General features: G+C 67.4%; 46 protein-coding genes, 1 pseudogene and 1 riboswitch. Of the genes and pseudogenes, 23 read left to right on the plus strand and 24 right to left on the minus strand.

The genetic code is table 11. From position 1 onward, the window contains the following. Together DM816_RS12870 and DM816_RS12875 are read right to left on the minus strand one after the other, a co-directional pair. Window positions 1–186, minus strand: a 186-nt coding sequence (locus DM816_RS12870; RefSeq protein WP_117210451.1) for an SDR family NAD(P)-dependent oxidoreductase, incomplete at its 3' end; no start/stop codon positions are given. Beyond that, window positions 183–629 carry an SRPBCC family protein gene (locus DM816_RS12875; RefSeq protein ID WP_117210452.1) on the minus strand — a complete coding sequence of 149 codons (447 nt, stop codon included), beginning with the start codon at window positions 627–629 and terminating at the stop codon, window positions 183–185. The genes DM816_RS12870 and DM816_RS12875, both read right to left, overlap by 4 nt. Before the next feature lie 112 nt (window positions 630–741). On the opposite strand from DM816_RS12875, the gene DM816_RS12880 reads away from it, so the two are divergent. The 3 genes from DM816_RS12880 to DM816_RS12890 all read left to right on the plus strand — a co-directional run bounded on the left by DM816_RS12880 (window position 742) and on the right by DM816_RS12890 (window position 3,246). After that, window positions 742–1,956, plus strand: a complete 1,215-nt coding sequence (locus DM816_RS12880; RefSeq protein ID WP_117210453.1) for a hypothetical protein — start codon at window positions 742–744, stop codon at window positions 1,954–1,956. Continuing rightward, complete coding sequence (locus DM816_RS12885; RefSeq protein WP_117210454.1) at window positions 1,953–2,423, plus strand: hemerythrin domain-containing protein; 471 nt, start codon at window positions 1,953–1,955, stop codon at window positions 2,421–2,423. Before DM816_RS12880 ends, DM816_RS12885 begins: the two co-directional genes overlap by 4 nt. A gap of 136 nt (window positions 2,424–2,559) precedes the next feature. Continuing rightward, a riboswitch (SAM riboswitch) is annotated at window positions 2,560–2,675 on the plus strand. Between the two features lie 10 nt (window positions 2,676–2,685). Next, on the plus strand, window positions 2,686–3,246 hold the full coding sequence (locus tag DM816_RS12890; RefSeq protein ID WP_117210455.1) for a GNAT family N-acetyltransferase: 561 nt from the start codon (window positions 2,686–2,688) through the stop codon (window positions 3,244–3,246). Here DM816_RS12890 and DM816_RS12895 read toward each other — a convergent pair. From DM816_RS12895 to DM816_RS43720, 7 genes are read right to left on the minus strand one after another with little or no spacing between them, the layout of a single operon-like run. Further along, complete coding sequence (locus tag DM816_RS12895; RefSeq protein WP_117210456.1) at window positions 3,243–3,530, minus strand: hypothetical protein; 288 nt, start codon at window positions 3,528–3,530, stop codon at window positions 3,243–3,245. The two genes, DM816_RS12890 and DM816_RS12895, sit on opposite strands and share 4 nt — an antisense overlap. Window positions 3,531–3,540: 10 nt before the next feature. Then, the gene (locus tag DM816_RS12900) at window positions 3,541–3,987 is read right to left on the minus strand and encodes a DUF1579 family protein (protein ID WP_117210457.1); all 447 of its coding nucleotides are present in this window, start codon (window positions 3,985–3,987) and stop codon (window positions 3,541–3,543) included. A gap of 9 nt (window positions 3,988–3,996) precedes the next feature. After that, entirely contained in the window at window positions 3,997–5,001 is a 1,005-nt protein-coding gene (locus DM816_RS12905) for a polyprenyl synthetase family protein (RefSeq protein ID WP_117210458.1), read from the minus strand. Continuing rightward, entirely contained in the window at window positions 4,998–6,419 is a 1,422-nt protein-coding gene (locus DM816_RS12910; protein WP_117210490.1) for a family 2B encapsulin nanocompartment shell protein, read from the minus strand. The genes DM816_RS12905 and DM816_RS12910 overlap by 4 nt, the downstream gene beginning before the upstream one ends. A gap of 14 nt (window positions 6,420–6,433) precedes the next feature. Further along, window positions 6,434–7,603, minus strand: a complete 1,170-nt coding sequence (locus DM816_RS12915; RefSeq protein WP_117210459.1) for a helix-turn-helix domain-containing protein — start codon at window positions 7,601–7,603, stop codon at window positions 6,434–6,436. A 43-nt stretch (window positions 7,604–7,646) separates the two neighbouring features. Continuing rightward, complete coding sequence (locus DM816_RS12920; RefSeq protein WP_162907389.1) at window positions 7,647–8,390, minus strand: bestrophin-like domain; 744 nt, start codon at window positions 8,388–8,390, stop codon at window positions 7,647–7,649. Between the two features lie 5 nt (window positions 8,391–8,395). Next, complete coding sequence (locus tag DM816_RS43720; protein WP_211588672.1) at window positions 8,396–9,382, minus strand: DUF6923 family protein; 987 nt, start codon at window positions 9,380–9,382, stop codon at window positions 8,396–8,398. 324 nt (window positions 9,383–9,706) lie between these two features. On the opposite strand from DM816_RS43720, the gene DM816_RS12930 reads away from it, so the two are divergent. The 4 genes from DM816_RS12930 (at window position 9,707) to DM816_RS12945 (ending at window position 13,423) form a co-directional block, all read left to right on the plus strand. After that, entirely contained in the window at window positions 9,707–10,591 is an 885-nt protein-coding gene (locus tag DM816_RS12930) for an N-acetylglucosamine kinase (protein WP_281274320.1), read from the plus strand. 101 nt (window positions 10,592–10,692) lie between these two features. Further along, on the plus strand, window positions 10,693–11,976 hold the full coding sequence (locus DM816_RS12935; protein ID WP_117210462.1) for a citrate synthase: 1,284 nt from the start codon (window positions 10,693–10,695) through the stop codon (window positions 11,974–11,976). 7 nt (window positions 11,977–11,983) lie between these two features. Beyond that, the gene (locus tag DM816_RS12940; protein WP_162907390.1) at window positions 11,984–12,634 is read left to right on the plus strand and encodes a TetR/AcrR family transcriptional regulator; all 651 of its coding nucleotides are present in this window, start codon (window positions 11,984–11,986) and stop codon (window positions 12,632–12,634) included. A 60-nt stretch (window positions 12,635–12,694) separates the two neighbouring features. Next, entirely contained in the window at window positions 12,695–13,423 is a 729-nt protein-coding gene (locus DM816_RS12945) for a GH12 family glycosyl hydrolase domain-containing protein (protein ID WP_117210464.1), read from the plus strand. On the opposite strand, the gene DM816_RS12950 is transcribed toward DM816_RS12945, so the two are convergent. Then, window positions 13,413–14,210: a TIGR03084 family metal-binding protein gene (locus tag DM816_RS12950; RefSeq protein ID WP_117210465.1), complete on the minus strand. Its 798-nt coding sequence runs from the start codon at window positions 14,208–14,210 to the stop codon at window positions 13,413–13,415. The two genes, DM816_RS12945 and DM816_RS12950, sit on opposite strands and share 11 nt — an antisense overlap. Before the next feature lie 267 nt (window positions 14,211–14,477). Between DM816_RS12950 and DM816_RS42465 the strand changes: the two genes are divergently transcribed. Further along, window positions 14,478–14,648 carry a hypothetical protein gene (locus DM816_RS42465; RefSeq protein ID WP_162907391.1) on the plus strand — a complete coding sequence of 57 codons (171 nt, stop codon included), beginning with the start codon at window positions 14,478–14,480 and terminating at the stop codon, window positions 14,646–14,648. A 1-nt stretch (window position 14,649) separates the two neighbouring features. Here the strand turns inward: DM816_RS42465 and DM816_RS12955 are convergent, their stop codons facing one another. Both DM816_RS12955 and DM816_RS42470 read right to left on the minus strand, forming a co-directional pair. Next, entirely contained in the window at window positions 14,650–16,209 is a 1,560-nt protein-coding gene (locus DM816_RS12955; RefSeq protein WP_117210466.1) for a ricin-type beta-trefoil lectin domain protein, read from the minus strand. Between the two features lie 303 nt (window positions 16,210–16,512). Continuing rightward, window positions 16,513–16,845 carry a hypothetical protein gene (locus DM816_RS42470; protein WP_162907392.1) on the minus strand — a complete coding sequence of 111 codons (333 nt, stop codon included), beginning with the start codon at window positions 16,843–16,845 and terminating at the stop codon, window positions 16,513–16,515. Window positions 16,846–17,529: 684 nt separating this feature from the next. On the opposite strand from DM816_RS42470, the gene DM816_RS12965 reads away from it, so the two are divergent. After that, window positions 17,530–18,861 carry an NsdA family TPR-like regulatory protein gene (locus tag DM816_RS12965; protein ID WP_117210468.1) on the plus strand — a complete coding sequence of 444 codons (1,332 nt, stop codon included), beginning with the start codon at window positions 17,530–17,532 and terminating at the stop codon, window positions 18,859–18,861. Window positions 18,862–18,870: 9 nt separating this feature from the next. On the opposite strand, the gene DM816_RS12970 is transcribed toward DM816_RS12965, so the two are convergent. After that, on the minus strand, window positions 18,871–19,332 hold the full coding sequence (locus DM816_RS12970; protein ID WP_246001922.1) for an NUDIX domain-containing protein: 462 nt from the start codon (window positions 19,330–19,332) through the stop codon (window positions 18,871–18,873). A gap of 325 nt (window positions 19,333–19,657) precedes the next feature. On the opposite strand from DM816_RS12970, the gene hrpA reads away from it, so the two are divergent. Then, on the plus strand, window positions 19,658–23,320 hold the full coding sequence (hrpA, locus tag DM816_RS12975; RefSeq protein ID WP_246001920.1) for an ATP-dependent RNA helicase HrpA: 3,663 nt from the start codon (window positions 19,658–19,660) through the stop codon (window positions 23,318–23,320). Here the strand turns inward: hrpA and DM816_RS12980 are convergent. Continuing rightward, window positions 23,302–24,756 (minus strand): MFS transporter, encoded by a 1,455-nt coding sequence (locus tag DM816_RS12980; RefSeq protein ID WP_117210491.1) that lies wholly within the window; start codon window positions 24,754–24,756, stop codon window positions 23,302–23,304. The genes hrpA and DM816_RS12980 overlap by 19 nt on opposite strands. A 103-nt stretch (window positions 24,757–24,859) precedes the next feature. Here DM816_RS12980 and DM816_RS12985 point away from each other — a divergent pair, with 103 nt between their 5' ends. Next, window positions 24,860–25,696: a helix-turn-helix domain-containing protein gene (locus DM816_RS12985; RefSeq protein WP_117210471.1), complete on the plus strand. Its 837-nt coding sequence runs from the start codon at window positions 24,860–24,862 to the stop codon at window positions 25,694–25,696. Here DM816_RS12985 and DM816_RS12990 read toward each other — a convergent pair. Next, window positions 25,693–26,418 carry a hypothetical protein gene (locus DM816_RS12990; RefSeq protein WP_117210472.1) on the minus strand — a complete coding sequence of 242 codons (726 nt, stop codon included), beginning with the start codon at window positions 26,416–26,418 and terminating at the stop codon, window positions 25,693–25,695. The genes DM816_RS12985 and DM816_RS12990 overlap by 4 nt on opposite strands. Before the next feature lie 4 nt (window positions 26,419–26,422). Next, complete coding sequence (locus DM816_RS12995) at window positions 26,423–26,968, minus strand: hypothetical protein (protein ID WP_117210473.1); 546 nt, start codon at window positions 26,966–26,968, stop codon at window positions 26,423–26,425. A gap of 58 nt (window positions 26,969–27,026) precedes the next feature. Here DM816_RS12995 and DM816_RS13000 point away from each other — a divergent pair, with 58 nt between their 5' ends. Next, window positions 27,027–27,539, plus strand: coding sequence for an acyl-CoA thioesterase (locus DM816_RS13000; RefSeq protein WP_117210474.1), 513 nt, complete (start codon window positions 27,027–27,029; stop codon window positions 27,537–27,539). A 2-nt stretch (window positions 27,540–27,541) separates the two neighbouring features. On the opposite strand, the gene DM816_RS13005 is transcribed toward DM816_RS13000, so the two are convergent. Both DM816_RS13005 and DM816_RS13010 read right to left on the minus strand, forming a co-directional pair. Then, window positions 27,542–27,934 (minus strand): type II toxin-antitoxin system death-on-curing family toxin, encoded by a 393-nt coding sequence (locus tag DM816_RS13005; RefSeq protein ID WP_117210475.1) that lies wholly within the window; start codon window positions 27,932–27,934, stop codon window positions 27,542–27,544. Continuing rightward, complete coding sequence (locus DM816_RS13010) at window positions 27,931–28,149, minus strand: Arc family DNA-binding protein (protein WP_162907394.1); 219 nt, start codon at window positions 28,147–28,149, stop codon at window positions 27,931–27,933. Before DM816_RS13010 ends, DM816_RS13005 begins: the two co-directional genes overlap by 4 nt. Window positions 28,150–28,483: 334 nt before the next feature. Between DM816_RS13010 and DM816_RS13015 the strand changes: the two genes are divergently transcribed. From DM816_RS13015 to DM816_RS13030, 4 genes are read left to right on the plus strand one after another with little or no spacing between them, the layout of a single operon-like run. After that, window positions 28,484–30,490, plus strand: a complete 2,007-nt coding sequence (locus DM816_RS13015; RefSeq protein ID WP_117210477.1) for an acetoacetate--CoA ligase — start codon at window positions 28,484–28,486, stop codon at window positions 30,488–30,490. Between the two features lie 30 nt (window positions 30,491–30,520). Beyond that, window positions 30,521–31,705 (plus strand): S8 family peptidase, encoded by a 1,185-nt coding sequence (locus DM816_RS13020; protein ID WP_117210492.1) that lies wholly within the window; start codon window positions 30,521–30,523, stop codon window positions 31,703–31,705. A gap of 57 nt (window positions 31,706–31,762) precedes the next feature. Further along, the gene (locus DM816_RS13025; RefSeq protein WP_117210478.1) at window positions 31,763–32,548 is read left to right on the plus strand and encodes an AfsR/SARP family transcriptional regulator; all 786 of its coding nucleotides are present in this window, start codon (window positions 31,763–31,765) and stop codon (window positions 32,546–32,548) included. 46 nt (window positions 32,549–32,594) lie between these two features. Continuing rightward, window positions 32,595–33,803 carry a hypothetical protein gene (locus DM816_RS13030; RefSeq protein WP_162907396.1) on the plus strand — a complete coding sequence of 403 codons (1,209 nt, stop codon included), beginning with the start codon at window positions 32,595–32,597 and terminating at the stop codon, window positions 33,801–33,803. On the opposite strand, the gene DM816_RS13035 is transcribed toward DM816_RS13030, so the two are convergent. After that, window positions 33,769–34,491 (minus strand): TIGR03089 family protein, encoded by a 723-nt coding sequence (locus DM816_RS13035; protein ID WP_117210480.1) that lies wholly within the window; start codon window positions 34,489–34,491, stop codon window positions 33,769–33,771. The genes DM816_RS13030 and DM816_RS13035 overlap by 35 nt on opposite strands. 129 nt (window positions 34,492–34,620) lie before the next feature. Between DM816_RS13035 and DM816_RS13040 the strand changes: the two genes are divergently transcribed. Both DM816_RS13040 and DM816_RS13045 read left to right on the plus strand, forming a co-directional pair. Then, window positions 34,621–35,778 (plus strand): glycosyltransferase family 4 protein, encoded by a 1,158-nt coding sequence (locus DM816_RS13040; RefSeq protein WP_117210493.1) that lies wholly within the window; start codon window positions 34,621–34,623, stop codon window positions 35,776–35,778. Between the two features lie 42 nt (window positions 35,779–35,820). Beyond that, window positions 35,821–36,903 carry a mannose-1-phosphate guanylyltransferase gene (locus DM816_RS13045; RefSeq protein WP_117210481.1) on the plus strand — a complete coding sequence of 361 codons (1,083 nt, stop codon included), beginning with the start codon at window positions 35,821–35,823 and terminating at the stop codon, window positions 36,901–36,903. Here the strand turns inward: DM816_RS13045 and DM816_RS13050 are convergent. Together DM816_RS13050 and DM816_RS13055 are read right to left on the minus strand one after the other, a co-directional pair. Then, complete coding sequence (locus DM816_RS13050) at window positions 36,854–37,165, minus strand: SemiSWEET family sugar transporter (RefSeq protein WP_117210482.1); 312 nt, start codon at window positions 37,163–37,165, stop codon at window positions 36,854–36,856. The genes DM816_RS13045 and DM816_RS13050 overlap by 50 nt on opposite strands. 110 nt (window positions 37,166–37,275) lie before the next feature. Continuing rightward, entirely contained in the window at window positions 37,276–37,617 is a 342-nt protein-coding gene (locus DM816_RS13055) for a Uma2 family endonuclease (RefSeq protein WP_117210483.1), read from the minus strand. Window positions 37,618–37,671: 54 nt separating this feature from the next. Here DM816_RS13055 and DM816_RS13060 point away from each other — a divergent pair, with 54 nt between their 5' ends. Continuing rightward, on the plus strand, window positions 37,672–38,646 hold the full coding sequence (locus DM816_RS13060) for a hypothetical protein (RefSeq protein ID WP_117210484.1): 975 nt from the start codon (window positions 37,672–37,674) through the stop codon (window positions 38,644–38,646). On the opposite strand, the pseudogene DM816_RS13065 reads toward DM816_RS13060, so the two are convergent. After that, window positions 38,633–39,370 (minus strand): annotated as a pseudogene (locus DM816_RS13065) (coenzyme F420-0:L-glutamate ligase); the annotation flags it as partial. The gene DM816_RS13060 and the pseudogene DM816_RS13065 overlap by 14 nt on opposite strands. Further along, entirely contained in the window at window positions 39,370–40,287 is a 918-nt protein-coding gene (gene cofD, locus DM816_RS13070) for a 2-phospho-L-lactate transferase (RefSeq protein WP_211588673.1), read from the minus strand. The gene cofD and the pseudogene DM816_RS13065, both read right to left, overlap by 1 nt. 23 nt (window positions 40,288–40,310) lie before the next feature. On the opposite strand from cofD, the gene DM816_RS13075 reads away from it, so the two are divergent. Together DM816_RS13075 and DM816_RS13080 are read left to right on the plus strand one after the other, a co-directional pair. Further along, a complete protein-coding gene (locus DM816_RS13075) occupies window positions 40,311–42,761 on the plus strand; it encodes a bifunctional FO biosynthesis protein CofGH (RefSeq protein WP_117210487.1) in 2,451 nt (816 codons plus the stop codon). Between the two features lie 449 nt (window positions 42,762–43,210). After that, complete coding sequence (locus DM816_RS13080) at window positions 43,211–43,468, plus strand: WhiB family transcriptional regulator (protein ID WP_020520129.1); 258 nt, start codon at window positions 43,211–43,213, stop codon at window positions 43,466–43,468. A gap of 5 nt (window positions 43,469–43,473) precedes the next feature. Here the strand turns inward: DM816_RS13080 and DM816_RS13085 are convergent, their stop codons facing one another. Further along, complete coding sequence (locus DM816_RS13085; protein ID WP_246001924.1) at window positions 43,474–43,857, minus strand: metallopeptidase family protein; 384 nt, start codon at window positions 43,855–43,857, stop codon at window positions 43,474–43,476. Window positions 43,858–44,011: 154 nt separating this feature from the next. Between DM816_RS13085 and DM816_RS13090 the strand changes: the two genes are divergently transcribed. Beyond that, on the plus strand, window positions 44,012–44,365 hold the full coding sequence (locus tag DM816_RS13090) for a DUF3499 domain-containing protein (protein WP_117210489.1): 354 nt from the start codon (window positions 44,012–44,014) through the stop codon (window positions 44,363–44,365). Window positions 44,366–44,668: 303 nt separating this feature from the next. Continuing rightward, a partial coding sequence (locus DM816_RS13095) for an aldehyde dehydrogenase family protein (protein ID WP_117210494.1) occupies window positions 44,669–45,053 on the plus strand: 385 nt, incomplete at its 3' end.

Here is a 45,053-nt window from a genome sequence, read left to right on the forward strand (position 1 = left end):
CACGTCGCACTGCGCGGTCGCGACCCGCTCGGCACCGTTCGTCTCGCACTCGCGCCGCGCGGCCTCCAGCCCGGCCGCCCCGCGGGCGATCAGGCCGACCCGCGCGCCGCGCCGGGCATAAACGTTCGCCACCGCGCGGCCGATGCCCGCGCTGGCCCCGGTAATCACGACTGTTTGCGCGTTCACTGTTTGCGCTCCCGTCTCGTCGCCAGGTCCGACAGCCGGCGCAGCGCCTCGCGGTTGCGGTGGTGCAGCATCAGATCGTCGGCTTTGGTGCGCAGCCAGCGCAGCGGGCCCGCACCCATCTCCTCTTCGAGCGTCACCTCGGTCTCGCGCTCGTTGACCGGAGTCAGCGTGAACCGCACGACCAGCTCGCCCAGCGGCCACAGATGCGGGCGCATCACCAGCTCGCGCGGCGGATCGCTCGACACGACAACGGTTTTGTCCCGTAGCTTGATCGGCCAGACCCCGGCCTGGTGGTAAATCTGTGACCCGGGCGCGGGCCAGTCGGCGTCCACGTCGCGGATGTGCGCCGTGCCGACCACCCAGTCGCTGTAACTCCATCCATCGGACAGCACCTCGAAGATCCTCTCCGGCGGCGCCGGGATGAGCTGTTGAACCACGGCCATTTTCCGCTATTACCCGGCGTGCCGCGTTTGTAACGGCGAGGCTGGGGGTAGCTGGCGCGGGTGCCGCAGCACCGAGCACCCGCGGCATGTGAAACCGCCGACCCTTGGGGGGATGAAGTTGTTCAATCCGCTGACTGAAAAGGGGATCCCGCTCGATCAACACTTGCGCACCTGGCGCGAGCTCGATTCCGAGCCCATCGATCCGGACACCGCCGACCCATACACCATCTGCCGGGCCATCGTGATGAACGGCATCGAGGTGGAGGCCGTCTTCTTCGGCCATCACCTGGCCCGCGTGTGCACGGACATGGAGCTCAAGCGGGAGCTCGCCTACACCCGCTACATCGAGGCGCAGCAGCAGAAGGCGGTCAACTGGCTGCTCCCGCCCATCGCCAGCCCGCTGCAGACGACCATCGCCTACGAGCAGGTAGCCGTCGATCTGACATCGTGGGTGGCCCGGATGGAGCCCGACCCCTATCTGCGCCAGGCGTACGAGTTCGGGGTACTGGAAGATTTCGATCATCTCTATCGATACGCCAACCTGTTCGAGATGATCGAGCGACGCAAGGCGGAAAAGGTCGTCGACTCGCTGACCGAGGTCATGCCCGGCCGACCGACCCGGCTGCACCACCGGCACCCGGCCGACAACGTGCGCGACCACTACGACAAGGACACGGCGAACCCGCTGTCGCGGCTGCACGCGCTGACCGTCATGTCCGCCGAGCAGCAGACCATGAACTTCTACATGAACGTCGGCCCGCAATACATGGAGCCGATCGCGCGCCAGCTCTACATCGAGATCGGCATGATCGAGCAGGAGCATGTCACTCATTACGAGTCGCTGGTCGACCCCGGCGAGACCTGGTGGGAGCGGCTGGTCACGCACGAATACAACGAGGTTTATCTGTACTACTCGTTCATGCGGCAGGAGACCGACCCGCGGGTGAAGGCCATCTGGGAGCTGCACCTCAACATGGAGCTGGCCCACCTGCACGCCGCGTGCGACCTCATGCGCCGCATGGACGGCCGGGAGCCGGAGGAGATTCTGCCACGGGAGCTGCCCGAGCCGGTCAAGTTTGAGCCCAACAAGGAGTTCCTGCGCGAGCTGCTGGCCACCCAGATCGACCTGACCACACTGGGCACTGGCTATGTACGTGAGGCACACGAGCGGTTCGAGCGCATGCAGCAGGAGATCAACCGCGACGGCTCGCCCAGCGAGGAGGTCATCGACATGCACGGGGCCGAATTCGGGTCCGACTATCGGGTCGAGACCGAGGGGCAGCACCCGGTCGAGGGCCTGCGCCAGATGGCGGAGGCTCAGCGATGAGGGCCGCGACGACGGTCGTCCGGCAGAAGGATCTGATCGACGTGCTGCTGGAGCAGCACGCGCTGATCGAGGAGCTGTTCCAGCTCGTGGAAACCTCCAGGGGCAAGGCCAAGAAGGAGGCCTTCACTGAGCTGGCAGCATTGCTGCAAGCGCACGAGGAGGCCGAGGCCGAAATCGTCCACCCGCTCGCCGCCGCGACCATCGACGCCGGCATCGAGGTCACGCAGGAGCGTCTGGAGGAGGAGGCGGAGGCCAAGGAACTGCTCGCACAGCTCATCAAGTCCGGCCCCGGCAGCGCGGCCTTCGACGACGACTTCCAACAGCTACGCGCGTCCGTGCTGGAGCACGCCGTGCACGAGGAGCGCTACGAGTTCAAGCATTTGCGGGCCAGTCAGCCGCCCGAAACGCTGGTCGAGCTCGCCGACAAGTTCCTCAAGCGCCAAAAGCGCCTCGCCGCGACCGCTTAAGCGCGCGGCGCCGAGACAATCCAGCTAGCCCAGACCCTGCGCCACGCTGGCCCGCCTTACTGCCGGGCCAGCGTGGCGACGCCTGCGGCAGTCATCCTGCGCGGGCGGGAAGCGGGCGTGTTACGGTACCGGCACAGGTCATGAGCGCCAGCGCCAAGCCCCGGCTCGCTGGCTGGCAACCCTCCGTTCGCGGGCGGGGTGCTCCGGGTGAGGACCAGGCTCGGCACACCACGTGCCGGGCAAGCCGCGAAAGGAGATTCGCATGACGGTGCTGCGCTTCCGTTGCGCCGGCCCCGATGACGCCGACCAGGTCGCGCTACTACACGCCGACAGCTGGCGCCGACACTATCGGGGCGCCTACGCCGATTCGTTCCTCGACGGCGATGTCGTGGCCGACCGCCGTGCCGTGTGGCAGGCGCGGCTGGCGACACCCGCGGCCAAAGCCGAGACGATCCTTGCCGAGCACCAGCACGACGGGCGCCTGCTGGGCTTCATCCATGTCGCGTTCGACGAGGATCCGCGTTGGGGCAGCCTGGTCGACAACTTGCATGTTTCCCACGAACTGCGCCGCGCCGGCATCGGCACCCGCCTGCTGGCTCACGGGGCTGGAGCCGTCACTCGACGAGCGACGACCGGCACCGGGATGTACCTATGGGTGCTGCAGCAGAACACCGAAGCACAGCAGTTTTACCGCGCCCGCGGAGCAGCGCCCGCCGAGTCGGCCGCGGTGACGCCACCCGGTGGTGACCCGGCCCGCCTCAACGGCACGCCCCGCAGCCTGCGCATGGTGTGGCCGGACGCCTCGCTCCTGGCGAGGTCCTAATCCGCCCCCAGCTCGATTGCCACCAACAACAGCACGGCGAGCCCCGTCGCGAGCCCGACCCCAACCCCCAGCAGCAGGCTTCCGCCGACAAACGTGGTGATGAAGCTGGCCAGCCCGCCCGAGATGGCAAACGTCGCCAACGCCGGATAGGGCCGATGCCGCACGTAGCCCACGGCCGCCTTGGCCACGAACTTCAGGAAGATGCCCAGGAACACGAGGACGCCGATGACGGCGAGCCCACCGAGCACCCACAGAACGACCTCACCACCCGAGACCCCGGACATGCGGCGCAGCCTACCGGCTGAAGCTCGCCCGCACGACCTCGTATGCGGCATTGTCCGAAGGCAGATTGATCATCGTGAGGATGAGGTCGCCAAGGCCGCTGACGCGGATGCGCCAACCCCAGTCTGGCCCGGGCGGCGCCGCGTAGACGCCCTCCAGCGCAACCTCGAACGACGAGGCGACACCCTGCAGGGCCATCCAGTGCGGCGTCTGGTGGAACGAGTCGACCCAGATCCCCCGCGCCTCGTGCGGCGCCGACCCGTCGCCGATCAGCAGCAGCCCGTCCTGCGGACCGTCCGCATTGGACCACGCATAACGCACGGTCACCAGGCTGCCCGCCGTCACGTCAACCGAAGCCCCGGCTGAGCAGGTCACGAACTCGTCGTCGGGCATGAACCGCGTCGCGAGCTCGCCGGTCCAGTCGCCCAGCAGATGTTCCAAACTCTGAAGTACTCCCACCCCACGATCTTAGAAGTCCCGATGCGTCGCCAACCTCGCCAACGCGTCCAATTCGGCGACCGCCCGTTCCCCCAACCCCGCCACGCGCAGGTGTTCCAGCGCCCGCGAGAGCTGTTCGTCGATCTGCGCCAGGCTCCACCGCCTCCCTCCCGCCTCCTCGACCAGCCGGGCCGCGTTGGCCAGGTCGCCCCGCGACAGTTTGTCGTCCCTGCGATACAGCGCGGCCAGCGCCCGCCCCGCCGGATTGTCGGCGCTCAGCGCCGCGATCACCGGCAGGGTCTTCTTGCGGCTGCGCAGATCCGAGAACACCGGCTTGCCGGTGACGGCCGGATCGCCCCAGATGCCGAGCATGTCGTCGACCACCTGGAAGGCCAGGCCCAGCCGCTCGCCGAACGACGCGAGGTGCTCGATCTGGGCCATGGTGCCGCCGCCGAGCAGCCCGCCCAGCGCGCACGAGCAGCTCAGCAGCGCGCCCGTCTTGCGCTGCGCCATCAGCAGGCACTCACCCAGCCCGACATCGTTGCGCTTTTCGAACGCCAGGTCGGCGCTCTGGCCGTCGATCAAGTGTTGCACGGCCCGTTCGAGCAGGCTGGTCCCGATACCTTGAAAGCAAAGGGTTTTGAAGGCCAGGGCCAAAAGGGCGTCGCCGGCCAGGATCGCCTGATTCACGCCGAAGATGCGCCAGGCGGTCGGGCGGTGCCGCCGAGTCTGGTCGGCGTCCATGACGTCGTCGTGCAGCAGTGAGAAATTGTGCACCAGCTCCACCGCCACCGCGCCGGGCAGGGCGGCTCCGGCCGACCCGCCGACCGCTTCGGCCGAAACGAGAACCAGCGCGGGCCGCAGCGCCTTGCCCGGCCCGCCGGCCGTGTCCCAGCCGAAATGGTATTCGGCGATCTGCCGGACCGCCTGCGGCAGATCGGAAACGGCCTGGCGCAGAGCCGGATCCAGCAGGCTCCGGCTCCACGTCAGCACCTCGGGCGCGCTGCGGGCGGCCCGCTCCTCAAGTGTGGTCATGGCAGGTCGTAGTAGTGTCCGATCTCGACATTTTCCAGCACACCCAGGGCATCGGGCACCAGGGCCGCGACCGAATAGTACGCGCTGACAAGGTACGACATGATGGCCCGTTCGCTGATGCCCATGAAGCGCACGGACAGGCTGGGCTGGTATTCGTCCGGGATGCCGGTCTGGTGCAGGCCGACCACGCCCTGGTCCTCCACTCCCAACCGCATGGCGATGATCGAGCTGGTGCGGGCGCCGTCGACGGGTATCTTGTTGCACGGCAGGATCGGCACGCCTCGCCACCCCGGCACGTGATGTCCTTGGAAATCAAGGGGTTCGGTGTAGAGGCCGCGCCGGTTGCACTCGCGCCCGAACGCGGCGATGGCGCGCGGATGGGCCAGGATCACCTGCGTCTTGCGCCGCCGGCTCAGCAGTTCGTCCATGTCGTCCGGGGTGGGCGGGCCGGACCGGGTCTGGATGCGCTGTTTGAGGTCGGCGTTGTGCAGCAGGCCGAACTCCCGGTTGTTGACCATCTCGTGCTCCTGCCGCTCGCGCAGCGCCTCGATTGTGAGCCGTAGCTGCTGCTCGACCTGATTCATCGGGTGGTTGTAGAGGTCGGCGACCCTGGTGTGCACGCGCAGCACCGTTTGCGCCACCGACAACTCGTATTCCCGCGGGGACGTTTCATAATCCACAAACGTGCCAGGCAATTGCGGTTCGCCGCTGTGGCCGGCCGCCAGGGCGATCTCGGCCTCCCCTAACCGATTTTGTTTTGGTACCGGGCGAGCCCGCAGCGTTTCGAAGTGCGCGCGCAGGGTCTCCGACCGCTCGGCCACCGAATCGAAGTCGCGCCGGGACATGACCAGCACGATGCACGGTGTGGCCGCCCGCACCGTGTACGGCCACGTGTCGTCGTCGTGCAGCACGGTTTCGTCGCCGAAGTGGTCGCCGTCGGCGAGCACGTCGAGCACGGTCTGGTGGCCGTACTTGCCGGGTCCCACCTTTTCGGCCTTGCCGTGCGCGATGAGGAAGATCTGGTCCGACGGGTTGCCGTACTGCACCAGGCGTTCGCCGGGCGCGAACTCCGCCTGCGTGAACCGTTCGGCGAGGGTCGTCAGCACTTCGTCGTCGGGGCTCAGCTCGCGCAGCAGCGGAAGCTCGCGCAGCTCCTGCGGGATGACCTGCACCGCGGCGCCGGTGTTGACGAACGTCAGCCGGCCGTCGCCCACCGCGTAGGTCGTGCGGCGGTTGACCCGGTAGACGCCACCGCTGACCTGGACCCATGGCAGCACACGCAGCAGCCACCGGGACGTGATCTCCTGCATCTGCGGCACGGTTTTGGTTGTGGTGGAAAGGTTTCTGGCGGCCTCGGTGGCGAGGCTGAGCTGCTGCTCGGTCTGCTGCTCGGTCCGGGTCGGATCGGTGATGGTCATCGAGAACACCTCTTTCAGGTAAGGCCGGTTCGTTGGGCGAGCGCCAGCACATCGGTTCGGATGAGGGCGTCATCGCGCTGCAGGAGGTCGCGGAGCACGGCCCGCGCCTCGCGGTTGTATCGAATTTCCTCGGGGCACATGTCTTCGGCTTTGAGCAGGGCCAGGACCATCGCGGCGGTGTTGTCCTGTCGGGCGTGCGCGCGGGCGACCGTGATGTAGTGCCGCGACCGCCGTTCACGGGCCGGTACCCGTTGCACGTCAACGGTTTCGGCGAGGCGCAGCGCCTGCCGCACCCGCCCCTGGCGCAGCGAGATCCGGACCGCGTGGATCTGCACGCCGGTGGGCCCGAAGGCGCACGAGTAGTCGTTGCGGTCCTCGCCGAGCCGGACCGCCGTGGCCCGGGCCCGGTCGAGGAGGCGCTCCCCGACGAGGTGGTCGTCGTCGGCGACGGCCGCCTCGGCCGCGGTCAGGTGGAGAGCGCCTTGCACACAGAGGTGCGCGACATCGTCGGCGTCCAATGTGGACGCGGCGATGAGACACACCTGGCGCGCCTGCGCCGGGGAACCCAGGCGCGCCAGGGTGTTGCCGAAGCCGTCGATGCACGCGGCCTCGGCCAGTGGGTCGCCGCTTCGGCGGGCGGCGGCCACGGCCCGTTCGCTCGCGAGCAGTGCCGCGGGCAGGTCGCCCAGTCGGCGCAGCACCGCTGACGCCAGCCTGTGGGCATTGGCGATCAGGTCATCGGAGCCCTCCACTGTGGACAGCGCGCTGATCAGCGCGGGAAGTCGTTGCAGAGTGGTCGAATAGGGGTGTGGGGATTCGTGCCAGTCGGTCCAGATGTCGTCGAGCCGGGTGCGTAGTTCGAGTTGGTCCACCGAGCGGCGCGGCGCGGCGGGTGGGCGATAAAGCGTGTCGCGCAACGATTCCACGAGTCCCGGCGGTGGGGCGGCCGGGTCGGCTTTGGGCATCGCGCAGCCCAAAAACGACGGTGGGTCGGAAACCTTGAGCACCTTGGCGAGCAAAAGCAGCAGCGAGAGCCGGTCCACCGGGCGGTCGCCGCGCTCCACCTGCCGGACCCACTCCGAGCTGCGCCCGATCAGATCACCGAGGATCTCGCGGGAGAGCCCGCGCCTGCGGCGGGCCAGCTCGATGCGGCGGCCAAGGGGGAGCTCGATATCGCTGGCCATCAGCGCCTCCGGGAGGAAATCGGGGCAATATGGACATAGCGTATTAAATCTGCACAGGATTAGCTAGACGGAAAAGTGCGTCTTGCAAGGCATCCGAGGTCACTGCCAGCCCACGGCTGTATGGAAACTCCAGGTGGTACAGGACCGTCAGCACCAGCCCGATCATCCCGCCGACCACGAACAGCATCAGCCCATTGGGGAACGTGCGGGCCAGGCCGAACAGGTACAGGAACGCTATGATGATCACACCGCCGCCGATCAGGATCGGCCACATGGGAAGCGGCATGCCGTCGTCGGCCACGGTGATCCGCGCGCGGCGGGCATCCGCCAGCTCGTTGAGCCGCTTCGTCAGGTTGCTGTCGGGATCGGCGGCCGACTCCGCCTTGGCACGCATCCGGTTGAACGCCTCTTCGACCTTCCGGCTGGGTACCCGTCTGTGGCGCAGGCCGTCGAACTCGCTGGTGGCAGCCTCGCGGGCGTACTCGATGATCAGGCCCTGCACCTCGGCGCGGTCCGGCGGTTCGAGCGTCCGCGCCGCCCAGTGCACCTCGATCAGGGCACTGGCCTCGCGCTCCGTGTTCTGAAAGGCCGCGCTGCGCGGCTCCCACACGGCGACCGCCGCCAACGCCACGATGATCGCGTAGATGGTGGCAATCGTGGAATACAGTGTGCTGGCCGCATCGGTGTCGGCCACCCGCCATCGAGCCGGGACACACCGCCCGACAACCAGGAAGCCGATCACCGAGGCGCCCGACGCCATCAGCACCGGAAGCACCTGCCTGAACACGGCCGTCACCTCCTTCGCGCCGCGATGCGAGCCGCGACGGCAAGTGCGGGAATGAGAAGCCCCAACAAAAGAATTCTTGCGGTGGGTACGGGCTGCGCCGCGCGAAGCGTTGGAGCGACTTCACGTTTGAGTGTCGGGCTCGGACTGTCCACTGAGGACGGCTCCGGCAGGGGTATCGATGGCGGCGGTGGCCTTGGCTGGGCCGGCCGCACACTCGGCGATGGCGATGGCGATGGCGATGGCGATGGCGATGGCGATGGCGATGGCGATGGCGATGGAGATGGCGACGGCGACGGCGATGGCGATGGCAGCGCACGCGGGCACGGCGCAGCATCGGACGTTGTCGTGGGCGACCCAAAATCGGTGAACGTCGCGCTGTCCGGCGCGCTGAGCGGGATGTGATACAGGCGGCCGCTGGCGTTGTGCAAGGCGTGCAAGGTACCGGCCGGATCCATCACCACGCCTCCGTACGAGCCGTCACCGGGCATGCCGTCCAGCTGTTCGGAAAGCGCCACGCGGCCGGAGTCCGGATCGATACGGGCCAAGCGCGGCCCGCCGGGCCCGCGAGTGTCCACTCCGTACAGTGCGCCGTCGTCCGGCCACACGTCCCAGTCACCGATGCGCGGCCTGTCACGCAGCGGCACACTGCGCACCACCGCCAGCGTCCCGAGGTCCAGCACGACGATCGCGGTCCCGTTTGACAGCAGCCAGCGTCCGTCGGCGATCGTGCCAAGATAGGCACCCTGCAGCCCGCGCGGCACAGGCGCGCGCACCGCAAGCTCGCCATCGCGCGTAATCGTGACCAGGTCACGCCCATCGGCGACCGCGTGGTACAGGTCCTGCCCCGGGTCGTAGCCCAGCGCGTTCACCTCCACCGGCAACGGGCCTGTCGGGAACTGCGCGCCGCGCACCACAAATACGCAAGGCCCAGCGGCCGGGACCGGGACCGTCCCGGCCGCGATCACCGTGGAAGCGAGCCCGCTGAGCAGCATGAACACAGATGGTATGGACCTTGACCCACCTTGGCCCGCAACCTTTGTTGGACTATGAAAACCCTTGCCTCCGGCGGGCCTCGGGGTTCCGGGAGGAAACAGGGAAGTGGTGCGGTTGTACCCCTTAACCCCGTCTGCCCCTTCGGCACGGCACGGTTTTCCGGGTTTTCCCTCCTGGTCAAGGTGGAGCGCCCCACTGGACGTACGACCTTGACCCAGGATGGAAAACCCGGTTTGCTTTTCGGGCCGAAGGGGCAGACGGGGGTTCCCTCCCCGGAGCCCTAGAGGTTCCCGCCGGAGGCGAAGGGGTTTGAGTTGGAACTCGTGTTGGGGGCGGATATCGGAGGCACGTCGACGCGTGCTGTGGTGAGCACACTGGACGGTGTGGTCGTGGGGTCTGGGCGTGCCGGTGCGGGTAATCCTGTCACGGTGGCTCCGGAAACGGCCCGTGCCAATGTTGCCAAGGCTTTGCGCGAGGCGCTATCCAATGTGGATGGTGTTGGCTACGCCGTCATCGGGGCGGCCGGGTCGGTGCGTGCCGAAGTTTTGCGTCCCGTGTTCGAGCGCCTGCTGGTCTGCCCAACCCGTGTCGTGGGTGACGTGGTGGTCGCGTTCGCGGCGGGCACCACTGCTCCCGTCGGGAGTGTGCTTATCGCGGGCACTGGAGCCGTGGCCGCCAATATCAACGGACTCAACATCACCCGTGTGGGCGACGGGCTGGGCCCGCTCCTGGGCGATCTCGGGTCGGGCTTTTGGATCGGGCGCGCCGCCGCGACGCACGCCGCCCGGCAGCTTCAGCGGGGGGCGCGGGATCTGCTCACCGATCTGGTGACCAGCGAAACGGACCATGAGGTGTTCGTGACGGGGGTTCATGACCGCCCGCCCGGCGACCTGGCCAAGTTTGCCCCACTCGTGACCGAGGCGGCCGAGCGGGGCGACCCGGCCGCGCGGTCCATAGTGGACGACGCGGCCCGCCAGCTCGCTGCGACGGTCATGGATATCCGCGAGCCGGGCGATTCGACGCCCATTGTGCTGTCGGGGAGTGTGCTACTGCGCTCCGCGCCCGTGCTGGCGGCGGTCCGCGCTCGTCTCACAATGACCGAGATCAATCTTGCGAAGCCGGGGGAGATCGGCGCCGCGCGTCTAGCCGTGGCCGCTATGACACAGGTCACGCCCGCTGGAGGCCCAGCTCGGGACGGCCGAATGTGACGTAGTGCGTCGATTGGTGGGATGCCGTAACGATTCTTTCGCCGGGGTCGTACGCTGGGCGCGATGACCTTGTGCAAAGCGACCGAGACCCGGAGTGAAGCATGTCCGAATTCCTACTGAAGCACCCCAAAGGCGAGCTACCGCTGCCGCTCCGTGAGGGGACAGAGAGTCCGTCGGGCATGGACATCGGTGCATTACTCAAGGAGACGGGGCACGTCGCCGTCGACATCGGGTTCGTCAACACCGCGTCGTGCGAGTCCTCGATCACGTTCATCGATGGCGATGCCGGGGTCCTGCGCTACCGCGGTTATCCGATCGAGGAGCTGGCCGAGAAGTCCTCATTCCTTGAGGTCTCATATCTGCTGATCTACGGCGAGCTGCCCAGCGCCGAGCAGCTGGCCGAGTTCACCGGGCGGCTGCGGGTGCACACGCTGCTGCACGAGGAGATGCGCCGGTTCTTCGACGGATTCCCCCGCGACGCGCACCCGATGGCCGTGCTGTCGTCGGCAGTCAGCGCCCTGTCCACGTTCTATCAGGACAGCCTGGACCCGTTCGACCGGGAGCACGTGGAGATGTCCACGATCCGGTTGATGGCCAAGGTACCGACAATCGCTTCTTACGCTTACAAAAAGTCGATCGGTCAGCCGCTGCTCTACCCGGACAACAAGCTCGGCTACATCGAAAACTTCCTACGCATGACGTTCGGTGTGCCCGCAGCGGAATACGAGATCGACCCCGACGTGGTGCGTGTGCTCGATCAGCTGTTCATCCTGCATGCCGACCACGAGCAGAACTGCTCCACGTCGACCGTGCGGCTGGTCGGATCGAGTCAGGCCAACCTGTTCGCGTCCATCTCGGCGGGCGTCAACGCGCTGTTCGGGCCGCTGCACGGCGGGGCCAACCAGAGCGTGCTGGAGATGCTCGACGACATCCGCGCGGCGGGCGGCGACGTCGAGGCGTTCGTGCGCAAGGTCAAGAACAAGGAGGACGGGGTCCGGCTCATGGGCTTCGGCCACCGGGTCTACAAAAACTTCGACCCCCGCGCGGTGATCGTCAAGAAGGCCGCGCTGGACATCCTGGCCAAGCTGCACAAGCCCGACCCGCTGCTCGACATCGCCATGCGGCTGGAGGAGATCGCGCTGCAGGACGACTACTTCGTGTCCCGCAAGCTGTACCCGAACGTCGACTTCTACACCGGCGTGATTTACAAGGCGATGGGCTTCCCGACCAAGATGTTCACCGTGCTGTTCGCGCTCGGCCGGCTACCAGGCTGGATCGCGCAGTGGCGGGAGATGATGAGCGACCCGCAGACCAAGCTCGGCCGCCCGCGCCAGGTTTACACGGGTGCCCCGCGCCGCGGCTACGTGCCGGTCGAAGAGCGTTGACCGTTTGGTGTCCTTGCGCCGGGGCGGCCCGATGAAGGTCGGGCCGCCCCGGCGCATGGCGCCGGAAGACCGCCGGCAGCATCTGATCGATGCGGCCCTGCGGCTGTTTGCCGGCCGACCGCCGCAAGAGGTGTCGATCGACGACATCGCCGAGCAGGCCGAGGTGTCGCGAGCTTTGGTGTATCGCTATTTTCCGAGTACCGAGGCCATCCACGTGGCCGCGCTGCGTGCCGCGGCCGACGACCTGATCGGCCGGCTCACCCTGAGCCGCGACGGCACCCTGCTGGAGCAGCTGACCGCCTCGGTGACCGACTTCGTCGACTTCGCGACCAGTTACGCGCCAACATATCTGGCCCTGCTGCGCACCGGTTCGGTGGTCAGCACGCCCGACACCGACGCGCTCATCGACGACGTGCGGCAGCACGCGTTGGCCGAGATCTTCGCACGGGCGGGCGTCACCAATTCGACCCCGCTGATGACGCTGACCGTGCAGTGCTGGATCGCGGTGGTCGAGGGTTCGACCCTGGCCTGGTTGCAGGACAAGTTCTGCTCGCGCGACGAGCTGGTGGCATGGCACACACGCCAGTTCGTGGCGATGCTGAGCACGACGACGAATGCCGATCCAGCGATGTCGGCGATGCTCGACGCCCTGCTGTAACACATTGACGCGCTTCGCCGCTTGTTTGTTCACCAGCCAAACTAATCAGCGGAGGTAGGCATGAGAAGCGCGATCCGCCTCATCACCCTCTCCCTCGTCGCGTCGCTGCTCGGACTGGGCACGGCGACGCCCGCGACGGCGGCGGTGTGGGAATCCTGCGGCACGTGGGCCAACTGGAGCGAGGGCGGCTACAACCTCTACAACAACATCTGGGGCAGCGGGGCCGGGACCCAATGCATCTGGGCCAACTCCCACAGCAACTGGGGTGTGACCGCCGACCACCCCGCCACGCCCGGCGTGAAGTCGTACCCGAACAGCGAGCGGCCCAACATCCGTACACGGATAAGCGGTCTTAAAACTCTCACGAGCACGTTCGATGTCACGGTCCCGAGCGGCGGCGCTTATGCCACGGCATACGACATCTGGGCCGGCCGCAGCTACGAGATCATGCTGTGGGTCAACAAGCAGGGATCCGTGGCGCCGTGGGCGGACCGATACGACGACTTTGGCAACCCCATCCCGCGCGTGAGCGCCGTGAGCCTGGGCGGGCACACGTGGGACGCGTTCTACAACGGTGGCCCGCGCGGGCGGCACGTCGTCTCACTCGTGCGGACCGCGAACGCCAACGCCGGTACCGTGGACATTCTGGCCTGTCTGCAATGGATCCGGAACCAGGGCTGGATCGGCGACATCAGCATCGAGAAGGTGCAGCTCGGTTTCGAGATCTCCGGATCGCCCGGCGGCATGAGCTTCACGATGAACGACTACGGCGTGACGTTCAGTCGTTAGGCGAGGCAAACGGTTGCCGGCCCGTCCCGGGCGGGCCGGCGAAGGCCTGCGCGATGCCGAGCCAGATCTCGGCGTCGTCGCCGTGCGTGATGAGTGCCAGGTCGCCGCGGTGCCGGCGCTGCGTGGCGAGCAGGCAGAAGTCCAGGGCCGGGCCGGTGACCCGCTGGGCCGCGTCCTGCGGGCCCCACGTCCACAGCTCGCCGTCGGGCGCCTGCAACTCGACACGGAACTCCTCGGCAGGCGGGGTCAGGCCGTGCAGGCCGAAGGCGAAGTCACGCGTGCGCACGGCGAGCCGCGCGATGTGCTTGAGCCGCTTGGTGGGCGGGCGGCTAAGCGATAGAGCATCGTAGATGTCTTGCCCGTGTGCCCAGGTCTCCATGAGACGCGCGGTGGCCATGGAGGCCGCGCTCATCTGCGTGCCGAACCAGGGCAGCCGCACGCCGTCAGGCACCTCGGCCAGCGCGACCGCGAGCGCCGCCCGGCCGGAACGCCAGCGCAGCAACAACTCTCCGGGAGCAAGCTGTGCGGCGTCCTGCGCGCCGGAGTCGACAAAGCCGCCAGGGTCGTCCACGGCCCGCTTGAGCTGTTGCGCGAACCCCGTCGGGTCGGTCGCGGACAGCCGGGCCACGTGGTCGGTCCAGTGCAGGTGCGAGATCTGGTGGGCGATGGTCCAGCCGGGCGCCGGCGTCATCTGCGCCCACTGCGCCGTGGGCAGGCCGCCGACCAACCGGTCCAGCTCTTCACTCTCATCGTGCAGGTCGGCCAGCACGGCATTCAACGCGGACATGTGGGAATGCTAGTCGGTCTGCCGGCACGCCTGCTTGGTCCAGTACAGGTGCAGCTCCGTATCCGATTCGGGCGGGAGTGGCAGGCGAACTGTTTGCGTGCCCCAGAAGCGTTCCACGCGGATGGGCAGGGGTGCGGGACCGTTGGTGACGGCGTTGCGGTTCGTGATGCGGTAGTGGACCTCGATGGTCTGCTTCTGGCCGGGCCGGGTGTATCGTTAGAGGCCGGGTTGGCTTGCGCCCCAACCGGTCACGCTCACCGGGAGCCAGTGCGAAGCCGGGTGCGGCACGGCATGACCATCGCGGGCACGCCCGCGAATGCGCGCGAGATCAGGCGCAGGCTGGACGAGGCGGCAAAGCTTTACGCGGCAACGGCACGGCAGCTCGGGGTGCCGGCGGACGACGCGGTCGACGCCCTCCGCCGGCAGTGGGATCAGTAGGTCAGTAGACTCTGCTGCCAATGAAGTCGTTGTAGCCGTAGCCAATTGGGTTGGCGAAATTGCGCGACTCGAACGACCACTGCTGGCGAGCCGCGCCGCTGCCGCACGCTTGCAGGCGCAGGCGGGGCGCGCCTGACGATGGTGAGTCGAAGGCGAGGCAGAGACCCGAGTTGGCCGTGGGCTTGATCTGCGTCCCGGTCAGGAGCCAGTCTTGGTTGGTACCGCCATGACAGTCATAAATGACCACCTCGGTGCCGGCGGCCACGGTGCCACCCTTGATGTCCAGGCAGCGATCGTGAGACAGCTCTGAATGGATCGATTGCTGCGTGGCGTCATACCAGAAGCCCTGGTTACGGCCGCCGTGACAGGTGTAGCTCTGCTGGACGGTGCCGTTGCGGGAGTCGTAGCCCTTGCCGTCAACGCATTCGCCGGTGCCGGCATTGCGCAACTGCTTGAACTCGAACAGCCCGGGATAGAGCACGCTCCGGCCGGTGCTCGCCGGATCGACGCACGTCGCCGTCCGAAGGCTGGTGTTGAAGAATGCGGTCATGCACTGGGCGAACATCCCGTGCCCGCGATAGTTGGGATGGAACGATTGCCGGGCCGCGTTCTCGTCCCAGATGCCGATCTCGATGTAAAGTCCGCGGACGGAAGGGTTGTCCGTGCAAACCTCGTGGCCGTGGAACAACCGGCCCGCGTCGATGTAGCGCACGCCCTGGTTGAGCGCCGCCCGGCGCAGGGCAGTTTCGAACATGGGCACGGCCTTGTTGCGGGCGAACGCGGCGTCGTGCAGATAGATCAGGCATCCGCCGCCGTACCAGCCCGGGAAGTTCGGGTTGTCTTCGACGTCTGGGCTGCCGGGGCTGGGGTAGGACATGAAGACCAGCTCGTAGTCGGTCGGCAGATAACCGGCCCGGGTCATGGTCTGCTTGATGCTCGACAGCGCCTGCTCGACCTGCTGCCGGCTCCCCTCGACACGCGTCGCCCACACGTTGGTGTAGTCGGGGTAGCACGGGCCGAGGAAGAACACCCGGCTGATGGCGCAGTCGGTGGCGACCGGTCCGAATTGGATCGTGCCCTCGCCGTTGGCGCCCACGATCACCCAGATCAGCTTGACCCTGGTGTTGCGGGCCTTGATGGCGAGGTGGTCGCCCTGATTCAGCTCGTTCCACTGGGTGCGGCCGTTGCCCTCCATGAGGTGGGCGGGTTCGGCTCCCGAGCACGCGATGTTGTACTGGGTGTCGGAGGGGATGCCGGTGCGGAACACGGCCTGGTCGAAGGAGCGGTCGCACCAGTTGCCGTCCTGGTGCGTGCCGGGGACGTAGTTGCCGACGCCCTCGCCCGAGATCTGGCTGTCGCCCATCGTGATCAGTGAGCTCTTGCGCTGATCGATGGGCTTGATCTGCGGGCTGCCGTAGAGGGCCGTGGCCTCGGCGGCACGGATCGCCTCAAGGTGGGCGGGCAGCGGTTGAATGGGGGGACGGTCCTGCGCCTGCGCTGATGGCGCGGGAAGGGCGAACCCGACGATGAGGGTCGCCGCGATGGCAAGTGAGCGCCTCATGTGGACTCCTTGCGGGATGGGTTACCGCAGAGTAACCCTCGCAGCGGCAAATGTGAATACCTCTCGCGCTTCATTTGCCGGACTGTCGGGGGTGGACGGATTGGCTACGTCGATGAATTCAAACGCCAAACGGGGCGCAGCCTATCGATCGCCTGCCCGGATTCGCCGCATCACCGCCGTCAGCTCGTCATCAGTCAGCGGCTCCTCGCCAGGTAGACCATCAGGTCCATGATGTCGGCCAACAGCGTCTCCAGCGGTTCGTCGTCCGGCACGCCGGACTTGCGCGACTCTAGATCATCTGCCTCACTCAAAGGAAACCCTGTCCAGAATTGGAGTCTCTACTGACCACTGCCAGAGCCCCAGTGCGATGGGATGTGAGAGCAGGTCCGCCGAAACAATCACGGTCGTATCGGGTATGCCGACGCCGAACTGGAGCGCTGGCACGAGGCGGCTGCCACATTGGATGAACGCATCCCGGAGTGGATGGCGCACAAACGGCTCCATCCGATCGGCAACCGCAGTGGGTGTCAGACTATCTTGATCAGCCAAGGCCTCTGCAAGTCGTAGAGCCATAGCCCGGCCGAGTGAAAATGGACCGCCGACCAAGGTCAGTCGCGGGTCGTAGCTGGTGATCATGGCTCCTGGCCCGCCAGCGAACCGTTGTCCACGGTGGACGGTTACCGAGACGACCCGCCGAGCTTGGTCAAGTTGGGGCTCATCGTGCGGCTCTTCCTCCTCCTGTCCGGGAAAATCCCAGACAGGGAACGGGACGGGGCTCGGCTCCATAGTGTTGCTCCTTTCGAACATTTCTTGTGAAACGAGCTAAAAGGCCGGAAGGTAAAACAGCTGACCATCCTGAACCTTGGCTAATAGCTGCGGCTCCGCAACATCAACCGCGTCACCGGGCAAGACATTGAGTCCATGCACCAAGACGCAATTGATCAGCCCGCAAGGTTTCTTGCCGACGATTCGGCCAACGGCAGCCGGATATCTCGGCAGGCTTAGCACGACCAAATCCCCGAGGTAGACGGCTTCGTCAGTGCGGGTCGTCCAGCGCCATGGCCCTTTATCGAAGTCTGTGGACCGTGACGGGCACTCCGTGGCGCCGACTCCATGTGAACGCCGGAAGAAGCCACGCCAAGCGAGACCGTTCGGCATTACGCCGCTCCTTCACTGCCAATAGTTATGCGAGACGCGCGGCACCCGGGTCATTTGGAGTGACCGATGCGCACATAAATAGCCAATCAGGATTAGGCTCAGCGATAGAGATGACAACCGGTGAGACAGCGGTGACACCGTGTCCCCAGGAAGGGGCGAGCCATGTCGATGCGTCCTGCTTGGGCGGACCGGCTGCGCGAAGCACGGCTGAAGCGTTCCCCGTCGTGGTCACAGCTTCGTGCCGTAAGCGCCTTAGAGGAGAAGGCCCGCGAGTTCGGGCTGACGCTACCGGCGCGCGAAAGCCTGCTCCGGATGCTTAAGGGGTGGGAACGCGGTGACCATGAGCCCAGCGACTTCTACCGTTCGCTGTGGGCGTTTGTTTACGATGCGCCGGAACGCACGCTGTTTGCAGAGCTTCCGCCGTCGGCGCTCTCCGTGCTTGGCCTGGGGCTTGTAGCGGTGGAGGGCATTGTCGACGCGCCAGGTGGTGATGAGATGAAACGCCGTAACGTACTGCTCGGTGGCTCGTTGCTCGGCAGCTTCGCTTTCGTAAGTCCGCCTGACCCATATCGGGTAGGCATGAGCGAGGTGCGTGAGGTCAGTTCGGCCGCGCGCACCCTGCAACGGTGGGATCGCCAGTACGGTGGCTGGGTGCCATACCAGGCGGCAGCCGGCTACGTAGACAGCGCCGTTCGACTCGTGCGCGGTTCCTACACCGACAAGGTGCGGCGCCGACTCTTGCCTGCGGTGGCAGATCTGTGCGCCATGACGGGCTGGATCGCTTATGATATCGGCAGATTCGACGAATCGCAGCGCTACTTTGCGCTTGGTGTACAGATGGCTCAGCAAGGCGAGGACGCTGCGCTGGCCGCACGGCTGCTGTGCGACATGGCACGCGTCAACGCCGATCTAGGCAACCCGATGCAATCCGTGGAACTCCTTGGACTGGCAAACCATTTGACGGACAAGGGCGCCGCGACTCCCACTGTGCTTGCCAAGGTGAGAAGCATGGAAGCGAAGACCTATGCCATTCTGGGCCGGCCTGAGCCATGCCACAGGGCGCTTGCCGCTGCGGAAGCAAATCTGTCCCGAGGCAAGTCGAGCGCGGATCCGGTATGGATCGTCTACTTCAACGATGCGCAGTTGGCGGGCGTGGTGGGTTCCTGTTTTAGAGATCTGGCGGCGATGGACCCGGCGTATGCGGTGAAAGCCGAAGAGCCGATTCAACGCGCTGTTGCGAGTCGCAGTAAAAGTCAGATGCGCAACCAGGCGCTGGACAGAGCCAATCTGGCGACTGCCCGACTGCGCCGACGCGAATTGGACGGAGCCGCAGAACAGGCCGATCAAGCGATCACGCTGGCAGCGAACCTCAAGTCTAACCGGATCAACATGCGTCTCAAGATTCTGGCCAAGCAGGCGGAGCCATTCAAGGTACAACATGCTGGCATGGCAGCCGTCTGCGAGCGGATCGCACTCTTGCCGGAACTCGTCTGACGTGTGGGGTTAGAGCGGTTGACCGTCTTCCAGGTAGGCTGTCACGCCGCTGTCAAGTGCGGCAAAGGTCTGTGCGAGACGCGAAGCCGCACCACCAGCCTGGACCAGGGTGACCGCTTCATCTCGCGGGGCTGTTCGCCAAGCAGATATCTCGTTGGGCTGTAGCACAATTGCCTTAAGCTGCCGCTCCGATAGATACCCGCCGTCGAAGACGAACTGCACACATGCGGGGCGGTCTTCGGTGTCTGACTTAAAATCCACGACCAACAGCCGACGAACCGCAACATCCAGGCCCGTCTCCTCCAAGGTCTCGCGCCATGCCGCTTGACGTGGCGTCTCGCCGTGTTCCATGAGTCCACCGGGTAGATGCCAAACCTGTTTGTAGTGAGGCTTTACCAGCAGGACATGGTCTTTGTCGTCGCGCAGCAGTAGGCCTGCGGCTCCCATGAGGACCTTGTGTTGGTCGAACATGCTCACACAGGTAGTCTGCCTGCCTCCAGCAGAGACAGCTGGCTGGATCAGAGAGGTGTCGGATATAGGTCGCTGTGCGGAAGATCGCACCGAGCCGAGCTCCTGCATTGCATCAGGCGGTCTCGGCTCCACGGCTCCAACCCACCAGAGGCGGGTGGCAACCGAAACAGTTTAGCAGAGATGCGCCGAGCCGAGATCGCTGTATGCCCAGGGCGGTCCCGGCTCCACGACTCCCAAACCATCCGCGATGGGAGGCGACGAGGGTGCGGCGGGGAAAAATTAAACCGCTGGCAGTCGGACGGGGGTGGGCGCATATCTTGGTGGGGTGGCGCAGCATGGGCGAAGGACACAGGAGTGGGCGCGGCTTCGGGCCGAGTCGGTGCCCCCTATCCGGTACCCGGAGGAACTCCCGATCGTCCAGAAGCGCGACGCGATCGCCGAGGCCATTCGCGACCACCAGGTTGTGATCATTGCCGGTGAGACGGGCTCGGGCAAGACGACGCAGATCCCGAAGATCTGCCTGGAGCTGGGGCGCGGCATCCATGGGCTGATCGGGCACACGCAGCCGCGCCGGATCGCCGCGCGGACGGTGGCCGAGCGGATCGCCGAAGAGCTGGGCACGCCGCTAGGCACCACGGTCGGGTGGAAGGTCCGGTTCACCGATCAGGTGGGCGACCAGACGCTGATCAAGCTGATGACCGACGGGATCCTGCTGGCCGAGCTTGCGGGCGACCGGAGCCTGGGGCGATATGACACGCTGATCATCGATGAGGCGCACGAGCGGAGCCTCAACATCGACTTTATCCTGGGCTATCTGAAGCAGCTACTGCCCAGGCGGCCCGACCTCAAGGTGATCATTACCAGTGCCACGATCGAGACGGATCGGTTTTCGCGGCACTTCGACGGCGCGCCGGTGGTCGAGGTGTCGGGGCGGACCTATCCGGTGGAGGTCCGATATCGCCCGTGGGAAAGCGACGACCAGATCCAGGCGATCAGCGACGCGGTCGACGAGCTGAGTTTGGAGAGGCCGGGCGACATCCTGGTGTTCCTGTCCGGGGAGCGCGAGATCCGCGACACGGCCGACGCGTTGCGCCGCAAGAACTTGCGCAACACCGAGATCCTGCCCCTGTTCGCCAGACTGTCCACATCGGAGCAGCATCGGGTGTTCCAGCCGCATAAGGGCCGGCGCATCGTGCTCGCGACCAACGTGGCCGAGACCTCGCTCACCGTCCCCGGGATCAAGTATGTTATCGACCCGGGGACGGCCCGCATTTCGCGCTACAGCAACAGGTTGAAGGTGCAGCGGCTGCCGATCGAGCCGATTTCGCAGGCGTCGGCCAATCAGCGCAAGGGCCGATGCGGACGGACATCCGACGGCATCGCCATCAGGTTGTACGACGAGACCGAGTTCGAGTCGCGCCCCGAGTTCACCGAGCCGGAGATCCTGCGGACCAACCTGGCGAGCGTCATCCTGCAGATGACCGCGCTCGGGCTGGGCGACATCGCCGCGTTTCCTTTCCTCGACCCGCCCGACCGCAGGCACATCTCCGACGGCATAGCGCTGCTCAACGAGCTCGGCGCGCTCGACAACGGGCGCCTGACCTCGCTCGGGCGCAAGCTGGCCCAGCTTCCGGTCGACCCACGCCTGGCCCGCATGGTGCTCGAAGCCGACCGCAACGGGTGCGTGGCCGAGGTGCTCGTCATCACCTCCGCGCTGTCCATTCAGGACCCGCGCGAGCGGCCCGTCGACCGCGAGGCGGCGGCGCAGCAGTCACACGCGCGCTTCCGCGACAAGGATTCCGACTTCGTCACGTATCTGAACCTGTGGAACTACATCCGCGAGCAGCAGAAGGAGCTGTCGTCGAGCCAGTTCCGCAAGATGTGCAAGGCCGAATTCCTGCACTATCTGCGGGTGCGCGAGTGGCAGGATCTGCACGCGCAGCTGCGCCAGGTCGTGCGCGATCTCGGCTTCAGGCCCAACTCCGTGCCGGCCGACCCGCAACACGTGCACCAGTCGCTGCTCGCCGGACTGCTGAGCCACATTGGACTGTACGATCCGGACAAACGCGAATACCTTGGCGCCCGTGGCGCGCGCTTCGCCGTCTTCCCGGGCTCGGCGCTCTTCCGCAAAAACCCGCGCTGGGTGATGTGCGCCGAACTCGTTGAGACATCACGGCTTTGGGGCAGGGTCGCGGCGAAGGTCGAGCCCGAGTGGGCCGAATCGCTGGCGCAGCATCTCATCAAGCGCCAATACAGTGAGCCGCACTGGGAGAAGCGGCAGGCGGCCGTCATCGCCTACGAGAAGGTGCTGCTCTACGGGCTGCCGATCGTGGCCAAGCGCAAGGTGAACTTCGGCCGCATCGATCCCGTGCTCAGCCGGGAGCTGTTCATCCGGCACGCGCTCGTGGAGGGCGACTGGGACACCCATCACCGGTTCTTCCATGAGAATCGCGAGCTGCTGGAGGAGGTCGAGGAGCTCGAACACCGGGCCCGCCGCCGCGACATCCTGGTCGACGACGAGACCCTGTTCGACTTCTACGACCAGCGCATCCCGCCGGAGGTCGTGTCGGGGCGGCACTTCGACTCGTGGTGGAAGCGGGCGCCCAAGGATCTGCTGACCTTCCCCAAGGAGCTGCTCATCACGAAGGACGTGAGCATGGACGCCTACCCGTCGCGGTGGGGCGATCTGGAGCTCACGTATCAGTTCGAACCGGGTGACGCGGCCGACGGCGTGACCGTCCACATTCCACTGCCGTTGCTGAACCAGTTGTCTGCCAAAGGATTTGATTGGCAGGTGCCGGGTCTGCGTGAGGAGTTGGTGATAGCGCTCATCCGGTCGTTGCCCAAGACGATAAGGCGCAACTTCGTCCCGGTGCCAGACGTGGCCCGGGACGTTCTTTCGCAAGTCGACCCGGCCGAAGGCGTGCCCCTGCTGGAGGCGTTGGAGCGGGAGCTGCGCCGGCTCACCGGTGTCGTCGTGCCGCACGATGCCTGGGATCTGAGCCAGGTGCCCGATCACCTGAGGATGACGTTCCGGGTCGTGGACGACGGGGCAGTCGTGGGCGAGGGCAAGGATCTCGACGCGCTGAAGGAGTCGTTGCGCCCGCAGTCGCAGGCGGCCGTGGCCGAGGCCGCCGACGATCTGGAGCGGCACGGGCTGACCGCCTGGGACTTCGATGAGCTCCCCCGGGTGGTTGAGCGCACCCGCAGCGGGATCGCGGTAAAGGCCTACCCGGCGCTGGTGGACGAAGGCGAGACCGTCGGGATCGGGGTGTTCGATTCGGAGGGTGAGCAGTGGGGCGCGATGTGGCGCGGGACGCGCCGGCTGATCCGGATCGTGGCGCCGCCACCGCTGAAGTCGTTGCAGGGCAGGCTTTCCAACCAGACGAAACTCGCGCTGAGCCGTAACCCGCACGGCGGGGTGGGGCCGCTGCTGGACGATGTCGTGACGGCGGCGATCGACCGGGTGGTCATCGAGGCGGGTGGGCCGGCCTGGGACGAAAAAGCGTTTGAGGCGCTGGCCTCGCGCGCGCGTTCCGCGGTACCGAATAATATTCTTGAGATTTTAGGGCAGTTGGAACCCATTCTGCGGGCTTGGTATGAGGCTGATCGGCGTCTGCGGAGCATCACCAATGTGTTGCTCGTGCGATCGGTGAACGATGTCCGGGCACAACTCGACGGGCTCGTCTTCCCGGGATTCGTTGCGGCTACAGGGGTTCGGCGGCTACCGGATCTCGCTCGCTATCTGCGTGGGATCGAGATTAGACTGTCCAAATTGGTGGAGAACCCGCAGCGCGATCGCGAGCGGTTGCTCAAACTCGAAGAGGTGCTTGAGGAGTTTGACGACTACCGGGCAGGCAGGCCGGATCCGAGCGTGGTGCAGCAGGTCCGCTGGATGATCGAGGAGCTGCGGATCAGCTACTTCGCGCAGGAGCTCGGCACGGCCTACCCGGTCTCGGACGTGCGCATCTACCGCGCGATGCGGTGACGGGTGAAAAGGCCCAGCGCGATGTGCAGCAGGCCGGCCGCCACGACGGCCAGGTGCAGACCGTTGACGAAGGCCGTCTTCGCCTGCCCGGCCGTGGTGGGCGCGAGGCCCGGGAGTTGGAGCGTTTCGTCGAGGGTCGGGGCGAAGCCGGGCCCTTGAAGCCGGAAGACCAGGGCGGCGAGTGAGCCGAGGAGGGCGATGCCGAGCGCGTTGCCAATCTCGTTGCTTGTCTCCGCGATGGCCGCCGCCGAGCCGGCCCGTTCCGCGGGCACGGCGCCGACGGCGGTGTCGGCCACGACCGCGAACGAGATGCCGTAGCCGACGCCCGCGATGACCGTGGACGCGACGTACCAGGCGATCCCGCCCGTGATCGTCGTGGGGAGCAGGAGCAGCAGGCCGGCCGCGATGCAGAGGTGACAGGCGACGAGCGCGGCCCGTTTGCCGATGCGGTCGACCACAAGCGGTGTGACGATGCACATGACGGTGAGCACGACGGCACCGGGAAGCGCCAGGAGCGCCGCGCGCAGGACCGACAGGCCAAGGACGGATTGAAGATAAATCCCCGCCAGGTACGCGGTCGCCGACCACGCCGCCAACGGCAACAGCCCAGTGATGATCGCCACTGTGAAGAGTCGGTCACGGAACAGCGAGAACTCCATCAATGGGTGCGTGAGATGCCGCTGGCGTCGAACGAACCACACCAGTAGCACCAGGCCTGCGATAACCGCGACCACCGCAGCGGCCGACAGGCCCGCGGTGGCGGCATGCTTGAGCCCGTAGATCGTGATGAGGAGTCCGGCCGCGGAGAGCAGCACGCTGCGGGCGTCGACCCGACCGGGACGGGTCGCGCGCACCTCGCGAAGCAGGATCGGCGCGAAGCCCAGGAACAGCGCGATGACCGGAAGGTTGATCAGGAAGGCCGATCCCCACCAGAACCGTTGCAGCAGCACGCCACCGAGAACCGGGCCGATGGCGAACCCGGCGGCGAATGCGGCGGCGAAGATGCCGATGGCCTGCGCCCGCCGCCGCGGGTCGGCGAACAGTTCGCTCAACACGGCCAGCGCTGACGGCAGCAGAGTCGCACCGGCCACACCCATCAGCGCGCGGGCCGCGATCAAAAGCTCGGCACTCGGGGCGAACGCCGCTGCCGCCGAGCCGAGGCCGAAGACGGTCGCGCCGATCATGAGCAGCCTCAGCCGGCCGTACCGGTCACCGATGTTGCCGAACGCGATCAGCAGAGACCCGACGGCGAAGCCGTAGCCGTCGAGGATCCACAGGGCCTGATCGGCGGTCGGCTCAACGGCCTGGCTGATCCGGGGCATCGCCAGGAAGAGGATCGACCCGTCCATGGAGACAAGCAGTACGGGACCGAGGATCACCGAGAGCCCGAGCCAGGCCCGTAAGCCGGGGGAATTGCGCGTGTGCAGTGCAGACATGCCCTCGACGCTCGGGCCGGAGGCGCTCGACAACCATCCCTGTGCTGTGGGTACACCCAGCAGGTGCACCCTCATCCGTGCCCGGCGGCCTAGGCTCGATGTCGTGGAGAGCCTTGCCGCGTTCCTGAAAAGCCGCCGAGACCGGATCACCCCGGTCGAAATCGGGCTGCGGACCTACGGAACCGCTCGGCGGGTCCCCGGCCTGCGGCGTGAGGAGCTCGCCCAGCTCGCCGGGGTGAGTGCGGGGTACTACACGCGCCTGGAACAGGGCCAGGCCGAGACCGCCTCAAAGCAGGTGCTCGACGCCCTCGCCCGGGTCCTGCAGCTCGATCACATCGAGACCGTTCACCTGCACAATCTCGCGCGACAGCCGGCGAAGCAGGCGCTTTCCGAACCGCGCCGGGAGAAACCGCACCCGCGCGTCCTCGCGTTACTGGAATCGCTCGGTGAAACCATGCCCGCGATGGTCCTCGGCCGGCGGGGCGACGTGCTCGCGTGGAACCGCGCCGGGCACGCGCTCAAAGCCGAGCACATCCCGTTCGACGCGCCACAGGACCCGGCGCACCGGCCATCCACCCCACGGATGTTCTTCCTCGACCCGCTCAGCCGCGACCTGCACAGCAATTGGGACGAGCTGGCCCGCATCCACGTCGCCTACCTCCGGCTCACTGCGGGCCGGTATCCGACCGACGCACGCCTCGCCGAGCTGATCGGGGAACTCACGATCCGCAGCGACGAGTTCGCGGCGCTGTGGGCGACCGGGGACGTCGCGGACTGCACGGTCGGCACCATGCGCCTGCAACACCCCACGGTCGGCGCGCTGAGCGTCGCCTATCAGGTCTGGCTCCAGCCGGACAGTCCAGACCACCGGCTGGAGATCTACACCCCGAACGACTCAAGCTCCGCCGACGCGTTGCGCATCCTGGCGCACCAAAGCTAGTTGTCCTTGCGGTCCTTGCGGTCCTGCTCGATTTTGGCGGTGGGCGGTTCGTCGAGCACGCCGATGCGCAGGGTGTCATCGTCTGACACCGGGAGCATCTCGGGCGGCGGCGGGCTCGGCACGCGCTGCGGAAGCGGGTCGGCGTCGGCGGGCGGCGCGGAGACGACGGGCACGATCGGCGATTCCGCATTCGCCTGCGGATAGCGCAGCGACGGCGCCGGCACGTCGGGGTCGGGCACCATCCAGCTCCGGTCGTGCACGGGCGGGTAGTAGACCGGCCGATGGGTGGGCGCCGGAGGCGGGGGCGGCGGCACGGGTTGCGGGTCTTCGCGGCGCCAGCGGCGCGGCGAGAAGAGCGTGCCGATCAGCGGCACACCGAGCAGGATGCCCAGCCCCCACTGGCCGACCGCGTCGCCCATGTGCACGTCGAGCGGGCTGAACGCGGCCTTGTAACCGTCGATGTCGAACATGGCCCAGCCGCTCAGCCCGACCCCGGCGAGCCCCGCAAGGCCCGGCCCGAGGGGGGAGAGCCGGGCCATGACCAGGATCCCGTAGAGCACTCCCGCCAAGAGCAGCGCACCGAACGCGGCGATCGCCCCGAGCGGATCGACCGCCTTGTTGTCGTCGAGGGCGGATGCGAACGCGCTCAGCCCCGTGCCCGTCAGCAGGAACACCGACGGCGCGAAGACGAGGGCGATCAGGAGTGATCCGAGGTGACGCATGACATCAGGATGACTTATCGGTCCCACTGTCGGCAGTGGAGGCTGGGGCGGCCGGAAGCGAGGCCCACGCCTCCGGCTGCGGCTTCCACTCCACACTTTCCGAGGTCGCGGGGGTCGAGTCAAAAGCGGGAGCGGCCGGTGCCGGCTTTGCGCGCCACCGCGCGGGACTGAAAGCCGACAGCAGCAGCATGCCGCCGACCACGCCCAGCACGCCGGTGGTCAACGGGGTCGCCAGGTTGATGTCGTACGCGCCGATCTTGCGGGCGTCGCCGAACACATCGAGCGCGTACCGCGGTGCGAAGATCATGAACCCGGAAGCGCCGAGGAACACCAGCGACGCGATCAGGGCGCCCAGCGGCGAGGTGCGCAGGCTGCCGATCAGGCCGAGCAGCAGTCCAACCCCGACGATCAGCAGGCCGCCGAGGATGAAGTCGTTCTTGAAGTCGGACAGTGACTGCCCGCGGCTCGTGGCGCTCTGCCCGAAGGCGATGAGGAACCACGCGAGCGGCGCGAACAGCACGCCGAGGATGAGACTCCAGATATGGCGCATGGCCTCGGACGCTACCTGCCTCGCCGGGTGCTCACAAACGGAACGTAGGCTGGCCTGCATGATCGAGGGCCGTCCGACCGCGTACTCGCGGGTCACGCTGAGCCGCATCATGACCGCGCAGGACGTCAACCTGTACGGCACCGTCCACGGCGGCGTCATCATGAAGTTCGTCGACGACGCGGCGGGCGCGGCCGCCGCCCGGCACTGCGGGTTCAACGCGGTGACGGTCGCCATCGACGAGATTGCCCTGTTGGTTCCGGTACGGGTCGGGGACCTGGTGCACGCGAAGGCCCAGGTCAATTGGACCGGCAACACGTCGCTGGAGGTGGGTGTGACCGTGTTCGCCGAGCGGTGGAACGAGGCGGGGCGGGAGCCGGTCAACGTGGCGACGGCATATCTTGTGTTTGTGGGCGTCGATGCGTTCGGCAAGCCGCGGGAGGTGCCCGCCGTCATCCCGACCGAGGATTCGGACGAGCGCCGGTTCCGCGAGGCCGAGATCCGCCGCGCGCACCGCCTCTCCCGGCGCCGCGCCATCGAACAGCATCGCGAGTCGCCGACTGCGCCATCCTGAAATTACCCGCCGTAGAGGTCGATCAGGCGTGCCTCGATGTGAGCGACCTCCGTCAGTTCACCTTTGGCAACGGCGAGCATGAACGCCTCGGCCGCATCGACGTCGATGTCCGGGATGGCCACGCCATTGAGTGCGAGAAACGTTACCGCCGCGGCCCATGCCAGCCGTTTGTTGCCATCGAGCAGCGCATGATTCTGGCAGATGGAAAACAGCAACGCTGCCGCCTTGCCAAACAACGTCGGGTAGGCCGTCTGTCCAAACAGGACTGCACCTGGGCGGGCCGCCGCAGCCGCAAGCAAACCGGGATCGCGCACCACTGGTCGTCGGCCGAGAATCGTCTCAGCCAAGATGACGAGATCATCAACGGAGAGGTAGTCGATGTCGTCCGAGGTCATTGGGCGAGCCGCCGCAGCAGCTCACCATGACGCTCGACGATCTCCGCACCGACCTGGGCGACCCGCCGCGCACGTTGGCGGCTGCGCACATGTTCGCTGAGGGCGACGACAATGGCCGCGTTGATCGACCGATGGTCGGCAGCGGCCTCCTCCTTGATCGCCTGGTAAATGTCGGCGGGCAGCTTGAGGGAGGTCGTCACCATCTCCGTAGTCATACCAAAATAGTACCAGATTGGTACGATGACCGTATGGGCGCTTCACTCTGCGTCACGGGCGGCAATATCAAGACCTGCTGCCGTAACCACAACATCCGATAACCCGACTCAAATTCCTTTCCTGCTTCCCTGCGTTCGTGAATCGCTCCTGCATCACGGCAATGGTCGATATGCCGCGGAAGAGTTGCGCCCGTCTCGGGAGGTCGATGTTGTCGTTCTGACGGCCTTGTCTCGGCATCGAGCACACGGACGACATCGAGGCCGGCGTCGCGAACATTCGTGCCCCACTGCGCCCACATGGCGGGACGGGAAGGGCGTGAGGCAGGATGGCGGCGTGACTGTGCTGTGGACACCGGCGTCGGATGTGCGGCAGACCTCGCGCATCGGGGACTACATGCGCTGGCTTGGGCGGGAAGACGCGAGCTATGCCGAGCTGTGGGAGTGGAGCACCACCGATCTGGCCGGCTTCTGGAAGTCGATCTGGGAGTACTTCGGGGTTATCGCGCACAGCCCGTACAGCACCGTGTTGGCGGACGAGTCCATGCCTGGCGCGGACGGTTTTGACTCCGTTCAGGCGAAGCCGTGGTTCGGCGCGGGTGTGCGGGACCGCGAATCGGCTCCCGCACACCCGTTGGGGATCAAGTGGTTTCCGGGGGCCACGCTGAACTATGCCGAGCATGTGCTGCGCATGCCCGGTGTGGGCGACGACGAGCCGATCGTGCTGGGCTATTCGCAGACGCGGGCGCCGGTCACGCTCACCAAGGCGGAGCTGGTCGAGCAGGTGAGGAGAGCGCGGGCGGGCCTGGTCAGGTTGGGCGTCGGGCAGGGCGATCGGGTCGCTGCGTACCTCCCGAATATTCCGGAGACGTTCGTCCTCTTCCTGGCGGCGGCCAGCCTCGGGGCGATTTTCTCTTCCTGCGCGCCCGAGTTTGGGACGCGGAGCGTGACGGATCGGTGGACGCAGATCTCGCCGACGGTCTTGGTGAGTATCGATGGATACCGTTATGGCGAGAAGGTGGTGGATCGGCGTGCGGAGGTGGAGGCGATTCGCGCCGCGCTGCCGTCGGTCGAGCACACCCTCACGCTGTCCTATTTGGACGGCCAGGTCGGGCTGGGCCCGCTGAGCGAGGCGACCGACGAACCGCTGGCGTTCGCGGCCGTGCCGTTCGACCATCCGCTCTACGTGCTCTACTCCTCCGGCACCACCGGGCTGCCCAAGCCCATTGTGCACGGCCACGGCGGCATCCTGCTCGAACACCTGAAAATGCTTGCGCTGCATCACGATCTGGGCCCGGGCGACTGCTTCTTCTGGTTCTCGACCACGGGCTGGATGATGTGGAACTTCCTCGTGTCCGGCCCGGCCGTCGGCGCGTCGATCGTCATGTTCGACGGTAACCCGGGCCATCCGGACCTCGGCGCGCTGTGGCGGCTGGCCGAGGAGGCGGGCATGACGTACTTCGGGACGTCGGCGCCGTTCCTGCTCGCGTGCCGCAAGGAAGGGCTCGTGCCGCGCGAGATCGCCGACCTGTCGCGGCTGCGCGGGCTCGGGTCGACCGGTGCGCCGCTGCCGCCGGAGGGGTTCCGCTGGGTGTACGAGAACGTGAGCGCAAGCCTGCAGCTGCAATCGCTGAGCGGAGGCACCGACGTGTGCACCGGCTTTGTGGGCGCGTCTCCGCTCAACCCGGTCTACGAGGGCGAGATCGCGGCCCGCTGTCTGGGCGCGCGCGTTGAGGCCTACGACTCCGCGGGCAAACCGGTCATCGGCGAGCTCGGCGAGCTGGTGATCACCGCGCCGATGCCGAGCATGCCGATCGGATTCTGGGGCGACTCCGACGGGTCTCGCTACCGGGAGGCGTACTTCGAGACATACCCGGGTGTGTGGCGGCACGGCGACTGGATCACGATCACCGAGCGGGGCTCGTGCGTGATCACCGGGCGCTCGGACGCGACCTTGAACCGGGGCGGGGTCCGGCTCGGCACGGCCGAGTTCTACTCGGTGGTCGAGGGCCTGCCCGAGATCGCCGACTCGCTGGTCGTGCATCTGGAGGACACCAACGAGCTGATCCTGTTCGTGGTCTTGCGCGCAGGCGAGCTGGACGACCCCCTGAAGCGGAGCATCGCGGCCGAACTGCGCACCGCCCTCTCTCCACGACACATCCCGGACGCGATCTACCAGGTCGGGGCCGTGCCGCGCACGCTGAGCGGCAAGAAGCTGGAGGTGCCGGTCAAGCGGATCCTCACCGGAACTCCCGTCGAAACCGCCGCCGCCAAGGGCGCACTGGCCAACCCGGAATCGCTGAAAGCCTTCGAGGACCTCGCACACAACCGGATCGCAACATAACTCCAACCTCGGCCCGGTGTGCTGGGCCGCATGATGAAACGCATAGCCGTCGCCGCGTGTCTCGGTCTCGTGTTCTTCGCGGGGACGCCGGCCAACTCTGCCCCCAAGCCCGAACTCGGAGAGATCCTCAACGCGGGCGCCCCGAACGCCGTGCCAGGAAGCTACATCGTCGTGATGAAGCCCGGGATATCCACAATGGACGTCTCGACGTTCGGCGCGGCCACCCAGTACACCTACACCACCGCGCTCAAGGGATTCGCCGTCAAGGCGACCGAGCAGCAGGCCAAGCGGATCGCGGGCGACAAGCGGGTCGACTTCGTGGTGCAGGACCAGACGGTCAGCATCAACGTCAACGTACAGTCGCCCGTACCCTCGTGGGGCCTGGACCGCATCGACGAGCGCTCCCTCCCGCTGGACAACAAGTACCACTTCCCGAGCGTCGCCAACTCGGTGAAGGCCTACATCATTGACACCGGTATCCGGTTCACCCACCAGGAGTTCGGTGGCCGCGCGGTGCTCGGCATCGACACGGTCGGCGACGGCCAGAACGGCAACGACTGCAACGGGCACGGCACGCACGTGGCCGGTACGGTCGGCGGCCGTTCGGTGGGCGTGGCCAAGGGCGTGCGGCTGGTCGCCGTGCGCGTGCTCAACTGCGGTGGCGGCGGCACGTTCGCGGGTGTCATCGCGGGCGTGGACTGGGTGACCGCCGACGCGCTGCTCTCGCCGAGCGTGCGCAGCGTGGCCAACATGAGCCTCGGCGCGGTCGGCGCCAACGCGGCTCTCGAACTCGCGGTGACCACGTCGATCGCGGCCAACGTGCACTACTCGATCGCCGCGGGCAACAGCAACCTGGACGCCTGCGGCTTCACCCCGGCCCGCACCCCGCGGGCCACGACCGTCGGCGCGACCGACATCAGCGACAACCGCGCGGCGTTTTCCAACTTCGGCCCGTGCGTTGACCTGTTCGCGCCCGGTGTGAACATCTACTCGGCGTGGTCCACGGCCGACAACGCCTACAACACGATCAGCGGCACGTCGATGGCTGCCCCGCACGCCGCGGGCACGGCCGCGCTGTGGCGGCATCGCTTCCCGGCCGACAACGCGGACGTTGTTGCCGCGGCGCTGGTGGCCAACGCGACTCCGGGTGTCGTCGTCAACCCGGGCGCCGGCTCGCCGAACCTGTTGCTGTTCATGGGAATGGTGCCCATGTAAAGGTACCGACAGTGGCGATCGGCTCCGGCCGGTCGCCACTATCATCGATCTGTGACTATGTCTGTGGAGATCCGGCTGCTCGGGCCGGTGCAGATCGCGGGGGAGTCGGGTGCGGTCCGGCTCGGCGGGATCCGGATGCGCACGCTGTTTGGCCTGCTGGCCCTGCGGGCGCCCGACGTGGTCTCGCAGACCGCGCTGATCGACGGCGTGTGGGACGGCGACCCGCCCGCCAACGCGAGCAAGACGCTGCGCGCTCACATCGCCCACCTCCGCAAGCTGCTGGCCGACGGCGGTTGCCACGGGGAGCGGGCCCGAAAGGCAGGCAGGTGGGAGATCGACAGCCTGATAACCACCCGCTCTCCGGGGTACGCCCTGTGCGCTCCGGCCGAATCCCTCGACGTGCACTGGTTCGAGCATCTGGTCGACCGCGGGCGGCTGGCCGTGTCGCGGGGAGCGGTGGCGGCCTCGGTCGAAAACCTGCGCACGGCACTGAGCCTGTGGCGCGGCGACGCGCTCGCCGACTGCATGGCCGGGCGCTGGGCGCAGGCCGAGGTGACGCGGCTGCACGAGGTACGCATGGCCGTGACCGAGGAACTGCTCGCGGCCGAGCTCATGCTCGGCCGGCACGCCCGCGTCGTTGCCGAGCTGCAGTCGCTGGTGACCTGCTATCCGCTGCGCGAACGCCTGTGGGAGCTGCTGATGCTGAGCCTGTACGAGGCGGGGCGCCCGGGCGACGCGCTGCACGCCTACCAGCGCGCCCGCTCGACGATGGTCTCCGAGCTGGGCCTCGAACCGGGCCCACGGCTGCGCAACCTGGAGCTGGCGATCCTTAGCGGAAGTTGACCCGTTCCGCCCCGCGCCCAGCGATACTGAACCCGTGCTGTTCCGGATGGCACTATCGTTTGCGCTGCTCATGCCGGCCGCGCAGCAGGACCTGCTCGCCGTGCTTGCCCAGCAGCTGCAGAAAGACGTGGCCAAGGTCTGGACCCGCACGGGCGAGATCTGGCCGGGTGTGGATTTCGCCAACCATGCCATCGTGCTCACCGACGGCTCCCGTGCCCTGGCCATCGATCGCGAGGGCGCCACGGAAACGCCGATGCAGGACATCACCGCGCCGCAGCCGGGCGGGTTCGCGTTCACGACGTGGCAGGGGCGCGACGCCGTCGTGCTGACCCCATATCCGGGACAGACCGCGCGCGAGCTGTTTGAAACCGCGTCGCACGAGGCCTTTCATCAATACGTGCAAGATGATTGGGCGTCGCTGCGGCAGCTTCAGGGCGCGGGCAGCCGCGCCGAGCGTTACCCGTTGCGGGCCGAGCCGCGCGTGCTGCGCATGCAGCTGGCCAACGAGCTGATAGCCGGGCACTTGCCGGCCGCCGCCCACTGGCACACCCAGTGGGCGCAGCGTTATCCGGAGGAGGAGCAGGAGCTGCGCGCCACGGACATCGCCGAGGGCTCGGCAGAATACTTCGGGCGGCGCGCTGCGGCCCTCGCCGCAGACACCACCCCCGCCCTGAAACCCATGCAGGACAAGAACAAACAATACGAGTCCTATGCGATCGGCGCGGCCGCGCTGCTGCTGGCCGACCAGACCGGCCGGCCCGCGAAGCAGGATCTCAGCCGCGAGGTCCGGACCCCGGCCGCCGTCGTGCTGGACGGCGTGACGCCGGCCGCGCAGCCGGTCCCGGCCGGCCTTGCCCAGCGCATACAGGCCCAGACCGACGCCGAAAACGCCGCCCTGGCCGGCATCCTCGACCCGTATCTCAAGGCGTATCAAGAGAAAAGGCCGCTCCTGGTGGTTCCGGGTGCGTCCCTGGCCGGCAGCTTCCAGCCCACCGGCTTCTTTCAAGTCGAGGGGGTACCGGATGAGATCCTCACCGAGACGTCGGCCGCGTTCGATCTCTCCACGGGCGGGTTCGAGATCCGCGGCGTGACCGTCGGCATGGACGGCGGCGACTTCCTCGTGCCCATCGAGCCCGGCCAGCCGGGCGTGGAGCTCACCGACGGCAAACTGATCGTCGACACGCCCGACATGCGCGGCAGTTTTCAGGTCAAGGAAGAGCTCACGGACGGCCGACGATTGTTGCGCGCTCAGTAGCCGCGATTTTCTCCACCGACTCGACCCCCTGGCACAGCACGAGCGACGCTCCGGCCGCGATCGGCGCGACCAGGTAGTCCAGCGGCCGCGGGTGCGCGTCGATGTCGATCAGCACGCGAATTTCTTCCCGCCCCCCAGCCCTTCGGGCCCGCCCCCCTTCGCCGCGCTCGATGCCGAGCTCCTTGGCACGGGCGAGCGCACGCCGGGCCAGATCGCCGTGCGTCACCATGGTCGGCAGGCCGGACAGCGCGAGTGCGTCTTCGCGCGCGGGCGGGCCGCCGTAGTGATCGCCGTGGGCGCGGGCCGCGAGGACCCAGTCGCTCGCCGGGCTCGGATCCGGTACCGGCACAGCAAATGGGTGTAAACCAACGGCATAGTCGCATTCAGTCCCGGGTAGACCGAAGGTGACATCCGCGGTGACCGAGTCGGAGTGGGAGATGGACAGACCGGCGGTCCAACAGGCCAGCATGATCGAGGAAGTTTGCCAGTGCGGGGGAAGCTTGACCGCCGCGACGTCGCTCGGCCCGAGCCCGAGCTCGTCCACGAGCAGGTTGGCGGTCTTGGCGACCCAATTGGCAAGGGTCGCACCGGAAAGCTCGGTCCGCTCGTCGGGCCCATACCACGTCAAGCAGGGGCGTGCCGGGTCCGACGCCACATTATCCGCGAAGAGTGATGCCACCGTGACCACGCCGTCATGCTACTGACACGAACGATAGGCGGACATCGGAGATGGGCGACTCGGGGTTAGGCTAAAGGTGACTGCTGTGAAACGGCACACATTGTTGTGTCAGCCACACCCCCACAAGGAGTGTCCACCGTGACAATCGCACGTCCTCCCCGGGTGCTTGTGGACGCCACGAGCGTGCCCGCCGACCGTGGTGGCGTCGGACGCTACCTCGACGGATTACTCGGGGCTCTCGCGGCGCATTCCGACATCGATCTGGCAGTGGTCTGCCAGCGGACCGACCACGAGCGATACTCGCGCATGCTTCCCGAGGCTCAGGTGATCAGCGCTCCAGCGGCTGCAGCGCATCGCCCGGCGCGCCTGGCATGGGAGCAGACCGGTCTGCCCCTCCTCGCTGCACAGGTGGGCGCCGGTGTCCTGCACTCGCCTTTCTACACGTGTCCGCTTCGTGCCGGGTGCCCAGTGACGGTCACCGTGCACGACGCCACGTTCTTCACCGAGCCAGAGCACTACGACAAGTCCCGAGGCACGTTCTTCCGGTCGGCGATCAAGACATCGATGCGTCGCGCCGAGCGGGTCATCGTGCCGTCGAAGGCGACACGGGACGAGCTGATCAGGCTTCTCGACGCCGACCCGACGCGGATCGACGTCGCCTATCACGGCGTGGACCACAACGCCTTCCACGTGCCCACCGACGAGGAGAAGGCGCGGGTGCGGGCCCGGCTCGGGCTCAACTCTACATATGTAGCGTTCTTGGGGGCGAAGGAGCCCCGCAAGAACGTGCCCAACCTGATCCGCGGGTGGATCGCGGCCGTGAGTGACCGCCCCGACCCGCCGGCACTGGTGATCGCCGGAGGCCAGGGGCACGACGAGGAGATCGATCGGGTCGCGGCCGAGGTGCCCGCGCACCTGCGGCTGCTGCGCCCGGGATATCTGCGCTACGCGGACCTGCCCGGGTTCCTGGGCGGCGCGGTGCTGTGCGCCTACCCGTCGCACGGAGAGGGATTCGGCCTGCCGATCCTTGAGGCGATGGCGTGCGGCGCGCCGGTGCTGACCACCCCGCGCCTGTCCCTGCCCGAGGTGGGCGGTGACGCGGTCGCCTACACCGGGCCCGAACACGACCGGATCGCCGCCGACATGGCCGCACTGCTCGACGACCCGAAGCGGCGCGCGGAGCTGGGCGCCGCCGGACTCGCCCGGGCCAAGGAGTTCAGCTGGGCCTCCAGCGCGGAAGCGCACGTGGCATCGTGGGCACGCGCGGCAAAACCGCTGGTGGCAGGCAAACACTGACACGAGGACGAACAAGACATACCGATAGGGCATTATGGGCTGATGCTTCACGCCGTCATCCCCGCCGGGGGCAGCGGGACGCGCCTCTGGCCGCTGTCCCGCGCCGGGAATCCGAAGTTTCTGCACCCCCTGACGGGCACGGCGCAGACGCTGCTGCAGGCGACCGTCGCGCGCCTGTCAGACGTGTCGCCGCCAGCAGACACCCTCGTCGTGACCGGGGTCGCGCACGCGGCGGCCGTGGCGCGCCAGCTTCCCGAGCTGCCCGAGGCCAACATCATCATCGAGCCTTCGCCGCGCGACTCGTGCGCGGCGATCGGTCTGGCCGCCGCCATCATCGCGCGGCGCGACCCGCGGGCCGTCATGGGCTCATTCGCGGCCGACCACCTGGTGCGCGACCAGGCCCGGCTCACCGAGGTGCTCAAGCAGGCCGTGGCCGGGGCCGAGCGGGGCCTGCTGATGACCGTCGGCATCACGCCCACCCACGCGGAGACGGGCTACGGTTATCTCGAATGCGGCGACACCATCGACGGGCCGGTGCGGCGCGTGGCGCGCTTCAAGGAAAAGCCCAGCCTTGAGGTGGCGACCGAATATTTGAATTCCGGGCGGTACCTGTGGAATGCCAGCATGTTCGTCTGGCGCGTCGACGTGTTCCTGTCCGAGCTCAAGCGGCAGCAACCCTCCCTTCACGACGGTCTGCAGGCCATCGCGGCCGCATGGGGCACCGATGAGCAGGAGCGCGTGCTGGGCGAGATCTGGCCCACGCTGACGAAGATCTCGGTGGATTACGCGGTCATGGAGGGCGCGGCCGAGGCGGGCCTGGTCGCCACCGTGCCGGGCGACTTCGGCTGGACCGACGTCGGCGACTTCCACACGCTGGGCGACGTGCTGCCCACCGATGCGGCCGGCAACGTGCTCACCGGTGATGGCGCGGCCGACGTCCTGCTCGAAGACGTAACCAACACCATCGTGATCGGACAGTCCGGGCGGCTGGTGGCGGCGCTGGGCGTGCGCGACATCGTCATCGTGGACACGCCGGATGCGCTGCTCGTGTGCGACCGCTCCCGGGCACAGGACGTCAAGAAGCTTGTCGATGAGCTGAAGGCCCGGGGCGACTCTCGCCTCTGACCCGCCGCCGCAGCACGAGGGCGACCGCGATGGTCAGCACGGTGACGGTGATGGCCACGATATTGGGCACGATCAGCGCCCAATCGGCTCGCGCCACGCCGTAGCCGAGCCACAGCCCGAAGCCGGGCAGCAGGATGCCGAAATAGCCCAGCGAGAGATCCTCGGATGATCGGGTGCGCAGCATGCGGCGGATCTGCAGCACGGGCGCGAGAGCCATGAAGACGCCCCACACGGCGGCGAGAATGGCCAAGACGGTCACCATTGGCAGGTCACCTCGTGATGTGAGGCGCTCGGGCTGGTGAGCCGCGTCGACCGGCTAAAAGCGGGACGCGCGGGGTTGTCCCCGCGGCCTACGGCGAAGTTGACCGGAGGTCAACGAGCCACAGGGTCCGGCTCGTGGCGATCGGGAGCGCAAACGCGGCCACGGCCATGGTAGCCGGGCAGATCCGGACAACGACCGATGCCGCCATCTTCCCGCGACACTTCCACGCCGATGTTCGCAAGCACGGCATCGACATCGAGGTGACCTTCTCGAAGCATCCAGTGGGTCAGCCTCGCCACGATCTTTGCATGCTCGGTATCCGCGGGCGGCATGACAATGAGCGCTCCCCTGTCCAATTCATAGCGGTGAGTTGGCGCGGCCGCCGCCATTTCGGCGACGTCGTCCAGGGTGAGCGGCCGCGCTGGCAGGCTGATGTGCGCCTCGAGTGTCATGCGCTCCTCCTGGTGTCAGATCTTGGGGTTGAGGATACGCCGTACTGTTGTGTGATGCACTTAGTCGAGCTGAGCGCGGCCGGGAACGAGGCGAGCGATCTGCTGCGGGTCCACGATCCTGAGCTGCTGCGAGAGCTTGGCGCGCGGGCGGCGTACTGGACCGTGCTCGACGAGGGTCCGGTCGAGGAGTGCCTGGCGCTGCTCGTGCTGGGGCACGACGGGGCGTGGTCGGCGCGGCACGTGCGGGCCGACGCGGGCGGGCAGGCCGGGCGCACGGAGGACGCCGAGGCGCTGGCGTGGCACGACGGATGGGTCTATGTGCTCGGCTCGCATTTTGGCAAGAAGAAGGGTCCGCTGCGGCCGAAGCGGGCGTTCGTCGCGCGGTTCCGGGAGTCGCTCGCGCCCCGGCTGGAGATCGTGCGCAATCAGTTTGCCCTGCACCGCGCGGTGAACGACGCCGTGGCCGAGGTGACGGGCACACCCGCGCCGGGTGTGCGGGAGAGCTTCATCGCGGCGACGATGCGGCGCGGGCTGGAGAAGGGCCGTGCCTGGGTGGATTACCTGTTCGAGGACGATCATCCGATCAACGTGGAGGGGGCGGCGTTCACGCGCGCCGGGACGCTCCTGATTGGACTGCGGTGGCCGGTCTCAAAGGTGGGCGAACCGATTTTGGTCGAGGTGGAGTGGCCGTGGGGCGGCGCGCCCGTGGTCAAGGGTGTTCATGTGCTCCCGATCGGCGGCGGACCGCTGGGGATCCGGGCGGTTTCGGCCCGTGACGATGGGAGCTTCGACATCGTCGTGGGCTCGATCGACGCGCTGGACAAGGGTTCGGTGCTGCTCGACGAGCATCCGGAGGCGCGCGACGCGACGTGTGCGCATTACCGTTACGCGCTGGGCGGTGTGGCGCAGCTCGTCGCCGATTTGGCGCCGCTGCACCACGTCGAGGGAGTGTCCGAACTGGACGGACAGCCGCTCTACGTCACGGACGAGGATCACCGGATCGCGCTGTATCGCGTCCCAGCTCGATAGCCTCGGCGGTGCCCAGCGAAAAAAGGTCACTGGCGGCATCGCGGACCAAGGTGGGGACGATGCCGGCGGCGTCGGTGGTGCGCGTGATGAGCCCGCGCACAACCGCGACCGGCACGCGATCGACCTTGCCCTTCACCAGCTCGGCGGCGGCGGCGATCTCGTCGGCCACGGCCATCTGGGTGATCTGCAGCTCGTTGCCGTGCGGGTCGATCTCGCCGCGGTGGTCGCGCAGCGGCGCGATCCCGGCGCAGCCCAGGGCCATGTCGACCAGCCCGTTGCGCCAGGGCCGGCCCGCCGTGTCGCTGATGATGACCGCGACATCGAGGCCGTGGCGCTCGCGGAACGCGGCCCGCAGCGAACGTGCCGAGCCGTCGGGGTCCTTGGGCAGCAACACCAGCTGCGAACGGTCCACATTGGAGTTGTCGATCCCGGCGGACGCCATGACAAACCCGTGATGCGTCTGCACGATGCGCGTCTGCCCGCGCGTGGCCACGATCCGCGCGGTCTCGGAGCGCAGCACCTCCTCGCGGGCGGCCTCGCGCTCGGGCCCGGCGGTGGGCACGTCGGCCAGCTGTCCCTCCGCCTTGGACACGATCTTGCTGGTGACCACAAGGATGTCGTTGTCGGCGAGCCACGGGGCCGCTTCGGCGATCAGGCCGACGATGTCGTCGCCCGGACGCACCTCCGGGATGCCGCGCACGGGAAGCACGCTGAAGCCGTCCATCAGGGCAGGCTTTCCACGGCGACGCGCACCATCTCGGCGGTGGCCTCGGGTGAGGTCATGTAGAGCGGGGTGGGGATGACGCCGACCCCTTCGACCTCGGTGGCCCGGTCCACGGGGTCGACAAGCCACGACTTCAAGAGCTCACCGCCATACATGCGGCCGACACCCTGGGCCGAGCATTCCACGCCCACCGCGGACAGGCACTTGTCGGCCATGCCGCGCACCGGCGCGCCGCCGATGATGGGCGAGACGCCGGCGACGGGCGCGGTGAGGGCCTCACGGATGCCGGGGACCGCGAGGATGGGCGCGATCGACACGACCGGATTGCTGGGTGCGAGCAAAATCACGTCCGCCTCGGCCAGCGCTTCGAGCACGCCCGCGGCCGGCTTGGCCGACTCCGCCCCGACAAAGACGAAGTTGCTCGCGGGCAGCTCGGCCCGGTGGCGTACCCACCATTCTTGAAAATGAATTGCCTCTTCAGCCAGTACCACGTGGGTCTCAAGCCGGTCGTCGGTCGCGGGAAGCAGCGTTATGCCGGGCTGCCAGCGCTCGCACAGCGCGGCCGTGACGGCCGACAGCGGATAACCGGCGTTGAGCAGGTTGGTGCGGACCAGATGGGTCGCGATGTCGCGGTCGCCAAGCCCAAACCACGTCGGCTCGGCCTGGTAACTCGCGAGCTCCTCCTTGACCTTCCACGACTCGTCGGCCCGGCCCCAACCACGATCGGGGTCGATGCCTGCGCCCAGCGTATACATCACCGAGTCCAGGTCGGGGCAGATGCGCAGGCCGTGCATCCACACGTCGTCGCCGACGTTGACGATCGCCGTCACGTCGGCGCCGTGGCGCTCGGCGTAGGCGCGCACACCCAGGAGGAAGCGAGCACCTCCGATGCCGCCCGCCAGCACAACAATCCGCATGAGTCCCATCGTAGGCTGGGCGGATGAGTGAGATCTCTCGCGCCCTCGCGCGGGCCGCCGCGGGGAAGGCGCTCGATCTCGGCGAGGCCACGGCTTTGCTGGGTGCGCGTGGGCCGGAGCTGGACGAGCTGCTCGCGCTGGCCTCGTCGGTGCGCGACATCGCCAATCCCGCGAGGGTCATCACGTACTCGAAAAAGGTCTTCATCCCGCTGAGCCGGCTGTGCCGGGACCGATGCCACTACTGCACGTTCGCGACCGTGCCGCACCGGCTGCCCGCCGCCTACCTGGATCGCGACGAGGTGCTTGAGATCGCGCGCCAGGGCGCGGCGCTCGGGTGCAAGGAGGCCCTGTTCACGCTCGGCGACCGGCCCGAGGACCGGTGGCCCGCGGCGGCACAGTGGCTCGAAGAGCGCGGCTATGCGTCCACACTGGACTATCTGCGGTCGGTCGCGATCGCGGTGCTGGAGGAGACGGGGCTGCTGCCGCACCTCAACCCGGGCGTCATGAGCTGGGCCGACCTGCAGCGGCTGCGGCCCGTTGCGCCGAGCATGGGCATGATGCTCGAAACGACCGCGACCAGGTTGTGGGAGTCCAAGGACGGGCCGCACTACGGATCGCCGGACAAGGAACCGGCCGTGCGGTTGCGCGTGCTGGAGGATGCAGGCCGGGTGGGAGTGCCCTTCACCACGGGAATTTTGATTGGTATCGGTGAAACGCACGCCGAGCGGGTCGAGTCGATTTTCGCGATCCGGCGGGTGCACCGGCAGTACGGGCACATTCAAGAGGTGATCGTCCAGAACTTCCGCGCGAAGGCGGACACGGCCATGCGGTCCGTGCCTGACGCGACGGTCGAGGATCTGGCGGCGACGACCGCTGTCACGCGGCTGCTGCTCGGGCCCGGGATGCGGGTGCAGGCGCCGCCGAACCTCATCGACGGGTCGTTCGAGTTGCTGGTACGGGCGGGGATCGACGACTGGGGCGGGGTGTCGCCGTTGACGCCCGACCACGTGAATCCCGAGCGGCCGTGGCCGTTCTTGGACGATTTGGCGCGCGCGACGGCCGATGCCGGCTTCTCCTTGAGAGAGCGCCTCACGGTGTATCCGTCCTATGTGGTCGCTGCCGAGCGGTGGATCGACCCGCGGCTCATGCCGCACGTGTCGGCTTTGGCGGCGCCTGATGGTCTCGCTGTCGAGTCGGCGCCGGTGGCCGGGCGACCGTGGCAGGAGCCCGATGCGGTCGTGTCCACCGGGCGCGTCTCACTCAACGAGGACATCGACACCACAGGGCGCAGTTCGGATCGGCGGGGCGACTTCGACACGGTGTATGGGGATTGGGCCTCGTTGAGCGTGCCGTCTTTTCTCGGCGCGGGCGGCGACGTGGGTCTCGGATTGCGCATCGCGCGGTCCGATCCGGCGGCGTTGCTGCACCCCTCGTCCGAAGCCGCGGCGTTGGCGTTGTTCCAGGCGACCGGGGAGGCGCTGGACGAGCTGTGCCGGATCGCCGACGACGTGCGCGCCGACACGGTCGGCGACGACGTGACCTATGTGGTCAATCGCAACATCAACTTTTCGAACGTCTGCTACGTCGGGTGCCGGTTTTGCGCGTTCGCACAGCGGGAACGCGACGCCGACGCCTATCGGCTGGACGTGGCGCAGGTCGCGCAGCGCGCGTTCGAGGCGTGGGAGGACGGCGCCACCGAGGTCTGCATCCAGGGCGGGATCGACCCCAAGCTGCCCATCTCCATATACGCGGAGATGGTGCGCGCGATCAAGGAGCGGGTGCCGGGCTTGCACGTGCACGCGTATTCGCCCATGGAGATCGTGACCGCCTCCGCCAAGGCGGGAGCCTCCATTCGCGACTGGCTGACGGAGCTGAAGGAGGCGGGCCTCGACACGATCCCGGGCACGGCCGCCGAGATCCTGGACGACGAGGTGCGCTGGATCCTGACGAAGGGAAAGCTGCCAACGTCCGCATGGATCGAGGTCGTGGAGACGGCGCATTCGCTGGGCATCCGGTCGAGCTCGACCATGATGTACGGGCATGTGGACAACCCGCGGCACTGGCTCGGCCATTTCCGGGTGCTGGCCGAGGTGCAGGACCGCACGGGCGGGTTCACCGAGTTCGTCGCGCTCCCGTTTGTGCACACCAACTCGCCGATCTATCTGGCGGGTGTCGCGCGGCCCGGGCCCACGTGGCAGGAAAATCGTGCCGTGCACGCGATGGCGCGGCTGCTGCTGCACGGGCGCATCCCCAACATCCAGTGCTCGTGGGTGAAGCTCGGTGACGAGGGGACCGTCGCGATGCTTCGAGGAGGGTGCAACGACCTGGGGGGTACCCTCATGGAGGAAACGATTTCGAGAATGGCCGGTTCATCCCACGGCTCGGCACGCACGGTGGCCCAGTTGCACGGCATCGCGGCCGCCGCCGGACGCCCGGCGCGCCAGCGAACGACCGCCTACAGCGTTCTGCCGTAAAGCGCTGCCGCAAATTTGTCACACCACACCATCGAGACATCCTCGAATCCTCCTTTTTGGCCGAGGCGACCTGCGTGTCGTCAAGTGCGACACGCCGAAGAAATTTCTTCGGCGACACGCCAGGGAACCCCGTTACCGCAGGCGGGTCTGGATCGATAGGGACGTGAACAGACGGTTGGAGTGACGGCCCTAATAGCAAACTCGGCTTGACTATGCACGGATGACACGCGTGTAATTCTCTCGGGTCGGGGGAGCGATGATTGGAGCCACATCGCCGCCAATGTGGACGGTCATACGCCTTCCAGGCGACGTGGAGGTCTCGCAAGGGGATCCGCCGAAGCGGCGGGACTCCAGGTGAACACCGTGTTGCCGGGAAAAGAAAGGGAAGGCGCCATGTTCGTTGGGGGGTTGCGCCGGGTAAGCCCGGCGGCATGAAGGAGGCAGCGGAGATGGACGGTCAACCCGTCGTGGCGGATCTGCTGGGCAACGCGCCGGAATGGCAGGAGCGTGCCCTGTGTTCGCAGACGGACCCTGAAGCGTTCTTTCCCGAGAAAGGCGGCTCCACTCGCGAGGCCAAGCGGATCTGCTCGCGGTGCGAGGTCAAATCGGAGTGTCTGGAATATGCGCTGGCGCACGACGAGCGGTTCGGCATCTGGGGTGGACTGTCCGAACGCGAGCGCCGCAAACTCAAGCGCCGCGCGATCTGAGCGACTCAGGGAGCCAAATCGTCGGGGGAGAGACCGAGCAGGTTCGCCACCTGTTCGACGATGACGTCGCGGATGAGCGTGCCCAGGTCGTCGCGATCCTGCGCGCGGAACTCCAGCGGCCGGCGATAGACCACGATCCTGGGCGGCACGCCGTGCCGCCCAGGACGCCCGGGAAGCAGGCGAGCCAGCGGCACCCGCCCGTCTTCGAGCACATCGGAGTCGTAGACGTTGAGCTCCGGTGGCACATCCTCCACCGCGAACTCGACCCCGGCCAGCTCGGCGGCATAACGTGCCTCCAGCGACTCGACCGTGTCGAGCACCAGGTCATCGAAGATCTCTGCCTTCGTCCGCGCCAAGGGCACGCTGGCGGGCACGAGCCGGCCGCGCATGCCCCGGCCGTGCCGATCACGGCGGCGGCGCCACGCGGCGGGTCGGCGGCTGGCTCGACTTGTCACTTGGCCAATCTAGCGCGTGATCTTGCCTCGGCGTGTCGTCCACGCCACGGGGCGGGAATGTCGGTGGGGTCCGATAACGTCACACGCCGTGAGGTCTCCACGGCGTTGCTCGCGCAACGGCTGCCCGAGACAGGCAGTCGCCACGTTGACCTATGTCTATGCAGAGTCGACCGCCGTGGTCGGGCCGCTCGCGGTCAACCCCGAGCCGCACACCTATGACCTGTGCGAATCTCACGCCCGCAGCCTGACCGCACCGCGCGGGTGGGAGCTGGTGCGCTATGACGGCGAGTTCGAGCCGCCCCCACCGACCACCGACGACCTCGTCGCCCTCGCCGACGCGGTCCGCGAGGCGGCACGCCCCTCCCGAGCAGCCGACCCCGCGACACCGCCCCCGCCGCCAACCCGTCGCGGCCACCTCCGCGCCGTCCCCCCACCCCAATAACCCGCCGTCCTTTTTCGCATCGATCATGAACTTATGTCCATGTTCGACGGCGTGTGGTGGACGTAACTTCATGATGACGCGAAAGCGGTGGTCCAGGTTGGACCAGAGGCGACTGCGTGGGCGGTTGAGCGGGTTCGGGGTGCGGGTTGGCGATGCTGAACAGCTTGCCGGGGCGGCACGAGCAGGGCGTCGCCGGCGTGGACCGTGTGGGCGGTCTTGCGCGAGCTGCTGAGCGGGATCGTCGAGCGCGATGGGCAGGAGGATGACCTCGCCCGCGTCCTGCGGCCGTTCTAGGGTTGGGGTGTGACGACAAGCTTCTGGGTGGCCGGGGAGCCGGCGACCGGCGATGACGTGGTGACGGTGCGCAGCCCGGTGGATGGCCGGGAGGTCGGGCGAACGAGCTTCGCGACCGAAGCGCAGGTCGAGGAGGCGATCGCCGCGGCGGCCGGAGTGGCGCAGGAGGCCGCGTTGCTGCCCGCGTCGATCCGGGCCGCCGCGCTCGATCACGTGAGCCGGACCATCGAGGCGCGGGCCGACGAGGTGGCCGCGCTGATCACCGCCGAGAACGGCAAGCCCGCGATGTGGGCCAAGGCCGAGGTCGGGCGGGCCGTGTCGACGTTTCGATGGGCGGCCGAGGAGGCCCGGCGGTTCTCGGGCGACCTGATGCGCCTCGACACCGATCCGATCG

This window comes from Allorhizocola rhizosphaerae (assembly GCF_003426775.1).
In the GTDB taxonomy this organism is placed as follows: Bacteria; Actinomycetota; Actinomycetes; order Mycobacteriales; family Micromonosporaceae; genus Allorhizocola; species Allorhizocola rhizosphaerae.

Excerpts from the sequence above, each read along its gene's own strand:
- DM816_RS12950 (WP_117210465.1), bottom strand. The coding sequence starts at position 14,210 with ATGTCCGCGTTGAATGCCGTGCTGGCCGACCTGCACGATGAGAGTGAA.
- cofD (WP_211588673.1), bottom strand. The coding sequence starts at position 40,287 with ATGCGGATTGTTGTGCTGGCGGGCGGCATCGGAGGTGCTCGCTTCCTC.
- DM816_RS13060 (WP_117210484.1), top strand. The coding sequence starts at position 37,672 with ATGCACTTAGTCGAGCTGAGCGCGGCCGGGAACGAGGCGAGCGATCTG.
- DM816_RS13050 (WP_117210482.1), bottom strand. The coding sequence starts at position 37,165 with ATGGTGACCGTCTTGGCCATTCTCGCCGCCGTGTGGGGCGTCTTCATG.
- DM816_RS12965 (WP_117210468.1), top strand. The coding sequence starts at position 17,530 with ATGTCGATGCGTCCTGCTTGGGCGGACCGGCTGCGCGAAGCACGGCTG.
- DM816_RS12935 (WP_117210462.1), top strand. The coding sequence starts at position 10,693 with ATGTCCGAATTCCTACTGAAGCACCCCAAAGGCGAGCTACCGCTGCCG.
- DM816_RS12980 (WP_117210491.1), bottom strand. The coding sequence starts at position 24,756 with ATGTCTGCACTGCACACGCGCAATTCCCCCGGCTTACGGGCCTGGCTC.
- DM816_RS12955 (WP_117210466.1), bottom strand. The coding sequence starts at position 16,209 with ATGAGGCGCTCACTTGCCATCGCGGCGACCCTCATCGTCGGGTTCGCC.
- DM816_RS12970 (WP_246001922.1), bottom strand. The coding sequence starts at position 19,332 with ATGTTCGACCAACACAAGGTCCTCATGGGAGCCGCAGGCCTACTGCTG.
- DM816_RS13055 (WP_117210483.1), bottom strand. The coding sequence starts at position 37,617 with ATGACACTCGAGGCGCACATCAGCCTGCCAGCGCGGCCGCTCACCCTG.
- DM816_RS12910 (WP_117210490.1), bottom strand. The coding sequence starts at position 6,419 with ATGACCATCACCGATCCGACCCGGACCGAGCAGCAGACCGAGCAGCAG.
- DM816_RS12905 (WP_117210458.1), bottom strand. The coding sequence starts at position 5,001 with ATGACCACACTTGAGGAGCGGGCCGCCCGCAGCGCGCCCGAGGTGCTG.
- DM816_RS13010 (WP_162907394.1), bottom strand. The coding sequence starts at position 28,149 with ATGACTACGGAGATGGTGACGACCTCCCTCAAGCTGCCCGCCGACATT.
- DM816_RS12875 (WP_117210452.1), bottom strand. The coding sequence starts at position 629 with ATGGCCGTGGTTCAACAGCTCATCCCGGCGCCGCCGGAGAGGATCTTC.
- DM816_RS12990 (WP_117210472.1), bottom strand. The coding sequence starts at position 26,418 with ATGCGTCACCTCGGATCACTCCTGATCGCCCTCGTCTTCGCGCCGTCG.
- DM816_RS13080 (WP_020520129.1), top strand. The coding sequence starts at position 43,211 with ATGGACGGTCAACCCGTCGTGGCGGATCTGCTGGGCAACGCGCCGGAA.
- DM816_RS12895 (WP_117210456.1), bottom strand. The coding sequence starts at position 3,530 with ATGTCCGGGGTCTCGGGTGGTGAGGTCGTTCTGTGGGTGCTCGGTGGG.
- DM816_RS12995 (WP_117210473.1), bottom strand. The coding sequence starts at position 26,968 with ATGCGCCATATCTGGAGTCTCATCCTCGGCGTGCTGTTCGCGCCGCTC.
- DM816_RS12880 (WP_117210453.1), top strand. The coding sequence starts at position 742 with ATGAAGTTGTTCAATCCGCTGACTGAAAAGGGGATCCCGCTCGATCAA.
- DM816_RS12885 (WP_117210454.1), top strand. The coding sequence starts at position 1,953 with ATGAGGGCCGCGACGACGGTCGTCCGGCAGAAGGATCTGATCGACGTG.
- DM816_RS13030 (WP_162907396.1), top strand. The coding sequence starts at position 32,595 with ATGGCACTATCGTTTGCGCTGCTCATGCCGGCCGCGCAGCAGGACCTG.
- DM816_RS42470 (WP_162907392.1), bottom strand. The coding sequence starts at position 16,845 with ATGATCACCAGCTACGACCCGCGACTGACCTTGGTCGGCGGTCCATTT.
- DM816_RS13005 (WP_117210475.1), bottom strand. The coding sequence starts at position 27,934 with ATGACCTCGGACGACATCGACTACCTCTCCGTTGATGATCTCGTCATC.
- DM816_RS13085 (WP_246001924.1), bottom strand. The coding sequence starts at position 43,857 with ATGCGCGGCCGGCTCGTGCCCGCCAGCGTGCCCTTGGCGCGGACGAAG.
- DM816_RS13025 (WP_117210478.1), top strand. The coding sequence starts at position 31,763 with ATGTCTGTGGAGATCCGGCTGCTCGGGCCGGTGCAGATCGCGGGGGAG.
- DM816_RS43720 (WP_211588672.1), bottom strand. The coding sequence starts at position 9,382 with ATGCTGCTCAGCGGGCTCGCTTCCACGGTGATCGCGGCCGGGACGGTC.
- DM816_RS13045 (WP_117210481.1), top strand. The coding sequence starts at position 35,821 with ATGCTTCACGCCGTCATCCCCGCCGGGGGCAGCGGGACGCGCCTCTGG.
- DM816_RS12915 (WP_117210459.1), bottom strand. The coding sequence starts at position 7,603 with ATGGCCAGCGATATCGAGCTCCCCCTTGGCCGCCGCATCGAGCTGGCC.
- DM816_RS13075 (WP_117210487.1), top strand. The coding sequence starts at position 40,311 with ATGAGTGAGATCTCTCGCGCCCTCGCGCGGGCCGCCGCGGGGAAGGCG.
- DM816_RS12945 (WP_117210464.1), top strand. The coding sequence starts at position 12,695 with ATGAGAAGCGCGATCCGCCTCATCACCCTCTCCCTCGTCGCGTCGCTG.
- DM816_RS12890 (WP_117210455.1), top strand. The coding sequence starts at position 2,686 with ATGACGGTGCTGCGCTTCCGTTGCGCCGGCCCCGATGACGCCGACCAG.
- DM816_RS13020 (WP_117210492.1), top strand. The coding sequence starts at position 30,521 with ATGATGAAACGCATAGCCGTCGCCGCGTGTCTCGGTCTCGTGTTCTTC.
- DM816_RS13000 (WP_117210474.1), top strand. The coding sequence starts at position 27,027 with ATGATCGAGGGCCGTCCGACCGCGTACTCGCGGGTCACGCTGAGCCGC.